Source organism: Proteus alimentorum (assembly GCF_002607735.1).
In the GTDB taxonomy this organism is placed as follows: Bacteria; Pseudomonadota; Gammaproteobacteria; order Enterobacterales; family Enterobacteriaceae; genus Proteus; species Proteus alimentorum.
The window spans coordinates 288358-346028 of record NZ_NBVR01000018.1 but is presented as its reverse complement, the minus strand read 5'-3'; the positions used below and the strand labels follow the sequence as shown (position 1 = coordinate 346028).

At 38.7% G+C, this 57671-nt stretch carries 53 protein-coding genes and 1 other RNA gene (2 of these 54 only partly in view); 25 read left to right on the top strand and 29 right to left on the bottom strand.

From position 1 onward, the window contains the following. The 8 genes from B6258_RS04470 to apt all read right to left on the bottom strand — a co-directional run. Positions 1-423: the start of an energy transducer TonB family protein gene (locus B6258_RS04470; protein ID WP_099074240.1), read on the bottom strand. The gene continues 2085 nt to the left of window position 1, outside the view; only the first 423 of its 2508 coding nucleotides appear in the window; the start codon lies at positions 421-423; its stop codon lies off the left edge, out of view. 15 nt (positions 424-438) lie between these two features. Next, positions 439-1914 carry a DNA-binding protein gene (locus B6258_RS04465; protein ID WP_099074239.1) on the bottom strand — a complete coding sequence of 492 codons (1476 nt, stop codon included), beginning with the start codon at positions 1912-1914 and terminating at the stop codon, positions 439-441. Further along, the gene (locus B6258_RS04460) at positions 1908-2663 is read right to left on the bottom strand and encodes a PP2C family serine/threonine-protein phosphatase (protein ID WP_099074238.1); all 756 of its coding nucleotides are present in this window, start codon (positions 2661-2663) and stop codon (positions 1908-1910) included. The genes B6258_RS04465 and B6258_RS04460 overlap by 7 nt, the downstream gene beginning before the upstream one ends. Next, a complete protein-coding gene (locus tag B6258_RS04455) occupies positions 2663-3331 on the bottom strand; it encodes a vWA domain-containing protein (protein WP_227336451.1) in 669 nt (222 codons plus the stop codon). Before B6258_RS04455 ends, B6258_RS04460 begins: the two co-directional genes overlap by 1 nt. A 244-nt stretch (positions 3332-3575) precedes the next feature. Further along, positions 3576-4181 (bottom strand): recombination mediator RecR, encoded by a 606-nt coding sequence (gene recR / locus B6258_RS04450; protein WP_099074237.1) that lies wholly within the window; start codon positions 4179-4181, stop codon positions 3576-3578. Beyond that, the gene (locus tag B6258_RS04445) at positions 4181-4510 is read right to left on the bottom strand and encodes a YbaB/EbfC family nucleoid-associated protein (protein ID WP_023580840.1); all 330 of its coding nucleotides are present in this window, start codon (positions 4508-4510) and stop codon (positions 4181-4183) included. Before B6258_RS04445 ends, recR begins: the two co-directional genes overlap by 1 nt. Positions 4511-4564: 54 nt before the next feature. After that, entirely contained in the window at positions 4565-6538 is a 1974-nt protein-coding gene (dnaX, locus tag B6258_RS04440; RefSeq protein ID WP_099074236.1) for a DNA polymerase III subunit gamma/tau, read from the bottom strand. A gap of 254 nt (positions 6539-6792) precedes the next feature. Beyond that, positions 6793-7344 (bottom strand): adenine phosphoribosyltransferase, encoded by a 552-nt coding sequence (apt, locus tag B6258_RS04435; protein WP_036911661.1) that lies wholly within the window; start codon positions 7342-7344, stop codon positions 6793-6795. Positions 7345-7481: 137 nt separating this feature from the next. Between apt and priC the strand changes: the two genes are divergently transcribed. Together priC and rsmS are read left to right on the top strand one after the other, a co-directional pair. Beyond that, the gene (gene priC / locus B6258_RS04430) at positions 7482-8024 is read left to right on the top strand and encodes a primosomal replication protein PriC (RefSeq protein ID WP_088493663.1); all 543 of its coding nucleotides are present in this window, start codon (positions 7482-7484) and stop codon (positions 8022-8024) included. Positions 8025-8035: 11 nt separating this feature from the next. Beyond that, positions 8036-8200 (top strand): pleiotropic regulatory protein RsmS, encoded by a 165-nt coding sequence (gene rsmS, locus B6258_RS04425; RefSeq protein ID WP_099074235.1) that lies wholly within the window; start codon positions 8036-8038, stop codon positions 8198-8200. On the opposite strand, the gene mscK is transcribed toward rsmS, so the two are convergent. The 3 genes from mscK to acrR form a co-directional block, all read right to left on the bottom strand. Next, complete coding sequence (gene mscK / locus B6258_RS04420) at positions 8201-11623, bottom strand: mechanosensitive channel MscK (RefSeq protein WP_099074234.1); 3423 nt, start codon at positions 11621-11623, stop codon at positions 8201-8203. 126 nt (positions 11624-11749) lie between these two features. Further along, entirely contained in the window at positions 11750-12103 is a 354-nt protein-coding gene (locus tag B6258_RS04415; protein WP_023580846.1) for a DsrE/DsrF/TusD sulfur relay family protein, read from the bottom strand. A 28-nt stretch (positions 12104-12131) separates the two neighbouring features. Further along, positions 12132-12776 (bottom strand): multidrug efflux transporter transcriptional repressor AcrR, encoded by a 645-nt coding sequence (gene acrR, locus B6258_RS04410; RefSeq protein ID WP_099074233.1) that lies wholly within the window; start codon positions 12774-12776, stop codon positions 12132-12134. Positions 12777-12900: 124 nt separating this feature from the next. On the opposite strand from acrR, the gene B6258_RS04405 reads away from it, so the two are divergent. The 4 genes from B6258_RS04405 to B6258_RS04390 all read left to right on the top strand — a co-directional run bounded on the left by B6258_RS04405 (position 12901) and on the right by B6258_RS04390 (position 18510). Further along, positions 12901-14094, top strand: a complete 1194-nt coding sequence (locus B6258_RS04405; protein ID WP_099074232.1) for an efflux RND transporter periplasmic adaptor subunit — start codon at positions 12901-12903, stop codon at positions 14092-14094. A gap of 14 nt (positions 14095-14108) precedes the next feature. Beyond that, positions 14109-17258 (top strand): efflux RND transporter permease subunit, encoded by a 3150-nt coding sequence (locus B6258_RS04400; protein ID WP_099074231.1) that lies wholly within the window; start codon positions 14109-14111, stop codon positions 17256-17258. A gap of 640 nt (positions 17259-17898) precedes the next feature. Beyond that, on the top strand, positions 17899-18261 hold the full coding sequence (gene tomB / locus B6258_RS04395; protein ID WP_099074230.1) for an Hha toxicity modulator TomB: 363 nt from the start codon (positions 17899-17901) through the stop codon (positions 18259-18261). Between the two features lie 45 nt (positions 18262-18306). Continuing rightward, positions 18307-18510 carry an HHA domain-containing protein gene (locus B6258_RS04390; protein WP_006535062.1) on the top strand — a complete coding sequence of 68 codons (204 nt, stop codon included), beginning with the start codon at positions 18307-18309 and terminating at the stop codon, positions 18508-18510. 406 nt (positions 18511-18916) lie between these two features. Here the strand turns inward: B6258_RS04390 and ffs are convergent. Next, positions 18917-19013, bottom strand: an RNA gene (ffs, locus tag B6258_RS04385) — signal recognition particle sRNA small type. Positions 19014-19336: 323 nt separating this feature from the next. Here ffs and tesB point away from each other — a divergent pair. Then, entirely contained in the window at positions 19337-20212 is an 876-nt protein-coding gene (gene tesB / locus B6258_RS04380; RefSeq protein WP_099074229.1) for an acyl-CoA thioesterase II, read from the top strand. A gap of 42 nt (positions 20213-20254) precedes the next feature. Here tesB and amtB read toward each other — a convergent pair whose 3' ends face one another. Together amtB and B6258_RS04370 are read right to left on the bottom strand one after the other, a co-directional pair. Beyond that, the gene (gene amtB / locus B6258_RS04375) at positions 20255-21547 is read right to left on the bottom strand and encodes an ammonium transporter AmtB (protein ID WP_099074228.1); all 1293 of its coding nucleotides are present in this window, start codon (positions 21545-21547) and stop codon (positions 20255-20257) included. Positions 21548-21559: 12 nt separating this feature from the next. After that, entirely contained in the window at positions 21560-21898 is a 339-nt protein-coding gene (locus tag B6258_RS04370; protein WP_099074227.1) for a P-II family nitrogen regulator, read from the bottom strand. Between the two features lie 77 nt (positions 21899-21975). Here B6258_RS04370 and B6258_RS18015 point away from each other — a divergent pair, with 77 nt between their 5' ends. Further along, on the top strand, positions 21976-22134 hold the full coding sequence (locus B6258_RS18015; protein ID WP_164996133.1) for a hypothetical protein: 159 nt from the start codon (positions 21976-21978) through the stop codon (positions 22132-22134). On the opposite strand, the gene B6258_RS04365 is transcribed toward B6258_RS18015, so the two are convergent. Genes B6258_RS04365 through B6258_RS04355 form a run of 3 tightly spaced genes read right to left on the bottom strand, consistent with a single transcriptional unit; the run spans position 22135 to position 26172 of the window. Further along, positions 22135-23922, bottom strand: coding sequence for a SmdB family multidrug efflux ABC transporter permease/ATP-binding protein (locus tag B6258_RS04365; RefSeq protein WP_099074226.1), 1788 nt, complete (start codon positions 23920-23922; stop codon positions 22135-22137). Next, entirely contained in the window at positions 23909-25654 is a 1746-nt protein-coding gene (locus B6258_RS04360; protein ID WP_099074225.1) for a SmdA family multidrug ABC transporter permease/ATP-binding protein, read from the bottom strand. Before B6258_RS04360 ends, B6258_RS04365 begins: the two co-directional genes overlap by 14 nt. Positions 25655-25710: 56 nt before the next feature. Continuing rightward, entirely contained in the window at positions 25711-26172 is a 462-nt protein-coding gene (locus tag B6258_RS04355; RefSeq protein WP_036911686.1) for an Lrp/AsnC family transcriptional regulator, read from the bottom strand. Positions 26173-26330: 158 nt separating this feature from the next. On the opposite strand from B6258_RS04355, the gene queC reads away from it, so the two are divergent. Next, the gene (queC, locus tag B6258_RS04350) at positions 26331-27029 is read left to right on the top strand and encodes a 7-cyano-7-deazaguanine synthase QueC (RefSeq protein ID WP_099074224.1); all 699 of its coding nucleotides are present in this window, start codon (positions 26331-26333) and stop codon (positions 27027-27029) included. Between the two features lie 146 nt (positions 27030-27175). Here the strand turns inward: queC and B6258_RS04345 are convergent, their stop codons facing one another. From B6258_RS04345 to bolA, 9 genes are all read right to left on the bottom strand, one after another. Then, positions 27176-27580, bottom strand: a complete 405-nt coding sequence (locus B6258_RS04345; RefSeq protein ID WP_099074223.1) for an acyl-CoA thioesterase — start codon at positions 27578-27580, stop codon at positions 27176-27178. A 240-nt stretch (positions 27581-27820) separates the two neighbouring features. Next, positions 27821-28192, bottom strand: a complete 372-nt coding sequence (locus B6258_RS04340) for a ComEA family DNA-binding protein (protein WP_240531518.1) — start codon at positions 28190-28192, stop codon at positions 27821-27823. A 290-nt stretch (positions 28193-28482) separates the two neighbouring features. Further along, a complete protein-coding gene (gene ppiD / locus B6258_RS04335) occupies positions 28483-30360 on the bottom strand; it encodes a peptidylprolyl isomerase (protein ID WP_099074222.1) in 1878 nt (625 codons plus the stop codon). A 474-nt stretch (positions 30361-30834) separates the two neighbouring features. Then, positions 30835-31110 carry a nucleoid-associated protein HU-beta gene (hupB, locus tag B6258_RS04330; RefSeq protein WP_036911695.1) on the bottom strand — a complete coding sequence of 92 codons (276 nt, stop codon included), beginning with the start codon at positions 31108-31110 and terminating at the stop codon, positions 30835-30837. Positions 31111-31324: 214 nt separating this feature from the next. Further along, the gene (lon, locus tag B6258_RS04325; RefSeq protein WP_099074221.1) at positions 31325-33685 is read right to left on the bottom strand and encodes an endopeptidase La; all 2361 of its coding nucleotides are present in this window, start codon (positions 33683-33685) and stop codon (positions 31325-31327) included. A gap of 259 nt (positions 33686-33944) precedes the next feature. Further along, entirely contained in the window at positions 33945-35216 is a 1272-nt protein-coding gene (clpX, locus tag B6258_RS04320; RefSeq protein ID WP_099074220.1) for an ATP-dependent protease ATP-binding subunit ClpX, read from the bottom strand. A 139-nt stretch (positions 35217-35355) separates the two neighbouring features. Continuing rightward, a complete protein-coding gene (gene clpP, locus B6258_RS04315) occupies positions 35356-35979 on the bottom strand; it encodes an ATP-dependent Clp endopeptidase proteolytic subunit ClpP (protein WP_099074219.1) in 624 nt (207 codons plus the stop codon). Positions 35980-36236: 257 nt separating this feature from the next. Then, positions 36237-37541, bottom strand: a complete 1305-nt coding sequence (gene tig / locus B6258_RS04310) for a trigger factor (protein WP_023580863.1) — start codon at positions 37539-37541, stop codon at positions 36237-36239. Between the two features lie 321 nt (positions 37542-37862). Then, a complete protein-coding gene (gene bolA / locus B6258_RS04305; protein ID WP_075671985.1) occupies positions 37863-38177 on the bottom strand; it encodes a transcriptional regulator BolA in 315 nt (104 codons plus the stop codon). A 340-nt stretch (positions 38178-38517) separates the two neighbouring features. On the opposite strand from bolA, the gene B6258_RS04300 reads away from it, so the two are divergent. Next, positions 38518-39096 (top strand): YajG family lipoprotein, encoded by a 579-nt coding sequence (locus B6258_RS04300; RefSeq protein WP_099074218.1) that lies wholly within the window; start codon positions 38518-38520, stop codon positions 39094-39096. A gap of 56 nt (positions 39097-39152) precedes the next feature. Continuing rightward, on the top strand, positions 39153-40673 hold the full coding sequence (ampG, locus tag B6258_RS04295; protein WP_099074217.1) for a muropeptide MFS transporter AmpG: 1521 nt from the start codon (positions 39153-39155) through the stop codon (positions 40671-40673). Between the two features lie 78 nt (positions 40674-40751). On the opposite strand, the gene dbpA is transcribed toward ampG, so the two are convergent. Then, complete coding sequence (gene dbpA, locus B6258_RS04290) at positions 40752-42125, bottom strand: ATP-dependent RNA helicase DbpA (RefSeq protein ID WP_099074216.1); 1374 nt, start codon at positions 42123-42125, stop codon at positions 40752-40754. Between the two features lie 363 nt (positions 42126-42488). Here dbpA and B6258_RS04285 point away from each other — a divergent pair, with 363 nt between their 5' ends. The 7 genes from B6258_RS04285 (at position 42489) to B6258_RS04255 (ending at position 50067) form a co-directional block, all read left to right on the top strand. Beyond that, positions 42489-43250, top strand: a complete 762-nt coding sequence (locus tag B6258_RS04285; protein ID WP_099074215.1) for a nucleoside-specific channel-forming Tsx family protein — start codon at positions 42489-42491, stop codon at positions 43248-43250. A 496-nt stretch (positions 43251-43746) separates the two neighbouring features. Further along, entirely contained in the window at positions 43747-44697 is a 951-nt protein-coding gene (gene cyoA, locus B6258_RS04280; RefSeq protein ID WP_099074214.1) for a cytochrome o ubiquinol oxidase subunit II, read from the top strand. Positions 44698-44701: 4 nt separating this feature from the next. Next, positions 44702-46684 carry a cytochrome o ubiquinol oxidase subunit I gene (cyoB, locus tag B6258_RS04275; RefSeq protein WP_088493686.1) on the top strand — a complete coding sequence of 661 codons (1983 nt, stop codon included), beginning with the start codon at positions 44702-44704 and terminating at the stop codon, positions 46682-46684. Next, positions 46684-47295: a cytochrome o ubiquinol oxidase subunit III gene (locus B6258_RS04270; RefSeq protein WP_099074213.1), complete on the top strand. Its 612-nt coding sequence runs from the start codon at positions 46684-46686 to the stop codon at positions 47293-47295. The genes cyoB and B6258_RS04270 overlap by 1 nt, the downstream gene beginning before the upstream one ends. Then, positions 47295-47627, top strand: a complete 333-nt coding sequence (locus tag B6258_RS04265) for a cytochrome o ubiquinol oxidase subunit IV (RefSeq protein WP_006535101.1) — start codon at positions 47295-47297, stop codon at positions 47625-47627. Before B6258_RS04270 ends, B6258_RS04265 begins: the two co-directional genes overlap by 1 nt. An 11-nt stretch (positions 47628-47638) precedes the next feature. Then, on the top strand, positions 47639-48523 hold the full coding sequence (gene cyoE, locus B6258_RS04260) for a heme o synthase (protein WP_069368580.1): 885 nt from the start codon (positions 47639-47641) through the stop codon (positions 48521-48523). Positions 48524-48696: 173 nt separating this feature from the next. Continuing rightward, positions 48697-50067, top strand: a complete 1371-nt coding sequence (locus B6258_RS04255; protein WP_099074212.1) for an MFS transporter — start codon at positions 48697-48699, stop codon at positions 50065-50067. 78 nt (positions 50068-50145) lie between these two features. On the opposite strand, the gene B6258_RS04250 is transcribed toward B6258_RS04255, so the two are convergent. Further along, positions 50146-50637 carry a YajQ family cyclic di-GMP-binding protein gene (locus B6258_RS04250; protein WP_072063676.1) on the bottom strand — a complete coding sequence of 164 codons (492 nt, stop codon included), beginning with the start codon at positions 50635-50637 and terminating at the stop codon, positions 50146-50148. A gap of 225 nt (positions 50638-50862) precedes the next feature. Here B6258_RS04250 and panE point away from each other — a divergent pair, with 225 nt between their 5' ends. The 4 genes from panE (at position 50863) to B6258_RS04230 (ending at position 53483) form a co-directional block, all read left to right on the top strand. Then, on the top strand, positions 50863-51783 hold the full coding sequence (gene panE / locus B6258_RS04245; RefSeq protein WP_099074211.1) for a 2-dehydropantoate 2-reductase: 921 nt from the start codon (positions 50863-50865) through the stop codon (positions 51781-51783). Continuing rightward, positions 51752-52369, top strand: coding sequence for a protein deglycase YajL (gene yajL, locus B6258_RS04240; RefSeq protein WP_099074210.1), 618 nt, complete (start codon positions 51752-51754; stop codon positions 52367-52369). The genes panE and yajL overlap by 32 nt, the downstream gene beginning before the upstream one ends. Positions 52370-52550: 181 nt before the next feature. Then, positions 52551-53132, top strand: coding sequence for a hypothetical protein (locus B6258_RS04235; RefSeq protein WP_099074209.1), 582 nt, complete (start codon positions 52551-52553; stop codon positions 53130-53132). A 6-nt stretch (positions 53133-53138) separates the two neighbouring features. Beyond that, entirely contained in the window at positions 53139-53483 is a 345-nt protein-coding gene (locus tag B6258_RS04230) for a type II toxin-antitoxin system YafO family toxin (RefSeq protein WP_338064474.1), read from the top strand. 108 nt (positions 53484-53591) lie between these two features. On the opposite strand, the gene thiI is transcribed toward B6258_RS04230, so the two are convergent. After that, positions 53592-55043: a tRNA uracil 4-sulfurtransferase ThiI gene (thiI, locus tag B6258_RS04225; protein WP_099074208.1), complete on the bottom strand. Its 1452-nt coding sequence runs from the start codon at positions 55041-55043 to the stop codon at positions 53592-53594. 201 nt (positions 55044-55244) lie between these two features. On the opposite strand from thiI, the gene xseB reads away from it, so the two are divergent. From xseB to dxs, 3 genes are all read left to right on the top strand, one after another. Next, a complete protein-coding gene (gene xseB, locus B6258_RS04220) occupies positions 55245-55508 on the top strand; it encodes an exodeoxyribonuclease VII small subunit (protein ID WP_099074207.1) in 264 nt (87 codons plus the stop codon). Continuing rightward, on the top strand, positions 55509-56432 hold the full coding sequence (gene ispA / locus B6258_RS04215) for a (2E,6E)-farnesyl diphosphate synthase (protein ID WP_099074206.1): 924 nt from the start codon (positions 55509-55511) through the stop codon (positions 56430-56432). A gap of 66 nt (positions 56433-56498) precedes the next feature. Continuing rightward, positions 56499-57671: the 5' portion of a 1-deoxy-D-xylulose-5-phosphate synthase gene (gene dxs / locus B6258_RS04210; RefSeq protein ID WP_099074205.1), read on the top strand. Its footprint extends 693 nt past the window's final position; the window shows 1173 of its 1866 coding nt (coding positions 1-1173); its start codon is at positions 56499-56501; its stop codon lies off the right edge, out of view.

Below are 57671 nucleotides of genomic sequence, written 5' to 3'. Positions count from 1 at the left end.
ATTAGACCGAATAACTTTACGAATGTCATTTTCGCTATTAACCACGAAATAATGATAATTTTGCCATTCGGATTGTTCGATATTTTGTAAAACAAAACGACGACGATCTTCTAATTCATTCTTAGGTATCACCGAAAATGACACGCCCAGAGCCATGAAAAGTACGAGTCCACCGCCGAATAAATAGTAAATATTTTTAGCTCGCCACGATTGCAATAACATAACAATCGTCATAATGAGAGAGCCTAGCCATACTCCCAGTAAGAAATTACGCTCATCAAAACGAACGGATGAAGGGAGAATTTTGCTATTAAAACTATCAATCAAGCTAAAGGTTGAAACTAAGAAAGCGGGCAACCAAAAAGGGAACAGTAACGTTATAACGCCAATAATAATCAGGATCAGCTTTATTCTTTTTTTCATGTTATTTTCCCTAACCTATGGCTTTCTTTTCAAAATATGCATTGAAGGGAAAACAAAAATAACTAACAAGATAATGGCTGAAACCATTAAAAACATCACACTCAACATCGTTATTAGTATTTGTTCAATATAATCTGCTTTGATTAAATCTGCGATCCAGCTAGAACCTAAACTACCGCTGGCGCCTTGTGGAATAAAATTCATCAGTAATAATCCCAAAATAATAGGGACTATCATAGCAATAGCGGTATGTAATATGACTTTAGGTATTTGGTTTATCGCATTTTTAACCGCAATAAATATTGCTGGAGGCTGAATAGGTTTCGCTGGCGTAGTTTGGGCTGGCGCTTGTCGGATGTTTACATTTTGTACTCTTTTTTGACGAACTTGCTCGCGTTGCGTTTGGTTTTGTTTCTGAGTAATTGCAGCTTGCTGTAACTTCGCCTCTCTTGCACACGCCGCACACGCTTTGCCTGCAAAATGCTGGTGGTTTTTATCTTTCTGACAAATAACTAATTGTTGCTTTTCAGGTTGTGCATATTCATAAAGTGCTGTCGTCCATGTTTTTGCACTTGGTCTTTGCGAAGGTGTGCCTGAAAAGGCTTTATCAAAGAGTGTTCTGAGTTTATTGGGTAATTGTTTATGTCCACTGGCAACATTTGGGGCGATCAAATTATGTGCTTTTACACCATAACCATAAAAACGCCCTGCAATACGCCTTGGAATATCCGTAGGGACAGTGTCATTTTTAGGGCGACCACTAAAAGGATGGATACCAAAATTAAGCAATTGGAAAATAATGACTGCTAAGGCAAATCGGTCTTGCCACTCTTCTTCTGCCTCTGGAATAGTTTGCTTAGCTTGAAATTCAGGCGCTAAATATTCAACAGTAAATTGCCCTGCGGGATAACGTGTATCCTCGCCTTGGATACTAAATCCATCACAATCGAGAAGAGACATATACAGGCTTGATTTATAAAACCGCAAATTTAGCGGTTTCATATCAATAATACGGTGCCCTTGCTGATGTAAAGCATCAATCAACGAGCAAAGGTTATAGGCGAGACTCACTTTCGCCCCCATTCCCGTAGGTAAGCCATGAGCCTTGGCTTGGCGTTCTTGAAGAATGTATTCCAACTCAATCGTATTTTTGACATCAAGTTCAGGCATCACAAAGCCAACAAATTGCTTTTGGCTATTGTATAAACGAGCTTGAGGCCATGCGAGTTGGATAATAGGTGTATCGTTAACAGAAACGGGCTTTAATGCAGGTTCTAGCTTCTGCATTGCCGTGATCTTTTTTAGATAATAGGCTTTATCAATTTTGTCATGATAAACTTTTGAGACTTGGAAAGGTGCATTATTAATATGGCTAACGCTACCCGCACCACCGCTTTTTATCAAATTACCTATTTGATAAATCTTACCGTTCTCGTCTTGTAATTGCCTAGATACTGGTTGAGCTCCCCCTTCCCTTCTCGCCTTTACCACAACTCTTCATCCCTGATGCAAATAACTAAGGTTTTATCATCGCCGGTGATTGAATGTGTTCGAGGATCAGCTAAAGTCCCTGCTAATGCCTCACTTCCGCTATCTTCTGATACTGTTTTTAAATAACGGATCACAGGAGTGATAAACGGCGCATAAAGAGCATCACACGCTTTATTCATCGCAAAAGGCTGTACACCATCAGACATCAAAATAACTTGTTTTACTGGTTTATTTAGAGGAATAACGCGTAAATGCGCTTCCCAGTTTTCTGACGTCACAAACCAAGTTTGATTCGCATATTCTCCATTTTCAGGCTGTGATACGTAACTTGTACCATCGCAGTATTCCACCACTGCAATACCATCACCCAAATGGAATAAATAGCCACTATCATCACCAACCCAACATGCAACCAGTGTTGATGCATATTCATTAAGCGCACATTGTTTTATTTCTGCATATTCAGCCAGTTGAAGGCGAATATCTTCAATAAGTTGTTTAGCCCCTTGGGTTATCTGTTTTTCGGTTAACAAATCAATGTTTGGCCACTCTGTAATACGTAGCGTAAATAACCGAGCAACGAGCTGAGCGCCTTGTTCACTATAACGAGAAGAGCCCGCACCATCACAAACAGCAGCCATAAGATATTCACCTTTGCGGCGAATAAAATAAGCATCCTGACAGGGAATTTGACGCTCTTGATGGGCAATACCTGTCACCGATGCCCCATAAGCTAACCAATCATTCATCAAACAGGTACACTCGCCCAAGAATCAGTTGAAGGTAATTGTGCCGTGCCACCCGGTGTTGATTGAGAAACCACCTGCATACTGGCGCTTAGCCACAAGAACAATTCTTTAAATTGCAGCCCTTTAAGCATTTTCACACCATTAACACCATTACGGCTAAAGCTTCCCATGACTTCTGCTGATGCGCCATCAACCATAATAGGAAATACGGCTGTTTTTTGGCTTTCTTCAGCTTGACGACAAAGCTGTGCGGCCTGTTCCCATTGATCGGTAGGTACGCCATCAGACATTAAAAATAGCCAAGGACGAGTATAAGCAACACCCGCTTGTTTAAAGCGCTGTTTTTCAGCTTCTATTTCTTCAAGTGCTAGCGTAATGGCTTGCCCCATCGGCGTTGTCCCATTTGCCTCTAAAACAGGTGCCGTAAAATCCATTGCATCTTTCCAATCACCATGAACAGTACATTGGTCATATCCGCCATATTCAATCACCAGAATACGTACACGTTTAGCCGCAATCACATCGTTTTTAAGTTCTTGTTCGAGTAATTTAAGCCCTTCATTGAGTTGTTGAATAGGCTGTCCATACATACTCCCCGAGCTATCGAGTACTAAGATCAGAGGGGTTCTTTGTTCACTGTTATCAACCAAAGCTACGTCAGGGATCATAAGATGCTCCATCATTCAGTTATTATTTTTCATGATAATGATTAATGTAACATAAAGACGCAAAATTCATCAGAAAGAAAAAAGCAATAAAATGAAGATAAAGATATTTCTTAGGAAAAGCTCGCCTTAAAACTTGATAGGCTAATTTTTAGCTAAAACTGCGACTTTTTTCGAAGTTGAAGATAAAAAAAGCACCTCATTACATTAAGTAAAAAGATGCTTTCTTAATAAACTATTTATGGTGTTAATAGTGGATTTTTTGGCGTCCAGCGATAGAGTGCGAAAGCGTTGTGCCATCGACCATTTCAAGCTCACCTCCCACAGGAACCCCATGGGCAATTCGGCTGGCAGAAATACCATACTGAGCACAAATTTCAGCAATGTAATTGGCTGTTGCTTCACCTTCAACGGTCGGGTTTGTCGCCAAGATCACTTCTGAAATAGTCTCTTGGCTTAAGCGCTCTTCAAGTCTATCTAAACCAATATCCATAGGTCCAATACCATCTAAAGGGGATAAATGCCCCATTAAAACAAAGTATCGACCCGCAAACTGCCCTGTCTGCTCGATAGCATGAATATCCGCAGGACTTTCAACAACACAAATTTGCCCATTTTGCTGACGGCGAACATTGGCACAGATGGTGCAACGCTCTTCTTCAGTAAAAGTTCGGCAATCACAGCAATGACCTATTTCAGACATTGCACGCGTGAGTGCTTGTGCAAGTCGCATACCACCGCTTCTATCGCGTTGAAGTAGTTGGAAAGCCATTCGCTGCGCTGATTTAGGCCCGACACCGGGTAAACAACGCAACGCTTCCATTAATGATTCAAGAAGTGGGCTAGTTTGCATTAGAATGGCATCTTAAAGCCTGGTGGCAATTGCATACCGTTAGAAACAGAGGCCATTCTTTCTTTTTGTGTTTCATCAATACGACGCGCAGCATCATTAAAGGCAGCAGCAATCAGATCTTCCAGCATCTCTTTGTCATCTTCTAGCAGGCTAGGATCGATTTCAACACGACGGCAATTATGAGCACCATTGATAGTGATCTTAACTAAGCCAGCGCCAGATTCACCTGTCACTTCTAAGTTTGCGATCTCTTCTTGCATTTGTTGCATTTTTTCTTGCATTTGTTGGGCTTGCTTCATCAGATTACCCAAACCACCTTTTCCGAACATAATTGTCTCTCTTTGTAAAAGCCACACAGTATGAAGTCATACAACATGTTGCGATTAAACAGGTCGGATACTCTCTTCATCCAATTCAGCATCAAAATATTGCTGTAATGTTTGAATCGTTTTATCCGTAATAATCGATTGACGCGATAACGCCAATTTTTCATCATAAATGGCTTGTCGCCACTCCAACGGTGTTTTCACCGTGGGATCATCATCTTCTATAATTGTGAGTGAAATTGCTTTTCCATGCAATTCACTTAACGCATTAGTAAGCGTGCGTAACGCATTTGCTGAATTTAAATGTTTCTGTTTAGTTCGTAAATGCAAAATAACGTTTTCTTCGCTTACCGTCTCTTTATACGCATTTAATGCCAGTTGTTGCACCAATTTAGGGAGTGGCATTTTGCCAATTTCAGCCGCCCACGCATCTCTTTCTTGCGACTCTTTAGCAATTTTTGCTGCTAATTCAGGTGTTTTTTCATATTCGAGAACTTCTTTGATCTCTTTTGGTGAAGAAACAACCTCTTGCGTTGACATTAACTCCGGGTTTTGTGGACGCCACTGATACTCTTCTTTTTTCTTTTTTTCAGGCGCATTAGTCTGACGCTTAGCAACTTGCTGGCGTTTTTCACTCACGGCTGCTAGCCGCTCTAATGCACTAGCAGCCGGCTTAGCCCGATTAGGCGTCGCCGGTTCAGACTTTTTTGGCGGGGTTTGTTGTTCCGTCCCCTTTATTGCCTGCCTTGCCCTTAGAAGTTGTGCTGCGGGGCTATTGCCTAGTGAAGCACTATTTTCTATTGGTGAAGAAGATGGATGAGCCATTTGAGGTGAATGAGTCTGCACCGTCTGTGGAGCATAATGTTCAGATTTTCTATTCGTAGGCAATGATGCTGAAGGTAAAGTCTGTGCTAATGGCGCAGAAGGTATTTCATCAATCACTGTTTTAGGATGAAAAGCAAGCGCACGTAACAGAGTCATTTCAACGCCCATGCGTCTATCTGGCGCATAAGCCAGTTCTTTTCGCCCTACTAATAAGGTTTGATAATAGAGCTGTAAATCTTGTGGAGAAACAGATTTAGCCAATAAGCGTAGGCGTTCTTGAGTAAATTGTTCTTGAGGGTTTTCTTCACTAGGCAATAACTGCAACATTGCAATTTGATGCAGTAATGAGAGTGTCTCCACTAAGAAATTTTCCCAGTCAGTCCCTCTTGAAGCAACTTCATTAACCAGCGACATGACCTGTTGACCATCCGCTTTTACCAGCGCTTCAATCAATGCTAAAGGCTGAGCGTCATCAATAGTGCCAAGCATTTGGCTAACCACTTCCGCACTAACAACACCTTCGCCACTTGCGATAGCTTGGTCTGTTAAGCTTAACGCATCTCGCATACTGCCATCAGCTGCACGAGCAATAAGTTGGCGGGCTCTAACATCATTTTCAATATGCTCTGCTGAAAGCACTTTTTCGAGTTGTGTCGCAATTTGGTCAATATCTAATGCTCGTAGATGAAATTGCAAGCAACGCGATAAAATTGTGACAGGTAATTTTTGTGGATCGGTTGTCGCTAATAAGAATTTAACGTGCTCTGGCGGCTCTTCTAATGTTTTTAGTAGCGCGTTGAAACTATGACGAGAAAGCATGTGAACTTCGTCAATCAAGTAGACCTTAAAGCGTCCGCGTGCTGGCGCGTACTGCACATTATCTAGCAGTTCACGGGTGTCTTCTACCTTTGTTCGAGATGCGGCATCGATTTCAATTAAATCAACGAAACGCCCTTGTTCTATTTCAAGGCAATTTGCACATTGACCACAAGGTTTACTCGTAATGCCAGTTTCACAATTAAGCCCTTTAGCGAATAATCGGGCAATAGTGGTTTTTCCGACACCTCGTGTGCCAGAAAAAAGATAGGCGTGATGAAGTCGCTGATGATCAAGACCATTAGCTAAAGCCGTCAACACATGACGTTGACCGACAACATCGTTAAAAGTTTGTGGGCGCCACTTACGGGCAAGTACCTGATAGCTCATTGATTCCGCTAAATTTGAACGAGATTTATCTCTATGCTAACACAGGGGTGACCTATTGAGCGAGATCTGTAAGAAACAAATGAGATATTGATGAAAGAACCAGCAGAAATTTAAGATAAATTAAGCGGTAACAATTGTGCGGGCAATATACATTTATAAACATAGAAAAACTTATAAACGATATATCAACACCCGCACTCTTACTTATGTTTACGATAAGAACTTAATTAGCTCTTATCTAAACAGTGAAGATATTAATGTCCTGGAAAATCAACCAGTGTAAAGCTGTGAACACCTTGTTTTTCTAAGCGTTCGATACCGCCTAAATCAGGTAAGCAGATAATGAATGCCGCTTCTGTCACGGTACCGCCTAAACGGCGGATAAGACGAGCAGTTGCTTCAATGGTGCCACCCGTTGCCAGTAAATCATCAACCATCAATACTTTATCTTGATCCGTAATGCTATCTTTGTGGATCTCCAAAGTATCTGTGCCGTATTCCAGATCATAAGTTTCACTGAGCGTTTCGCGAGGCAATTTACCTTTTTTACGAACAGGAACAAAACCAACACCTAGGCGTAAAGCGACAGGAGCACCAAATAGGAAGCCTCGTGCTTCGGTACCCACAACTTTAGTGATACCCTGACCTTGATAGTGTTCTACCAATAAATCAATGGTTGCCTGATATGCAGCAGGATTATCCAATAATGTAGTGATATCACGGAATAATATCCCTTCTTTTGGATAATCAGGAATGGTTTCAATACTGTCTTTAATAAATTGCAGTTGTTGCGCGTTAGCAGTCATAATCAGTGCCATAATAAAAAACGAAACGATAGAATCTATGCAATATGCCGTTAAAATGCAACAGAAAGCCAATTAACAACTCTTTTTTGTTGCTTTAAGTCAATTCATGTTTTTATCAAAACAGGGACAAGAACCAGATGAATAAACCCGATCCTTTAAGCTTGTTTAAAAAACAGATAGACAATCTAGCCGAAACAGTGGCGCCTATTGCAAACAAAAAAATTGCAGCACCTTGCTTCGACACAGCACTATTCCACCGCCGAAGTGATTCCCTTGGTGGCTATATGCAACAGATCCGCGATAATTTTACCCAGTTAATCGCTTGTGTTGAGGCACAACGAAGCCAGCAGGTTAAATTTCTGGCCACACAAATCCTACAACAAATTGAAGCATTAACTCGTGAATTATCGACACAAACACTAAGAAAGCAAGAGAACCAGCTTACTCAACGAAAAAAAAGTGTCGATTTGTACCAAAAGCTTGCCCAACATCAGGATTATGAGCGTCGATTACAAGCCATGATCCAAGATAGAGAGCTTTCATTAACGCAAGCACAGAGCTTTATGAAGCAACAAGAGTTACAAAAAGAGATTGCTGCTCTTGAAAATCGCCTTGCTCGCTGCAAAAATGCCCTGTTCTCTATCGAAAAGAGCATTGAGAAACAAGAAGATAAATTTTAAAGGGAGTGATTATGAGTTTAAAAGAAGCGCCAGAATCTGTTCAATTGGCTGTCGATCTTATCTATTTACTTGAAAGCCACCATATTGATCCTAAAACAGCACTAGAAGCCCTAGAGATTGTGCGCCAAGATTACGAAAAAAAATTAGCGACACAATCTACTCATTCATCTCTTTAATTAAGCAAAAGGCGTATTCGCGTCAGGTGTTGGGCCATCAAGAGGACGTTTTATCTCTTGTACTTCATCACCTTGTTTATTATGCAAATAAACATCAAGTTGGTTAAATGCAATGTTGATGTTATTTTCATTACATAACTTATCAATAGCACGGTTAACTTCATCTATTGCAATATTTCTATCACCTAATGTTCTGACATAAAAACGCAAATCATGATTCAGGGTGCTTGCCCCAAATTCAGTAAATAGCACCACAGGTTCTGGTTCAGTCATCACTCTGACATTATCTTTAGCGGCCTTCATTAAGATCTCTTTGACCTTATCAAGATCAGAGCCATAAGCAACGCCTACTTGAATAATAATACGTGTCACCGTATCAGATAATGTCCAGTTAATAAGCCGTTCTGTTACAAACGCTTTATTTGGAATAATCACTTCTTTGCGATCAAAGTCAGTCACTGTCGTTGCCCTAATACGAATTCGGCTAACCGTACCGGAATAAGTCCCAATAGTAACCGTATCACCAATTCTGACGGGTCTTTCGAACAAAATAATTAAGCCAGACACAAAGTTTGCAAATATTTCTTGTAAACCAAACCCTAAACCAACCGTTAAGGCTGCGGCTAACCATTGCAATTTTTCCCATGCTACACCTAATATTCCCAGTGATACGATGGTTCCGATAGCAATAATTATGTAAGTCAAAATGGTTGTGATCGCGTAAGAAGCACCTTGTTGCAGTTTTATACGAGATAAAATTAATACCTCTAATAAACCTGGTAAATTTCGTGTCATAAACCAAGAAATTGCCATAATAGAAACAGACAATAATAGATCTGCAACAGTCACTGCCTTCACAACATTACCGAGTTCGGTCGGTAAAGTGTAACTCCAAAGCGTTATTCCATCTAAATAGGTAAAGACAGTAATAAAATCAGACCAAATTCCATAGAAACTAGAAGCAAAGATGATAAATAAGATCATCGTTGTCAGTCTTAATGATTGCTGATTGATTTGATCCATATCCATTGGTGGCTCTTGAATAGGTTCAAGGCTGTTATCTTCACCTTCTTTCTTCTCTTTTAACATCGCTTGTCTACGTTCAAGAGCGCGACGATAGGCAAGCCTTCTAGCCGCAACGGTTAATCCGCGCAAACTGGCGTGATAAGCAATAAACCACAACATAAGCAGATATAAACTATCAATCCAACGATTTGCTAAACGTAACGCCGTATAGTAATAACCAAAAATCACTAAACCCATTAAAATTAAAGGTGAAAACGTTAATAAAGTAATCACAACGGTTCTAACAACATGGTTACCTTTTTCTTGCCACATTTCACGGCAAAATGGCAATGTGAAGAAACTAATACCAAATAGTGAAATAATCGCAACCAACTGGCCAATAACATCACCCACCAGCAATAATGGATTATTAATACCATAAGCAGAAAGCAGAATAATAGGTAACATAGGAAGAGAAAGCCGCAATAAACGTTTACGATTTTGCTGGACGCGTTCTACGGGAATTTTAAAATGTTTTACGGCAACACCATTGTCAGACATTAAGCGATAAGACCATTCGAACATCAGCCAAAATACCGCAAATTGCCAAGCGAAAGACCAGATAAATTCTTGTTGTACATTAAAGCTATTTATTAACCAATATCCTATTGCTAAGACAAAACAAGACAGAGGTAATGTTTTGAGAAAAACAATTCCCAGTGCAAGTGGTGTATGTAACTGAGAATCTTTATTGAGCTTATTGATATCCCCATTCAGTTTTTCAAACTGAATATCGAGTTTTTTACGTTGCCAAATCAGTATTGAACCGAACAAAATTAACGCAATAAGAACAGGAAGTGATTTCTTAGCCCCGATCAGCAGATTTTCATTTGACCAATTGAGTTTAAAACCTTGAAACTCGGCAACAGCCTGAGCCGGGAATGTTGAAAACCAATTAAGATTAATCGGCTTATTACTACTTACCCAGAAAATTTGCTGAGCCAATGTGTTTTCGAGTGAACTTACCACACTGCGTAATTGTTGTTGATCCATTTGTAAGTTAATCGAACCTGATATTTGATTACCCAACTGGTTGTTGAGCTTATCAAGCAATTCACGTCTAGCATCAACAAGTAATTCTAATGCACTACGTAACTCTTTTTGTGCATTAGGATCCGTGGCTTCAGGATGAGCGACTTGGTATTCATGCATCAACTGATCAATATAAATGCTGGGCTGTATTATCTGATCACGTTGTTTATTTATTTCAAACTGCTCTAAACGTAAATCCGCAATTTTATCGGGCAGGTTATTAATAAAAATACCATCAGGCAAGTCGACTTGCTCTTCAAATAAGATACGAGAAAGCAATAAGCTTCCTTTGAGCACGTCAATTTGTTCTTTTAAATTCCGTTCAGATTGAATGGCTCTGTCTAAACGATTTTTGACCATAAGGCTATGGCGATTTAACTCATTATTATTTTGCGTTGTAATAATCAGCTCATCACTAAGATGTTTATTGATTTCTGTTTGCGCTAAATAAAAAGGATTACTATTAATTGCCTGATTTTCAAGCCCTGTACTTTGCGCTTCTTTCGCCGTTTCTTCTGAACTGTCTAAACGCTTATCACTGATCGCTTCTTGAATTAGTTGAGCATGTTCTTGGGAAAGATCGATGTAAGCTGAACTATAATCACGTTGAAGTTGTAATAGGCTTTGTAACTGCACATTAGATTGTAAGGTACGCTTTTGATAATTATTCTGTTGTTGAAGATAATATTGCTCTAATTGTAATAACTGCACTGCTGAAGCGCGCATTTGGGCTTTATCCGCACTACTTTTATTCAGTAATATTCTTATTTGTTGCAGTCTTTCTGAGTTATTAAATAAAACAGATTGCGCCCTTTCTGGTTGTGTTTGTAACACAATAAGTTCATTACTGTAATTTGCTAAATCGTCTTGCGCTTTTTGTAATGATTGTAAGACGGTCTCTAATTGTGACTCTAACGTTGCTAACGGTAATGCTTCTAGTGATTTTTGATAGTCTTCTGCTTCTTTATTAGCGACTTTCTGTTTTAACTGATTAAGTTGATATTGTGCATTACGCAGTTTTTCAGGTAATTGCTCTACGGTTTTATCATAACTTGTTAGTTTTTTTTCTAGCTGTTGAATGTTATCAAGTAATAAAAGAGATTGTTCCAAATCAGCAATCGTTAATTTATCTTCTGCACTTAGCTCGCTACGTTTGTTTAATAAATTAAGCTGGTTTTGAATACTTTCTTGGGTGGGTAAATTGCTGGGTACCGCAGCTAAAACTGAGGTGATGGAGAAACTCCAAAAAATAAGCATAATAATCGTGGCGAGAATAGTCGTCATTATTCGATTATTGAATTGAGAAAAAAAAGTATGAATACGCATGGTTAAGCAACTTGTTCAATTAATATTGAAAAACTGTTTATTATTATAATCCAATTACTTTAAATTGGCAGTGTAAACAGAACAAGTTGCTTGAGTTATTTCTCGCCTGAGAAAACGAAATAGTGATCAGAAAGTAAGGATCTTATCAGCATCTAATGTCCACTGAGCTAAATCCACTAAAGTGCCTAATTCTGCACCATCAACAAGAGGTAAATCACTGATACCACGAGTATCTGTACATGTTTTACAGAGTTTAACCGGAACATTTTGTGCGGTTAAAATTTCCAACATTTGCTGTAAGTTATAACCTTCTTTAGGTTGTTGACGAGCTAAAGCCCCAGTCACAGCATCTGACATTAAAAAAATATTTAATTCAGTTTCTGGATGCTGTTCTTTTAACGTTATTGATAAACGCAGTGCGTTAAATAATGATTCATTACCATACGCGGCACCATTAGCAATAACTAATACCTTACTCATAAACACCTTCCTCAAGTTTAATAATAAATTAAGATGACGCTGATATTCTCATATTTGCGCTATGCTTTATCATATCAATAAAGCTATCAACCAAATATTGACTTTCATCTTTGATAGAAAAACTTTCTGGCGAAAATAACCAATTTTCGGCAAGACCAGTCATCATGGCTCTTAACATAATGGCGGATCTTCTTAAATTAAGGTTTGCAGGAAGCTGTTTTTTTTCAATACAACGAGATAAAGACTGTTCTATTCTGGAGTGATCCGCTGCACACAATTCTCTGCGAATTTCAACAATTGGTGTCATTTCACCGACAAATTCGCATTTATGGAAATATATTTCTAGAAGTGCATTATGTTTAGGATCTTCGACAATTGATGTCAATATGTAAATAAGCAATTCTCTTAATACAAATAGTGGATCATCTGGGTATTTTGTTTGATACTCTATTTCTAAAGATTCTATTTTTAAGTCGGTGAGTTCGCACGCTTCAGTAAATAAATCCACTTTATTTTTAAAGTGCCAATATATTGCACCACGGGTAACACCGGCTGCGGATGCAATATCTGAAAGTGATGTGGCAGAAACGCCTTGCACAGTAAACAGCCTAAGTGCAGCATCAATAATCTGCTGTTTTGTTTCTTGTGCCTGCCGTTTAGTTTTTCGTGCCATTAATCCTCGATTTTGACTGAAGTTAATTTACATACATTCATGTATGTTTGTACTATACATCGCAACCAATCATCAACTTAATTATTTTTATCCCGGGAAACAACGTTTGAATAGAGGTTTTCTTATGCGAAAAAACAGAGGGGTTTTGCCTCTGGCTCTGTTAGTGCTATCAGGCAGCTTGGTTCTTGCTGGATGTGACGACAAAGCTAAACAGTCTGCTGGGGGACCACCTCCTGCACCGGCTGTAGGTGTTGTGACTTTAGGAGCGCAAACTCTGACAATCACCACTGATTTACCTGGTCGTACATCAGCCTTCCGTATTGCTGAAGTCCGTCCTCAAGTTGGCGGCATTATTTTAAAACGCAATTACACCGAAGGTAGCTATGTAGAAGCAGGTACATCTTTGTACCAAATCGACCCAGCTATGTTTGAAGCAACTTTAAATAGTGCGCAAGCTGAGCTGGCGAAAGCGAAAGCTAATGCTGAAATAGCTCGTCTCACTGTGGAGCGTTATAAGCCTCTGCTGGGTACAAACTATATCAGTAAACAAGATTTTGATGCCGCAACTTCTCAGTACGCACAAGCCGTTGCTGCAGTTAAAGCTGGCGAAGCGGCGGTAACAACAGCAAAAATTAATCTTGAATATACCAAAGTAACGGCGCCAATTTCAGGTCGCTCAGGTAAATCAACGGTTACTGAAGGTGCGCTTGTCGCGCCTGGTCAACAAGTTGCACTGACAACGGTTCAGCAAATCGATCCAATTTACGTCAATGTGACACAGTCGAGCGAAGATTACCTGAAACTCAAAAATGAAATTGAAAGTGGCGTTATTCGTCAAGAGCAAGGCAAACCTGTTGTTCATTTAACATTGACTAATGGGCAAGCTTACGCACAGAAAGGTCATTTAGAATTTTCTGATGTGACTGTTGATGAAACAACAGGCTCAATTACTATGCGTGCTATCGTACCTAACCCAAATGGGGAATTATTACCTGGTATGTTTGTTCGCACTAAGTTAGAAAATGGTATTCGCCAAAATGCAGTTTTGATCCCACAGCAAGCCGTTATTCGTACAGCTCGTGGTGATGCGACAACAATGATTGTTAATAAAGACAATGTTGTTGAAGTTCGTACCATCGAAGTGTCACAAGCTGTTGGTAATAAATGGCTCGTTAATAGTGGTGTTCAGGCTGGTGAGCGCGTTATCGTTTCTGGATTGCAAAAAGCAAAACCAAAAATGACAGTAACGGCTCAGGAAGAGAATCTAGATGCGAAGCCATCACCTGAACAAACTGAGCCAGCTAAGAATCCTCAATAAGGAGTCGGTGATCCATGCCTAAGTTTTTTATAGATAGACCGATATTTGCGTGGGTAATTGCGATAATTACCATGCTCGCAGGTCTTCTGGCACTCATCAAACTGCCTGTTGCCCAGTATCCAACGATTGCACCGCCAGCGATTTCTATCTCTGCGGTTTATCCTGGTGCTGACGCCACCACTGTGCAGAACACCGTTACCCAAGTTATCGAACAGAATATGAATGGTATCGATAACATGGTGTATATGTCTGCGACCAGTGACTCAGCGGGTATGATGAATATCACTCTGACCTTTGAAGCAGGTACTGACCCTGATATCGCGCAAGTACAGGTGCAGAATAAACTGCAACTTGCCATGCCGTTATTACCTCAGGAAGTGCAACAACAAGGGATTAGTGTTGATAAATCCTCAAGTTCATTCTTGATGGTTGCAGGGTTCATCTCAAGTGACGGCTCAATGTCACAAGATGATATTGCAGACTATGTGGGTGCAACGATTAAAGACCCGTTAAGCCGTGTAACTGGCGTGGGTGAAACCCAATTATTTGGTACCCAATACGCAATGCGTATTTGGTTAGATCCAGATAAATTGGTGAAATACAACATGACAACACTTGATGTTATTGGTGCGATTAGAGCACAAAACAACCAAGTGGCAGCCGGTCAATTAGGGGGAACACCTCCTGTTCCTGGTCAACGTTTAAACGTATCAATCATTGCTCAAACTCGACTCAATACCGCAGAGCAATTTGGCGATATCCTGATGAAGGTTAACACCGACGGTTCACAGGTTAAGCTAAAAGATCTTGGTATAGTTGAAATGGGTGCTGAAAGCTACAGCACTATTGCTCGCTTTAATGGCTTACCCGCTTCTGGTATCGGTATTAAATTAGCAACAGGTGCTAACGCATTAGATACAGCAACCGCTGTGCGTGCGGCATTGGCTGAAATGGAACCGTTCTTCCCTGCGGGATTAGAGGTCGTTTATCCTTATGATACAACGCCGTTCGTTAAGATCTCTATTTTCGAAGTGGTAAAAACGCTTGTTGAAGCAATCATGCTGGTATTCGTAGTTATGTATCTGTTCTTACAGAACTTCCGAGCTACGTTAATTCCGACAATCGCCGTGCCTGTTGTATTGTTAGGTACCTTCGCCATACTCTCGGCATTCGGTTATTCGATAAATACCTTGACGATGTTCGCGATGGTACTTGCCATCGGGCTTCTGGTGGATGACGCCATCGTTGTGGTAGAAAACGTCGAACGTGTAATGCAAGAAGAAGGTTTATCACCTAAAGAAGCAACACGTAAATCGATGGGACAAATCCAAAGTGCGCTGGTCGGTATCGCCCTCGTGCTTTCTGCGGTATTTATTCCAATGGCATTCTTTGGTGGTTCAACCGGTGCAATTTATCGCCAGTTCTCTATCACCATCGTATCAGCAATGGTTCTATCTGTTTTCGTTGCATTGATTTTAACACCGGCACTTTGTGCAACGATGTTAAAACCTATACCGAAAGGCAGTCATGGTGTGCAAACGGGTTTCTTTGGCTGGTTTAACCGTACCTTTGAAAAGAGTAGTCACCACTATACTGACAGTGTATCCCGTACACTCCGGGGTACTGGTCGTTACTTATTAATTTACGTTTTATTAGTGGCAGGTATGGCGTTAATGTTTATTCGCTTACCCGCATCGTTCTTACCTGAAGAAGACCAAGGTGTATTACTGACAATGGTTCAGTTACCAGCGGGTTCAACACAAGAACAAACACAAGACGTACTAGAAAGAGTAAACAACTACTTCAATACTGATGAGAAAGAGCTCGTTAAATCTGTCTTTACCGTAAGTGGCTTCGGCTTCGGTGGTCAAGGACAAAATATGGGTCTGGTCTTCGTTGTATTGAATGATTGGGATGAACGTAAAGCAGATGAAGACAAAGTTCCGGCTATTGTAGGACGTGCCAATATGGCACTATCCAAAATTAAGGAAGCCTTTGTTTATTCATTTAATATTCCAGCGATTGTTGAGTTAGGCTCTGCGGGTGGTTTCGAATTCGAGTTAGTGGATAAAGCTAACCTCGGTCACGATAAACTCATGGAAGCTCGAAATCAATTACTCGGAATGGCTGCGCAACAACCTCAAATGTTAATGGGTGTGCGTCCTAATGGCCAGGAAGATACTTCACAGTATCGTCTGTATATCGACCTAGAAAAAGCGCAAGCTCAAGGTGTTGCAATTAGTGATATCTATTCAACATTAGGCACAATGTTTGGTGGTAGCTATGTAAACGACTTTATCGACCGTGGTCGTGTTAAGAAAGTTTACGTTCAAGCTGGATCAGAATTCCGTATGTTGCCACAAGATATCGGTAATCTTTATGTTCGTAACAATATCGGTCAGATGGTTCCATTCTCATCGTTCATTGATACAAGTAAAGATCCTTGGTTATACGGCTCACCGCGTTTAGAGCGTTATAACGGTTTACCAGCAGTTCAAATTCAAGGTAGTGCAACACCAGGTCAAAGTAGTGGTGATGCAATGCTTATGATGGAAGATCTCGCAAGTAAACTACCAAGCGGTATCGGTTATGAATGGACAGGAATGTCATATCAAGAACGTTTATCGGGTAACCAAGCGCCTGCGCTGTATACCATTTCCTTGATAGTTGTATTCCTTTGTCTTGCTGCTCTTTATGAAAGCTGGTCAGTGCCATTCTCCGTTATGTTAGTCGTTCCACTGGGTGTTATTGGTGCTCTTGCATTAACATCAATAAGAGGCCTTGAAAACGACGTTTACTTTAAGGTTGGACTCTTAACAACCATTGGGTTATCGGCGAAAAACGCAATCTTGATTGTTGAATTCGCCAAAGACTTGATGGAGAAAGAAGGTAAAGGGCTCATAGAAGCAACGTTAGACTCTGTTAGAATGCGTCTACGTCCAATTCTAATGACTTCACTGGCCTTTATGTTAGGGGTTATTCCTCTGGTATTAAGTAACGGTGCAGGTTCTGGTGCTCAGAACTCAGTAGGTACAGGTGTATTCGGTGGTATGATTGCCGCAACCTCCCTTGCTATCTACTTCGTTCCTATTTTCTTCGTCGTGATCCGTAGACGATTTGCGAAGAAAAATGAAGATTTAGAACATCCAAATCATTCACACTAATTTGAATGAATTTGAGTCATAATACCAAAAGGTCGCGAAAGCGGCCTTTTTCTTTATCTATTGATGCATTGTTTTAAATGAAAACTTATCTCATTATATTATTTTTAGGAAATATCTCTTTAATCAATAAATTCATTTTATTTTTTTTCTTATATGTGACTTTTTGTCAAAATTAAGCAGTTCTGTTATTTATAAATAACAACGATAATTATGCCTCATTTACACGCTTAAACATTTAAAATACAATAAAAACAAAGATAATCATTACGTTAAGGAAAATACTCTTTAATTAGGATTTCTTGATTTTTACGAAAATAGACAAATTTCTGTTGTTCAGATAGTGACTTATGCAATAATAGTGCTATATTAAGCAAAGAAATACTTACTGTATAAATTTTAAACTCATTTGTGTGCAATTGAGTGTTTAGTATTGTCTTTCGATATGCTATTACTTTGTTAGGAATAATAAATATAATTATTAAACTCTTTTAGCATACGAGTAAATATAAACACCCATTTTCAAATTTATGTTTTTTATTAATCCATTAATGAATTATGTGATGTAGCCCGTTAATAAGTTCAACTTTAGGTATTTATCATTATTAATGAATATTTTCTATTAATTCAATTACGATATGTTATGGACGAATATTCACCAGAAAAAGTAGATTTAGCCGAATTGTCATTTTTGTGCGAAGAGCTATTACAGCAAGCTTTAGGCTCATTAGATAAAGGTAGCACGGTTTGGCACAACGATCTGAGTAGCACAAAAAGCGTTGACCTTAATGTCCTAATTGAACACATTATGGACTTTAGTTGGAAATTTAAGATTAAACACCCAGATAAACATGTAATTAATACACTTATAGAAGAGTACCTTGAAGAGACTTATCGTTTATTTGGTAATACATCAATTTCTTACTCAGATATCAATAATTGGAAAGAGTTAAACCAGTCACTTTTAACTCTCATTGCCAAAAACCCAAAAAGTTATATTAAGTAAATTTAATTATCTTTGGTTTTATTTTAATAATAGAGAAAAGACAACATGACTAAAACAGACTATCTAATGCGTTTAAGAAAATGTACTTCAATCGAAACATTAGAACGTGTGATTGAAAAAAATAAATATGAACTCTCTGATGATGAACTGGAGCTGTTTTATTCAGCAGCAGACCACCGTTTAGCAGAACTCACAATGAATAAGCTATATGATAAAATTCCAGCATCTGTTTGGAAATTTGTAAGATAATCTAGTTCTATTTAATTGCCTTAGTTTTATTTTTGCTATTTTATTTTTTATAGTAGCAGGGTTATTAGTTCTTAATTTAGATATCGTTTTATTTGCGTTTTCTTATCAGTAGAATGATTACACACCATCATGCCGTTAACTTATTACGGCATGACTGCACTGCTTTGCCCTAATATCCCGTCCATTTATAAACACAACCGTAAATTTTCTGATAATAAATTGATACATTAAACATGCTATTTTCTATTCAATACTATTTTCAATTCAATATTATTGACTCTCAACCCCAAAGAAAACAACACCCCAAAACACACATAGAGAGTAAAAACATAAGGGGAAATAAAAGTCTTAGAAAATAATCATGATGAGAAATTAGAAATGATGAAGGGCTAAAAATTGGGTGGGGCCTTGCCAGCGACATCCCGGCACACGCGACACCTGCCATGGCTGCTTCCTTCCGGACCTGACCGAGTTAACAAGTTAGCGTTGCGGGAGAACCAACAAGACCCCATAGATTGTCTTATTGCTAAGACGTCACGCATTATGTTTTAAACTGATCCAAATAGCAAGGAAAGCAAGCCTAAGTGATGATTAATTACCCAAATTCGCACTCACTGATTATTCAATTGCCTTTAACGCGCTTTTTACCTCTCCATACATTCATCAGAGAGTATTCAATAAGCTGATAAACAATGATCTTATCAACTCTGTTCATTTATCATTAAATTACGATCGAAGATAAAAAAGAGATTATTTTTTTATCTTCTTAGGATTGTATATAATCAACTTTATAAAAAATAACCAGATCTAATGATACAGGTACACTATGAGTCAAGCATTGAAAGATCTCATCAATTTGATGGCACTTGAAAAAATAGAAGAAGGTCTATTTAGAGGTCAAAGCGAAGATTTAGGATTACCTCAAGTTTTTGGTGGACAAGTTGTAGGACAAGCACTATACGCTGCAAAACAGACAATTGCTGATAACCGCTATATCAACTCATTTCATAGCTACTTTTTACGTCCGGGTGATAGCCATAAGCCTATCGTTTACGATGTAGAATTTATTCGTGATGGCGGTTCATTTAGTACTCGTAGAGTCAGCGCTATTCAGCATGGTAAACCTATTTTTTATATGACGGTTTCTTTTCAAGAATTTGAAGAAGGTTTTGAACATCAAGATACAATGCCTGATGTTCCTTTTCCAAATGAGCTTATCTCACAGCATGAGATTTTAAAGAAATTAGCGCCTAAATTACCCGAGCCGATTAAATCTTTAGCACTACGAGAAACGCCTTTTGAAGCGCGTCCAGTACAATATTTTAGCCCTTTTGGCTACTCTAAAGCGCCTGCTGAACGCTATGTTTGGTATCGTAGTCGTGGTGAAATGCCATCAGATCCTTTCTTGCATCAATACTTGCTTGGTTATGTTTCTGATTTTGATTTTTTACCAACCGCTCTTCAACCTTATGGATTAGGCTTTATGGACGCAAGTCTGCAGGTCGCGACGATTGATCATTCTATGTGGTTTCATCGCCCATTCCGTGTAGATGATTGGTTGCTTTATGTGATTGAAAGCCCTTCAGCATCAGGTGGTAGAGGATTTGTTAGAGGTAAATTCTTTAATACAAATGGCCAACTAATCGCATCTTCTGTTCAAGAAGGCGTTATTCGCCAAAAACGTGCCAAACATTCAAAATAATATCTTGGCATATTCCCCCCTCAAACGAGGGGGAATAGACAATTATTGTTGATAAGCTCTTTCGCCATGAGTTGTTAAATCTAATCCATCATGCTCTTCCTCTTCTGAAACACGTAAACCTACCAACTTATCTGCGATTTTAAAACTTGTATAAGCAACAACACCAGACCAAATCACTGTGATCACGACACTCATTAATTGAATTAAAACTTGTTTACTGAGTGTCATACCATCGCTATAACCCACGCCACCTAAAAATGAAGCTGTAAATACCCCTGTTAACAAGCAACCTGCAATACCACAAGTACCGTGAATACCGAAAACATCACAAACATCATCAGCTTTTAACCAGCGTTTTAAAACAACAACCCCCCAAAGCCCGATGATCCCTCCCATTACACCAATAAATAAAGCCCCCATCACGCCAACGGTGCCAGCGGCAGGAGTGATCGCAACTAATCCTGCAATACAGCCAGAGCAACCGCCTAACATAGAAGGTTTTCCTCTAGTGATCCATTCTGATGCAGTCCAAGAAAGTACAGCTCCCGCAGTTGCAATTACTGTGTTTAGAAATGCTAAAGCCGCGATCGCATTTGCACTGCCAGCAGAGCCTGCATTAAAACCAAACCAGCCAATATAGAGCACCGCTGTACCTGTAAAGACCATTGGTAAATTATGGGGTTTAAGCGCGGCATTCTGGCTATCACGTCGCTTACCAAGTAAGTAAGCACCAACAAGGGCTGCAATAGCAGCATTAATATGTACGACGGTTCCCCCCGCAAAATCTAATGCTCCATCATCGATTAACCAGCCACCGTCTCCCCATACCATGTGTGCAATAGGGATATAAGAAAATGTGAACCAAATTATTGTAAAAATAAGCAGTGCAGAAAAACGAATGCGCTCGCCTAATGCCCCAATAATTAATGCAACTGTTATCACCGCAAAAGATCCTTGAAAAGCAATATGTACATACTGATTAATTGAACCAGAGAGTGAATCTAGAGATACGTTATTCAAAAAAGTAAGTGACCACCCACCCCAGATTTTATTACCCGCAGTAAATGCCAAACTATAACCAAATGTAACCCAAAGAATAACAACGACACTAAAGATCATCATCACTTGCGTGATCAAAGAAAGTACGTTTTTTCCTCTCAATAACCCGCCATAAAACAGAGCAATACCGGGTATAGTCATAAAAAAGACCAAAGCAGTACAGATCAACATAAAACCATTATCAGCTTTATCAACAATCACTGTTTCAGTCGCAAATACAGATGAAGAAAAGTGTGTAAGCACTAACATTAATAGTAAAGAAAGTAAGCGTTTCATCGAATATCTCCTTTAAAGTGCTTCATCACCAGACTCACCGGTACGAATACGGACGGCCTGCAATAATTCCAAAACAAAAATTTTTCCATCTCCTACTTTCCCTGTATCAGTCGCTTGCATAATCACTTGCATAACTGGCTCAAGTTGCTCATCACAAATAGCGAGTTCTATTTTTACTTTAGGGAGAAAATTAACTTCGTATTCTGCTCCTCTATACAACTCCGCATGTCCTTTTTGTCGCCCATATCCCTTTACTTCACTGATTGTCATTCCCTTTATACCTAACTCAGAGAGTAACTCTCGCACTTCTTCTAATTTAAATGGCTTAATAATGGCGATGATATATTTCATATAAACCTCGTCGATATTTGAAAGAACAAAGTTTATAGAGCAAAAGATATGCCAATTTTTAATTCATTGATATTTAAATGAAAAATAAACAAGCCGAAATAAAGCAAATAGAAAAAATCACCAAACTGGTGCAAAAACAAGCAAACTGTTTTGCTAAAAGTGAAGTCGTTGAGCAACAAAAAAGGCACATAAGATTTATGTGCCCTCTAAAAAATCACAGTTTAATTCTAAGGTAATTATTCAACGTTAATGGGGTCTTGCTCTTGCAACGATTCTCTGACTTGCTGTAATTGATACATATTATAGTATCGACCTTTTTGTGAGAGCAATTTGGCATGATCGCCCTGTTCGACAATTGCACCACGATGAAGCACCACAATTTCATTGGCTTCAATAATAGTGGAAAGTCGATGAGCAATAACAATCAATGTTGTTTTTTCCCTAACGACTTTTAGTGCCTTCTGTATAGCTTGTTCTGTTCCTGAATCAATATTCGCGGTTGCCTCATCCAAAATAAGAATACGAGGAGGTATTAATAATACACGAGCCAATGCAAGTAACTGTTTTTGTCCAGCGGATAAGCGACTACCTTGTTCACCAAGTTCAGTTTGTAGTCCTTCAGGTAAAGCCTTAGCCCATTGATCAAGTTGAACGGTTTCTAATACCTGCCACAAATGTGACTCATCACATTCACGCCCTAACGTAATATTGTCATACAATGAACCCGATAATAAAACGGGATCTTGCTGTACCATCGCAATACCACTGCGTAATGCAGCATGCGAATACATTTCTAATGACTGCTTATCTAAAGAGATACTCCCTTTTTGCCAAGGATAATTTCCCATTAATAAACTGGCTAAAGTGCTTTTGCCACTTCCGGTGTGCCCAACAAATGCGACAAAATGACGAGCAGGAATAGTTAAATTAATATCTTTTAATACCCATTGCTCATCACGATACGCAAACCAAAGAGAATTAACATCGATATTACCTTGAGTGATGGAATGTGATGATGAACCGTAGTGCTGTAAAGGTGCATCCATCAATTCAAAAACACGCTCACCAGAGACAACCGCCTGTTGCAAAATCGATTGCTGTGATGTCAATGTGATCAAGGGTTCATTTAATCGACCTAAATAACTAATAAACGCATAAATAACCCCAACACCAATAACTGCACTGCCCTGATACCCAAACAACATTAATAAGCCACACAGAACCAACGCTGAGAGCATACTTAATAAAGGACGTAATAACAGACCATCAAGTTTTAACGCTTTCATACGTGCTTGGTAATGTTGCCAGCTGTCATCTGACATTCTTTCACCAAATCGAGCTTGTTGCCTAAATTGCTGAATAACTGACATGCCATTAATAACTTCATGGAAACCATCATTTATATTAGCTAGAAAATGGCGCACATTGCGGACTATCGGCGTACTAAGTCGCTGATAAAGCATCATCACACCAATCACCGCAGGAAATATCATCATTGCAACAAGCGCCATTTGCCATTCTAATAAAAACATAGCTATCAGCATGACAACCACTAAAGCAATCGCTCGGAATAATGTCGGCAAAACGTTCACGAACAAATCTTTAATCGTCTCAGTATCATTTGTAACACGAGAAATTAACTGCCCCACGGGCTGATTATCAAAAGCACTTAATGGCTGTTTTAGTGCCGCACTCATTACATCAGTACGTAATTGTTGTACAACCCCAACGGCGGCATGATTAAACACAATGGCTTGATAATAGTGAAGTGTGGCGGCGATCACCTGCAAAAGAATAAAAGCCAACGCTAGGCCTAATGATGACATTAATTCCACATTATTCGTGGCAACTTTTGCATCAATAAAATAGCCAACAATTAATGGGCCCCCCACTTCCGCAACAGCAGCTACCCACAACATAATGACACCCCATATCATGGGTTTGCGATAGGTTTTACCATAAGTCAAAAGACGCTTTAACGCAGGTAATAGCGCTTTAACGGATTTATTTTTATTCATCGTCATCCAGCGCAGCCTCTAATTGCTGATAATGGTACATATCTTGATACCAACCCGGTATTGAAATTAATTGCTGATGTGTACCTTGCTCTATAATCTCGCCTTGTTTTAAAACTACAATATTAGTAGCACCAACCAATGCGGATAAGCGATGAGCGCTGATAATTAATGTTCTATCTTTTCGCCATTGCGATAAGTTTTGCAAAATTTGATATTCCGTTTGTCCATCAACAGCAGATAGTGCGTCATCTAATAATAAAATTTCAGCATCCAATAATAGTGCGCGTGCAATAGAAATACGCTGTTTTTGTCCACCGGATAACATCACTCCTTTTTCGCCTACCTGTGTTTGATACCCTTCGGGTAAGCGTAAAATATCCTCATGAATATTTGCCAGTTTCGCAACAGATTCTATTTCTTCTTTTGTTGCATGAGGACGGCCTAAGGCAATATTTCCTGCAATGGTATCTGAAAATAGGAAGGGTGTTTGGTTAACAACTGCCAATCGTGCTCGCCATTCATCAAGTTTCAATTGATAAATAGGAACTGATTGAAAACAAATTTCACCTTCGGTGACATCGTAAAGTCGTTGAATGACATTAAGTAATGTACTTTTCCCACTCCCAGTCATTCCACAAACACCCAACATTTCGCCGGGTGATAATGTGAAATGAATATTTTTCAGTGTTTCTGTCGTTTGTTCGGAATATTGGAACCGTTTGATATCAACAGATAATACTCCTCGGCCTTGCTTTGGTGATAATTCACCATCAACCATATCGAGTTTTTCATCCAATAAACTCGTAATTCGACTATAAGCCGCACTGCCACGCTCAACAATATTGAACATCCATGCTAAAGCCAACATTGGCCAGATCATTTGCCCCAAATACATCACAAAGCTGGTTAATTCACCCAATGTCATTCTGCCATTAATAACAAAATAGCTGCCACCAGCAACAGCGAGTAAATTAGCAAAACCAATAGCCATAAAAATAGTAGGATCAAATAGCGCATCAATTCTTGCAACACGCATATTTTGGCGTCCAGTTTCTTTTGCCACATCATCAAAGCGGGAAGCATGCTGTTGCTCTAGCCCGAATGATTTGATCATGCGAATACTACTCAAACTTTCTTGTGCTTGATTATTCAGTGAAGAGAAAAGCGCCTGTGCGGTTTTAAAGCGGTTATGCAATTTATCGCCATATCGCTTAATCAAAATCGCCATAATTGGCATAGGTAATAATGAAATTAGTGTCAGTTCCCAACTTAACTGAATACTCATCATGACAAGCACAGCAAGCCCCATCACCATAGAATCTACTAAGGTCAGTACCCCTTCGCCCGCTGCAAAAACCACTTTATCAACATCGTTGGTGGTACGTGCAATTAAATCACCAGTTCGATAACGATGATAAAATGAGGAAGATTGTTGATTAAGTTGCTGATAAATTTGCATCCGCAGTTTTACTGCCAATTGATAAGATGCACCAAATAACCAAAGACGCCAAAAATAACGCAGAAGATAAACCGCGAGGGCAATTAATACCATCACGCCAATCCAATTCATCACTTGGCTAAATGTTAGACTATGGTTATCGACACCATCCACAATGATCCCAACAATCTTTGGAGGGATCACCTGTAATACCGCAATAACCATCAATAAGAAAATGGCACCTACATAACGACGCCATTCACTGAGAAAATACCAACTGAGCTGTGAAAATAGAGCCACGCCTTAAATCCTAAGGTTATACAAAAAATAAAAGTGCCAGTTGGTAAAGATGAACCTTATTCAGGTATCGGCATTGCCGTTGTGTATTTAATTTTTTCCATTGCGAAGTTAGAAGTCACATCAATAAGACCCGGTACGCCATTAACCATACGTTTATAAAATAGGTCATAACTTTTCATGTCTACTACTTCAACATGCATTAGATAATCACACTCACCCGCCATTCGATAGAATGTCAGTACTTCTGGCATTTGCTTAACAAATGAAACAAATTGTTCGTACCATTCGCTATTATGTTGCTGTGTTCTAATCATAACAATAACTGTTAGACCTAGCCCAATTTTTTCACTATCAAGCAACGCAACGCGCTTACGAATATACCCTTCATCCTCTAGTCTTTTCAATCGTTTCCAGCAAGGCGTTGAGGTTAGGTTAACAGCCTCAGCCAAAGTATTCAGTGAGAGGCTAGAATCTTCCTGTAACAGCGCTAATAGTTTACGGTCAATCTTATCTAACATAGATACTCCTTCAAAATATGCCCCTACAAAAAATAATGATAACCTGCCCCTTACTATAAGAGTAATCATCTAATGATAAATCGGTAATAAATTGCCATAATATATGTACTTTTATGCGTACTAATCCCTATAGAAATTCAATATTCAGGAGTATTCTGATGAAAAAAACGGTCGTTGTCTTTAGTGGTGGACAAGATTCGACAACCTGCCTTATTCAAGCGTTGGAAAAGTACGATGAAGTACATTGCATTACATTTAATTATGGGCAACGCCATAAAGAAGAAATTGAGGTAGCACAAAAAGTGAGTCAATTATTAGGGGCAACTGCGCATAAAGTTTTAGATGTAAATTTACTCAATGAACTCGCTATCAGTAGCCTAACTCGCGACAATATTCCTGTTCCTGATTTCAAAGAGAGTGAAAAAAGTGATATTCCTAGTACCTTCGTACCAGGAAGAAATATTCTTTTCCTCACTTTGGCTGCAATTTACGCTTATCAAATTGGCGCTGAGAGTGTCATCACGGGTGTTTGTGAGACTGATTTCTCTGGTTACCCTGATTGTCGTGATGAATTTGTAAAAGCATTGAATCATGCTGTTAGCTTAGGTATTGCTCGTGATATTAAATTTATCACACCATTAATGTGGCTAGATAAAGCCGAAACATGGGCTCTTGCTGATTACTATAAAAAGTTAGATTTCGTTCGTCATGAAACTTTAACTTGCTATAACGGTATTCAGGGTGATGGCTGTGGTGAATGTGCGGCTTGTCATTTAAGACAACGCGGATTAAACACCTACTTAGCCGATAAAACTCCCATTATGCAAACAATGAAACAGAAAGTAGGTCTTAAATAATCATCGCAATTACCTGACTTATTATCACTGCTATCCCCCCTATTCGCTTATGCAGTGATAATTCATCAAACATTATCACTGCATTAAATCATCTTAGATTAGCCTGAGAGCATTTGGTGATGGCTCTTTAATACTCTCTTTGTGTATCAGGAAGATTGACGTACATATTCAAGCTTCTCTCTTAACTGTTCTGTTAATGTCAGTGCTTTTTTTGTATTGATATCAACAAGAACAAAAGTAATTAATGCATCAGAGATAAGTGCGCCATCTTTTTTTCTCACAATCTTTTGAGAAAGTACGCCACTTTTAATTCCCACTTCAGCAACATCACAATCAATAAGTAGCTCATCACCTAAGCTTGCGGGTAAGCGATAATTAATATTGATATTAGCAACCACTAATGCCAAGCCATTGCGCTTAAACCAATCAAAATCTAAATGTTGCTCAATCCAATCCCATCGGGCTTGCTCTAAAAACTCAAGGTAACGTGCATTATTCACATGTTCAAAAACATCTAAATGAAAGCCATAAACTTTAATTAATGTACTCATATCAATTTATTACCTCTTGATTATTCTAATAAACTTTTTATAAAGTTTTTTTGCGATACCATAAATATAGCCAAGAAAATAAATTTAGTAATTTCTGATATCGATTTATCGCATTTTCTTTTAACAAAGAAAATGTGTTTCTCTTATCAAAATAAAAATCAAAGAGAAACACAGGAGTTTTCAATCAATATTCATGTTGTTACTATCACTTATACTCAACATCGTATAAGAATGAATACCTTAATTAATAACAATAAAATCACGATTTTGTTCAACTAGCTTCATACCAATTCCAAAAACTTTTTCAAGTTCATCGATAGAGGTAAAACGCCCTAACTGTTCGCGATAATCAATAATGGCTTGCGCTTTCGCTTTTCCTATCCCTTTTAACCCCATTAATTCATCTACTGTTGCCGTATTTAAATTAACTTTACCTTCTGTACTGGCTTTGTTTTCTTTTGCATCAGAAGCAACAGATGAGTGAGTTTCAATAGAAACCGTTGGTGTTGAAGTAGGTGTTTCTTCTGCATACGAGAAAGGAGAAAGCCCTAATCCCAAAGCAAGGCAAAGAGAGGTCATAAAACCTGACAACATTTTTTTATCCATCTTCATAATCATAATTTCCTTTTATTCAATAATTTTAAATTCAATAGCAAACAGAGATTTCTGGATGCAGAAAAAGAATGCCAATATATTGATAAATCAGCAATTACATAAAAAGAGAACTACGAGAAAATAGGAGAAATAAAAATGAACAAAAGAAGTATTACAAAAAATTGTCGGGCTTGCTCTCAAATATGAATTTTTCGAGAGGCCGAGTTATTTGTTTAAGTTATCGAGAATAGTAGCCATAAAAAAACCCAGCGTTATGCTGGGTTTTCAATAAAATAACTCAAATTCGATTATTGATAATCTTTATCAAAAATTTCAATTTTAGCGTTATCTTTTAGATCACGTAACATGAGTTGTAATGCTTCTTCGCCCATCTGAGCACGATAGAGATTAGTCATAAACTCGAGTTGTTCAGTTGTTGGTTTGCCATCTGTTACGCTATCTAATTGAATAAGGACGACTTTAGTACCGGGTACATTAGTCATACCATACTCTTTTTTACCTTCAGCCGGTTTTGGCATAGAGAAAATAGCGGTTTGCACTGCATCAGTTGCAGATGAATGAACAATGCTTTCTTCACTACCAAACGAAATATTAGCAGCTTTCAGTGCTTCGTCGCCTTTACCTTCTTTCAATGCAGCTAAAAGTTTTTGGGCTTCTGCATTCATTGCTTGTGATGCTTTTTGCTGTTTAACCAGCATAACAACTTGATCACGCACTTTGTCTAATGGTTGGCTTGCTGAAGGCTTATAACCTTCTACACGTACGATAAATGCACTGTCATTACCTAACGTCACCATGTCTGAATTCATGCCTGTTGGGCCATTTTCATCCACTAATGACCCACCAAAAATTAACTGAGTAAGTTTTTCATTATTTAATGGTGCAGGAACCGTATTTTCATCAAACCAATCAGTATTAACCACAGTCACGTTTCCGGCTTTAGCAGCAGGGGCTAATGTATCGTTATCATTAGATGCAGCTTGGCTTACTTTTTGTTGTAATGCGAAGAAATCATCAATCGCTTTGTTTTCACGCATTTTTGCCAGTAAATCTGTTTTCACTTCATCAAATGGTTTTACAACAGATTGTTTGATGTCATCAAGACGGAAAATTGCGTAGCCATTACTGATTTTAACAGGTTCAGAGATTTGGCCTTTTTCTGTCAAACTCGCATTAGCCAGCTCAGGTAACTCTTGTCCGATAGTTATCCAACCTAAAGAACCATTTTGTTTTTTAGAGAAACTATCAATCGATTTTTCTTTCACTAACGAAACAAAATCAGCGCCTTTTTTCAGCTCGTCTTCTGCTGCTTTAGCCGCAGCTTCATCCGCTAATACTAAGATGCTGTACTGTTTCTGTCCTGCTGCCGTGAACTCATCAATATTACTATCGTAGTAAGCCTTCGCTTCTTCATCAGTAATGTTGATATTATTTAAATCTTTTTGAGCATTTAATTGGATATAGCTAATTTTAAATTGCTCTGGTGCGATGAACATTTGGTTATTTTGCTCATAGAACACTTTCACTTCTTCATCAGATGCCGTTTCTTTTTCAAGGAATGGCTGAATGTCTAATGATGCTAAACGGACATTACGGCTTTGTAGCATTAATCCCGCAAATTCTTTAACTTCGCTATCTAAGGCAAAATCCGTACCTTGGATAGAAAATTTTAATTGCTGATTGATCAGGTTTTGACGAATGCCTTCTGCAAAGGCATCAGCATCAATATTATTGCCTTTCAATAAATCGACATATTTTTTATTGTCAAATTTGCCATTAGTCTGAAAGTAAGGAAGTGCAAAAATAGCATCTCTAATTTGCTGATCACCCGCTGAAATACCCAGATTTTGTGCAAATTGATCAAGTAATGCTTGGTTGATCAGTAAATCAAGCGCTTGTTGGCGAATAAGTTTCTGACCTTCTTCAGATGAAGCGAGAGCAGCAAAATTTTCACCCATATCTTGTTGTAATTGAGCACGACGTTGCTGATAAGTTTGCTCTAATTGAGAACGGCTAATTTTATATCCGTTAACTTCAGCAGCATCATTAACGCCTGAACTAAAGAGATATCCGCCCACACCAGTTAGGACGAAAGAGAGGATGATCACAGCTAATAATATCTTTATAAATGGATTATTAGCAGTGGAACGAATGTTGTCCATCATAACGAGACGAGGCTCCGTTTGGTGAAATAAAAATTATTTTTATGGGTGTTACACGACTATTTTGAGCACAGCGAAAAGATAATATGCCCATGCTGGCTTAATATCAAAATGTCGCGACATGCGACAATCATTAAAAACAGCCAGTCCCGTATTAATGCGCAGCCTTAACACGCACTTTCTATAACTAAGAAAACTAAACAGCATTATTTGATTCATTGATTACGATAGCTATTTAACTCACCACTGAATCATTCATTGTTGTCTATTTCAGTTATAGAACAACGCGTCATTCTATCAAATGACTACTTTAGTTTCACGTCTTATCGCCAGAGAATACAAGGTTTAATCGTGATTTATAACCTAAAAAAAGAAAAGCGCATCTCAAAAAGATGCGCTTCATTTTTTAATTGAGTCGTTTTCTGTTTGTCCATAACGTTAAGCTAATAACAAATTGGCAGAAAATAAGTTCAACTATTATTGATTAACTGCGTCTTTTAAGCCTTTACCTGCACGGAATGCAGGAACTTTTGCAGCTTCAATTTGAATTTCTTTACCTGTTTGTGGGTTACGGCCTGTACGAGCCGCACGATCACGTACAGTGAAAGTACCGAAACCTACTAATGCTACATCATCACCTTTTTGTAAAGATTCAGTGATAGAAGCAACCAGAGCATCTACAACACGACCAGCTGCCGCTTTTGAGATATCTGCATTTGCAGCAATTTTGTCGATCAGTTGAGTTTTATTCACGCTTTCATCCCCATAATTTTATGCGTTATTTTTCACCATTAATGGCAAATTTTGCAAACGTCGTTATATCAAGCCTTTTTAGATATAGCAAGACCGATAAAACAGCATTTTTAATTAAAATCCCCATTAAATTAGCGACACAAAAAAAGGCTGGCAAGCTTTTATTACTTATCCAGCCTTTTTTTTAGCTATAATTTATGACTAACATCACTCTTTAGTGTGATTTATCAGTCACAACTTCCATGCCAAACGGTGAGTTTTGCAGGGCTAACGATAAAACTTCCTCAATTGTTTTCACTGGGTGAATATCCAGATCAGCAACAATATTTTCAGGAATTTCTTCTAAATCACGTTTATTTTCATCAGGGATAAGAACTGTCTTAATTCCACCACGATGTGCAGCAAGTAACTTTTCTTTCAGTCCGCCAATTGGCAATACTTGTCCGCGTAACGTAATTTCGCCCGTCATTGCAACATCAGAACGTACAGGGTTACCTGTTAGGCTTGATACCAATGCAGTACACATTGCGATACCTGCGCTTGGACCATCTTTTGGTGTTGCGCCTTCAGGAACGTGTACGTGCATATCACGTTTTTCATAGAAATCGCCATTAATACCAAGTTTATCAGCACGAGCACGAACAACCGTCATTGCCGCTTGAATAGACTCTTGCATCACTTCACCTAAAGAGCCAGTGAATGTTAGCTTGCCCTTACCTGGCACACTTGCTGTTTCAATAGTCAGTAGATCACCACCAACTTCAGTCCATGCAAGTCCTGTTACCATACCTACTCGATTTTCTGTATCAGCACGACCATAGTCAACTTTACGAACACCTAAGTAGTCTTTAAGATTATCTTCGTTAATCTCAATATGTTTGATTGTGCTATCCATTAGCAACTGTTTTACTGCTTTACGGCATAATTTAGAAATTTCACGTTCTAAACTACGTACACCCGCTTCGCGCGTGTAATAACGAATAATGCCCATAATTGCACTGTCATGGATTGTCAGCTCACTTGGTTTTAACGCATTACGTTCAATCTGTTTTGGTAACAAATGTTGCTTAGCAATATTCAGTTTTTCGTCTTCGGTATAACCGGATAAACGAATAACTTCCATACGATCTAACAACGGTGCCGGTATATTCATGGAGTTAGATGTCGCCACGAACATAACATCAGACAGATCGTAATCAACTTCCAGATAATGGTCGTTAAATGCGATGTTTTGTTCTGGATCTAACACCTCTAACAGCGCAGAAGCCGGATCGCCTCGCATGTCTGATGACATTTTATCAATTTCATCTAATAGGAAAAGTGGGTTTTTAACGCCAATTTTCGCCATTTTCTGAATTAATTTACCCGGCATAGAACCGATGTAAGTACGACGGTGACCGCGGATTTCAGCTTCATCACGCACACCACCTAACGCCATACGAACATATTTACGGCCTGTTGCTTTAGCAATAGATTGACCTAGTGAGGTTTTACCTACACCCGGAGGTCCTACCAAGCACAGAATGGGCCCTTTAATTTTGCTAACACGAGACTGCACCGCGAGATATTCAAGGATACGCTCTTTAACACGTTCTAAACCGTAATGGTCAGTATCAAGAACTTCTTGCGCTTTCACTAAGTCTTTTTTAACTTTGCTACGGCTATTCCAAGGAACTTGAACCATCCAATCAATATAACTACGTACAACCGTGGCTTCTGCTGACATTGGCGACATCATTTTTAATTTCTGAAGTTCCGCTTCTGTCTTCTCTTTTGCCTCTTTTGGCATTTTAGCAGCGTCGATTTTACGTTTCAGCGATTCCATTTCATCAGGTGCATCATCCATCTCACCTAATTCTTTTTGAATGGCTTTCATTTGTTCATTGAGATAATACTCACGCTGACTCTTTTCCATCTGCTTTTTAACGCGATTACGAATACGTTTTTCAACTTGTAGCAGATCGATTTCTGATTCCATCATCGCCATTAAGTATTCAAGGCGTTCTGTGACATCAGACATTTCAAGTACAGCTTGTTTATCTTTTAATTTCAGCGGCATATGAGAAGCAATGGTGTCTGCTAATTTCGCTGATTCTTCAATAGCATGTAATGAGGTTAATACCTCTGGCGGAATTTTTTTATTCAGCTTGATATAACCTTCAAACTGATTAATCGTTGTACGATTTAAGACTTCCTGTTCGCGCTCATCAACCGCTGGCGTTTCAAGGTATTCTGCTTTCGCCTGAAAGTGTTCACCATTATCAGATAACGTCGTAATTTTGGCACGACGAATACCTTCAACAAGGACTTTCACTGTTCCATCAGGCAGTTTTAGCATCTGTAAAACAGACGCAACTGTACCAACAGAAAAAAGATCATTAACACCTGGTTCGTCAGTAGATGCATCTTTCTGCGCAACCAGCATAATTTGTTTGTTGTCGTTCATCGCAGCTTCTAAGCAATGAATAGATTTTTCACGACCAACGAACAACGGGATCACCATATGCGGATATACAACGACATCACGTAATGGCAATACAGGTATTTCAATACGTTCTGGACGCTCAGGATTCATAGAGCTCTCTCTTCGTTTTTAGCTTAACGCTTTTACAGGTAATTTTATTCGCATGTCACCAAATAAAATTAATTCCACGGATTGTCAAAATATATAAGGGCACTTTTCTGACATTCAATAGCCTTACCCATTAAAAAAACAAAATGAGGGAAAATTCCCTCATTTTTATTGCGTTGGCGCGCCTTATCTTAAATTCCCCTCTTATTTTGAGAGAAAATTAGATAATGTCAGACAAGAGACATTGCCAAATTACGATGCATTATTCACCTGAAGCCTGATTTTCTGGCTGGCTATAAATAACCAGTGGCTCAGATTTTCCATTAATAACGCCTTCATCAATGACCACTTTTTCTGCATTTTCAAATGAAGGAAGGTCATACATCGTATTAAGTAATGCTGCTTCAACAATCGAACGTAAACCACGCGCGCCTGTTTTGCGTACCATGGCTTTTTTCGCAATTGCAGTCAGCGCTTCCTTACGGAATTCTAAATCCACACCTTCTAATTTAAATAACGCTTGATATTGCTTAGTCAGTGCATTCTTAGGTTCTTGTAAGATTTGGATTAACGCTTCTTCGTTTAATTCGCCTAGCGTTGCAACAACAGGTAAACGACCAATAAATTCAGGGATAAGACCAAATTTAATCAGATCTTCTGGCTCAACTTGGGCTAATAATTCACCTTCGCTAGCTTTCTCTTTTTGGCTTTTAACTTCCGCACCAAAACCAATACCTGAATGTGTATTTAAACGTTGTGCAACAACTTTATCGAGCCCTGCAAATGCACCACCACAAATAAAGAGGATTTTAGAAGTATCAACTTGTAAAAACTCTTGTTGTGGATGCTTACGTCCGCCTTGAGGAGGAACAGAAGCTACGGTGCCTTCAACTAATTTCAATAATGCTTGCTGTACACCTTCACCAGACACGTCACGAGTGATTGATGGGTTTTCAGATTTACGGGTGATTTTGTCAATTTCATCAATATAAACAATACCACGTTGTGCTTTCTGCACATCGTAATCGCATTTTTGTAGCAGTTTTTGAATGATGTTTTCGACATCTTCACCCACATATCCCGCTTCTGTCAGCGTTGTGGCATCTGCCATAGTAAAAGGAACATCAAGGTAGCGTGCTAATGTTTCTGCTAATAACGTTTTACCGCTACCAGTAGGACCAATCAGCAAAATATTACTTTTTCCTAGCTCAACACCATTGGCTTTATCGCCATTACGCAGGCGTTTATAGTGATTATAAACGGCAACAGCCAAAACTTTTTTAGCCAATTCCTGACCGATAACATAGTCATCAAGGTGCTTACGGATTTCATGTGGCGTTGGCAATTCACTGCGTTCATGATGAGGTGCTAGTTCTTTTATTTCCTCACGAATGATATCAACACAAAGATCGACACATTCATCACAGATATAAACCGACGGACCAGCGATCAATTTTTTTACTTCATGCTGGCTTTTACCGCAGAAAGAGCAATACAGAAGCTTCCCGGAGCTATCTTTGCGCTTATCTGTCATCAGTCAACCTCACTTAGTTATTCTTCTTATCATTTATAAGAAGAAAATCTTTTTATATAAATATTGATAGCCATTTCCTTTGTATTATTGACCAACAAAGGAAATGTATTAATTCAGTTGCTATTACAACGAGCAATGATTAGCTACGTTGAGTATAGACTTTATCCACTAATCCGTATTCTAACGCTTCGTTAGCGGATAAGAAACGATCACGCTCAGTGTCTCTTTCTATTTCTTCAATCGATTTACCTGTATGTTGAGCCATTAGCTCATTCATACGAAATTTCACTTTCAAAATTTCTTGAGCATGAATTTGAATATCTGTTGCTTGACCTTGGTAACCACCTAATGGTTGGTGGATCATCACACGAGAGTTAGGTAAGCAAATACGTTTACCTTTCGCACCAGCAGATAATAAGAAAGCGCCCATTGAACACGCTTGTCCCATACAAATAGTACTCACATCTGCTTTGATATACTGCATGGTGTCATAAATAGACATACCTGCAGTAATTACACCACCTGGTGAGTTGATATACAGGTTGATGTCTTTCTCTGGATTTTCTGCTTCTAAAAATAGCATTTGAGCAACGATAAGATTAGCCATGTGATCTTCAACTTGGCCAGTCAGGAAAATAATACGTTCTTTTAATAAACGTGAGTAAATGTCGTAAGAACGCTCTCCACGCGAAGTTTGCTCTATAACCATCGGCACCAGAGCCATATTAGGTGCGAATTGTTCCTGTGTGTCGTTAAATGACATGTCTGTCTCCTATTGCATTCTTATTGGTGCCAATGACAACAATTTTACTTGAGATAATTGATCATGACCATTTCTAATGATCTAATCTCTCACAAGACATTCAAGGCGCCTCGCGAGGAGTGATAAAGAGAATATAGAATTATCTGGAGATAATCGCTCAAATTTCAAGGCAAAATTTGATAAATATATACAAACTGAAAAAAACCCGTGGTAAAAACCACGGGTTTTTGCTTAAAACCGATATTCGCGGTTAAGAATTAACCCATTTGAACTTCGTTCATCAGTTCAGTGAAGTTAGTTTCTTTTTCAGTTACTTTAGCATTTGCTAAGATTTTTTCTACCGCTTGCTCTTCTAACGCAAGATTACGGATGTTATTCATCAGTTGTTCGTTCTTGTTGTAGAACTCAACAACTTCTGATGGATCTTCGTAAGCTGAAGCCATTTCGTCGATCAGTGCATTCACACGGTCGTCTTCTGCTTTCAGTTCATTACTATTGATCACTTCACCTAACAGTAATCCAACGATTACACGACGTTTAGCTTGTTCTTCGAACAGTTCGCGTGGTAATTGCAGAGCTTGTTTTTCGTCGCCACCAAAACGTTGAGCTGCTTGACGTTGCAGAACTTCAATTTCGCTGTCAACAGCGGCTGCTGGTACGTCAACTTCGTTTGCTTTAACTAAACCATCAATTACTTGTGATTTAACACGAGTACGGATTGCATTTTTCAGTTCACGTTCCATGTTTTTACGTACTTCAGCACGTAAACCATCAACAGAACCATCAGCAATACCAAAACGCTTGATGAACTCTTCAGTTAATTCTGGCAGTTCACGCTCTTCAACTTTTTTCAGGTTGATAGCGAATTGTGCTTTTTTACCTTTCAGGTTTTCAGCGTGGTAATCTTCTGGGAAAGTCACATCGATTGTGAATTCTTCGCCAGCTTTATGACCGATAACGCCTTCTTCGAAACCTGGGATCATACGACCTTGACCCATTGCCAGTACGAAATCTTCAGCTTTTCCGCCTTCAAATTCTTCACCGTCAATAGAACCGTTGAAATCAACAGTTACGCGATCTTCTGCTGCAACTTCGCCGTCTTTGTCTTTCCACTCTGCTTGTTGCTTACGCAGTGTTTCTAACATGTTATCAACGTCTTCGTCTTTAACTGTGACAACAGGTTTGACAACTTCAATGCTTTCCAGATCTTTCAGTTCGATTTCTGGGAAAACTTCGAATTCTACAGAGTAAACAAAGTCTTCACCTTCTTTGTATTGCTCTGGTTTGTAGTCAGGCGCGCCAACTGGGTTTACTTTGTTTTCGATGATAGCGTTAATGAAATTACGCTGCATCAGGTCACCCAGAACATCATTCAGTACTGACATACCGTAACGCTGTTTAACCATTGACATTGGAACGTGACCTTTACGGAAACCATCAATGCGAACAGTTTTAGCAGCTTTTTTCAGTTCACTGTCTACAGCAGTTTGGATATCAGCGGCTGGTACGGTGATTGTGACACGACGCCCTAGGCCTTGAGTCGTTTCAACAGAAACTTGCATCTTGTTACCTCAAAATAAGTTTTAGTGCTCGGTCTACTTTAAAGGAAACTAACATGATATTGACATGTTTAGGTTTATTTTCCTTTCAGAACCGGGGCCGCCACATTTAAAAAAACGAGGATCCCTGATATCAGAAGCATCCCGAAACCTTACTGAAAATTAGACGCGACATTATAACGATCTAGAGGGGTTGAGTCGAGAAAGAGCCGTTTTATTCCTCAATTTTTTCATAAAATCGAGCAACTCGCCCCTTTTTCCCTCTATAAAGAACAAAAAATACGCATCTTAGGATCTATTTACTCACGATTAACGATAAGGTTGTTAATCTTCTTGGCTTCCGCCACGACACCCAGGAGAGCGTAATGCTTTATCCTGCTGTTCATTCCATTCGCTCAAAGTAAACGTGTGTAATGCTAATGCATGAACACCATTTTCCATTTCATGAGCTAATGTTTGATACACATCGCGATGGCGCGAAACACTACGTTTCTCATTAAAATCATCACTGACGATAATGACTTTAAAGTGGCTTTCTGAGCCTTCGGGCACATTATGGCGATGGCTTTCGTTTATTACTTGTAAAAAATGCGGTGAAAAGCGTGAAATCAGCTTATTCTCAATATCATCACGGATCATCTCTGCCCCTAATACTCTAGCCTTTATACCATGGCGAACAAAAAACAAGTCAACCAGACTACATTGATTTAGTCTTTATCAATACAGAATGATGAGCTTATTCTTTTTAATTTTGCTGATGATAATCGCTTATTTTTCATCTTGAGTAAAACCATTGGCCAAATATTGTCAAATACATGAGCAAAAATGAGAGTAATTTGAAATAAAATCAATTGATAAAATCAGATAATTTCGTTCGTTAAAGGGATATTAGCAACCTATCAGCAGTGGTATGATAGGCTAAAGTTTGAAGCCTATTCTACTTGTTAACACAACAGACATATTTAACCGAGATTACCTCATGATTAAACATTTACTCTGTGCTGTTTTTGCATTAACACTACTTTCAGGTTGTGCAACTCCTAGTAACAAATTATCTATTGAACCAGTGATGTCCGTTCCTGCGGCCGACCCAACAATGCGCCCTATTTCACTGAATATTTCAAGCCAAGACAAACGTGCATCAAAAAACCTAGCGGAAATCAACCGCAACGGTAAATTAGAAGTTCTTGTTCCAACTCGTGACATTGCATTTTTAATGCAAGAAGTTCTACAAAAACAAATGGCAGCGCGTGGTTTTATGATGGGTTCTCCTGCTTCTGCTGATGTGATTATTGTTATCAATAAACTCAATGCTGATGTAGGTGAAGGAAGTGTTCGTCATAATATCAGTGCAAAAGCGGATATTTCAGTTATTGTCACCTTACCAAATGGCAGTTCTAATACCAAAACATTCCGCACTAGCTACAATGTTCAAGGTCCATTTGGTGCAACTAATGAAAAAATTGCCGCCGCGATTAACAATGTCTTAAGTGAACTCGTTAGCGATATGGCAAAAGACGCTTCAGTCAGTCAATTTATCAAATCTAACGCCCGTTAATTTTATTAGAATAAACGACCTGTTATCTCAAGCAGGTCGTTGAAAGGAATTTTTGCATGGTTCAGCCTGCCTTCAAACAAACCACTTGGTATAAATCATTTATTCTTCTATTACTTGGCTTTACTTCTGGATTACCTCTGGCGTTAACTGCGGGTACATTACAAGCTTGGATGACAGTAGAAGATATCGATTTAAAAACCATTGGTTTTTTCTCATTGGTGGGACAAGCTTATGTTTTTAAATTCCTCTGGTCACCCTTTATGGATCGCTATACCCCCTCTTTTCTTGGTCGGCGCCGAGGATGGATGTTACTCACTCAAATAGGGTTAGTGCTTGGTATTGCAGGAATGGGATTTTTAAATCCTAATGATCATTTATGGTGGCTAGCCTCTTTAGCTGTCATTGTTGCCTTTTGTTCCGCTTCACAAGACATTGTTTTTGATGCCTATAAAACAGATATATTAAAAGCAGATGAACGTGGTACAGGTGCTGCAGTTTCTGTATTAGGCTATCGCATAGCAATGCTTGTTTCTGGAGGAATGGCACTTTGGTTAGCGGATAAATATATTGGCTGGCAAAACATGTACTGGTTAATGGCTGCCTTAATGGGTATTGGTATTATTGCCACTTTACTTGCTCAAGAGCCAGAAACCACCGTAAAGCCACCTCGTACACTCTATGAAGCTGTTATTGAGCCTTTATATGAGTTCTTTTCTCGTAACAATGCTTGGCTAATATTACTGCTTATTGTGCTGTATAAAATGGGGGATGCCTTTGCCTTAAGTTTAAGTACCACTTTTCTTATTCGCGGTGCTGGATTTGATGCGGGTGAAGTCGGATTAGTGAATAAAACACTTGGACTTGCCGCCACTATTGTTGGGGCATTACTAGGTGGTTTATTAATGCGCCGTTGGAGTTTATTTAAAGCACTGATGATTTTTGGTATTTTGCAAGGGGGGTCAAATATCGGTTATTGGTATTTAGCCGTTTCTGAGCAAAGTATTTATAGCATGGGAGCGGTAGTTGCATTTGAAAATATCTGTGGAGGAATGGGAACCGCAGCATTCGTTGCCCTCTTAATGACACTGTGTCATCTCTCCTTTTCCGCAACACAATTTGCGTTGCTCTCGGCTCTCTCTGCAATTGGTCGTGTTTATGTTGGCCCAGTTGCAGGCTGGTATGTTGAAAGCCATGGTTGGGAAGCATTTTATCTTTTTTCCATTGTTGCTTCTGTACCTGGTCTTATCTTGCTGTTGATTTCGAAAAACACACTTATTTATACGCAAAAAACAGGTGAATTTCTTAGAAGAACGTTGTTTATTAAACAGTACCGTTTCGCTATTTATGGTTTGATACTGACAGCTCTTTTCTTTATTTGTAGTTTAATTCTTGTTATTACAAATTCACTACCAACTTTAGAAATGTTCCAGTCTGTCGATTTTATTCAATCAATAGATACTGATAGATTAAGTTCTTGGGCTTCAACACTCTTTTTATATGGTGTTATTGTTGGTGCAGTAAGCCTTATCTTTGGCACAATTCTAGATTATTTAGCCCTTAAGAAAACAGCATATTAGTTTTATTATCTTTTCAAAATATTCACCATAAAAAAGGACAGTTTAAACTGTCCTTTCTGTATTCTTAGTAAAGATAATTTATCTAAATAATCTTACTTTTACTGCTTTGCCTTTGATTTTACCTTGTTGCAACTGTTTCCAGACTTGTTTTGCAATAGATTGTTTTACAGCAACATAAGCATGTGTTGGATTAATCATAATTTTACCAATATCGGCACCATTGAAACCCATATCACCCGTTAATGCGCCTAAAATATCACCAGGGCGCATTTTGGCTTTTTTACCACCATCAATACATAATGTTGCCATTGTTGCTTCAAGAGGCGTAATTTGTAACCCAGTAGGTACGGGTAACCAATTTATCTTCATGTGAAGCATCTCTTCTAACGCGTTAGCACGCTGAATTTCTTCTGGTGCGCAAAAGCTAATAGCCAATCCACTTTCACCCGCTCTCGCGGTACGGCCAATTCGGTGAACATGCACTTCAGGATCCCACGATAATTCGTAGTTAATCACCATTTCTAACGCTTTAATATCAAGTCCACGAGCCGCAACATCTGTTGCGACTAAGACACGACAACTTCCATTAGCAAAGCGAATAAGTGTTTGATCACGCTCTCTTTGTTCCATATCGCCATGTAACGCAAGCACACTTTGGTTGCTTTCTGTCAGTGTTTCATACACATCTTGGCAATCTCGCTTCGTGTTACAAAACACAACGCAAGAAGCGGGTTGCTCACGACTTAAAAGTTTTTGCAGTAATCCTATTTTTCCATGACGAGATATTTCATAAAACTGCTGTTCAACAGCCGGAAGTTCATCAACCGAGTTTATTTCAATAGTGACTGGATTTTGCTGGATCTTACGGCTAATTGTTGCGATCTCATTTGGCCAAGTCGCAGAAAAGAGCAGCGTTTGGCGTGTCGTTGGCATACGAGAAATAATATCGTTGATATCATCAAAAAATCCCATATCCAACATTCTGTCTGCTTCATCCAATATCAATGTTTTCACATCATCTAAAGTGACAGTCTCTTTTTTTAGGTGATCAAGCAATCTACCTGGTGTTGCAACAATAATATGCGCAGCATGTATTAATGAATCACGCTGGATACTAAATGGAACACCGCCACACAGCGTTAATATTTTGATATTGGGAAGATAACGAGCAAGGCGGCGTAATTCATTTGCAACTTGATCAGCAAGTTCTCGCGTTGGGCATAAAATAAGTGATTGAGTATTAAACTGTTTTGCATCAATGTGTTGCAAAAGCCCCAAACCAAAAGCAGCTGTTTTACCGCTGCCTGTTTTTGCCTGAGCGCGAACGTCTTTTCCTTCAAGAATAGCGGGCAAAGCAGCTTCTTGAACTGGAGTCATAATGAGATAACCCAATTCATTAAGGTTAGCGAGTTGTTCAGCAGGAAGTGCGTTAAGTTCAGCAAATGAGGTCACAATGAAAATTCCAAGTAAGATAAATACGAATATTGGCTAATGATACTATCCCTTTATTCCTGTGTCGTGAGGTATTTTTACACGATTTTTACCCCCTATTTTTCTTTCATCTTTTACTTCCTTTTTCCTTACCAAAAAAAACAGTTATTAAACCCTTAATCTATTCAAAATAGATCAGATATTAAAAATAAACTAAACAATACTAAAATTCCCACTTTTAATTATCAATTTAATATTCTAGAAATAGATCATAATTTCAATATTATGATCTAGAAATAGAGATTTAATAGGTTATAGTTTCAAAATATATTAAAAAACAAATTCATCGCAAAATCATTTCATTAAATTTCATTGAGATTATTCATGATAAAACAAACATTTTTATTAACCATCGCAAGTACACTTTCTTTATCAGCTCAGGCCAGCTATTTAGGTGGCTTCGCTAATACCAGCATCAATTATCTTGATTGGACGCCTCATACAACACACAAAACAGGGCAATCTTCTCATAAAGATGATTTTGCCTATTTAGAACTTGAAGGTGGTGCCAACTTTTCATGGGGCGAGTTTTATGGCTTCTTTGATCTAGAAAACCCATTTAATTCTCGGAAAACACAACCGGGTGATAATCAACGCTATACCGTAAAAGCAACAAGCCGTATTTATTTAGGTGAAAGTTATTTCAATTTATACGGGCATGTTTACGGTACATGGTCACTTCCGGGTAAAGAAAATAATGGCAATTTCCATGAAGTTAATACGCTTTATGGTTTAGGCTATAACACACAAATTGATAATTTATGGTTTAAACCATTTATCGCACTTCACTATGTCGATCAAACTTACTATTCAGGAAATAATGGCTACGTTGTTGGCTGGGTTGCTGGATATAATTTTTCTATTAAAGATCAAAAGCTTAGTATTAGCAATTGGCATGAAATGGAATTTAGTCGTCATGAACGTTATGGCAATGGTGGACAAAATGGGTTCAATGGCGCTTTCGCTTTTTGGTGGCATCCTACGACCTTTATTACCACAGGTATTCAATATCGTTATGCTTATAAAAAGTTAGGCGAAGATTTTCTGCAAGACGGCATTGTATATAGCCTGAAATATAATTTTTGATCGCTAATTGTTAATTTTTATTACAGCGAAAGCATTTTTATTCGCTGTAACTTCTTTTTATCACTTAATGAAAAATTTTCTCATTGGATATAAACATTCATCAAATTACTAATTAACCATATTAAAAATCATACAATCATCAAATATAGATATTAAACATCAATATAAAAAGGATTATACCTATCAACTCTCCTCCGACCACCAATTTGTTTCTTTTTTAATCAGAATACGTTTTCTTACACTTTTTATTGCATTTTTATTTGTAAAAATATGTATTTATTTTAAAAACATGCTACTTTATGAAATTATAGTTAATACACGATAATTAAATTAACATTTATTTAATAATTTGATTACTTGTGATCACATTAACACAAAAGACCAACCAATCACTTACTTACCATTACAATTGTTTACACTGTCGCAACCTTACCGTAAAATGTCCTTACTGATACTGATGAAACAACAATAGAACCTTTGTCATTTGGGTCGTTGGATGAGACTTATGAAATACATAAAAAGTATTGGGACACTCTCGCTATTAGCAGCAGCGCTTTTATTAAGTGGCTGTGATATGGCGTTAATGAATCCCAAAGGCGCTATCGGCGCTGAGCAAAAAACATTAATCCTCATTGCACTTGGTTTAATGTTAATTGTTGTGATACCGGTAATACTGATGGTGATTGTTTTCGCTTTTCGCTACCGTGAATCCAATACTAAAGCCACCTATCGCCCAAACTGGGCTCACTCAAATAAAATTGAACTCGTCGTTTGGACTGTGCCAATTATCATTATTGTGATTTTGGCGAGTATTACATGGAAAACAACCCATGAGCTTGATCCTTACAAACCATTAGAGTCCACAGAAAAACCCGTCACTATTGAAGTTATTTCAATGGATTGGAAATGGTTGTTTATCTATCCAGAACAAGGTATTGCAACAGTTAATGAACTGGCTTTCCCTACTAATGTTCCTGTTAATTTCAAAATCACTTCTGATTCTGTCATGAACTCATTCTTTATCCCTCGCTTAGGTGGACAAATCTATGCGATGGCAGGAATGCAGACTAAGCTTCACTTAATTGCTAATGAACCGGGTGAATATCAAGGTATGTCAGCAAGTTATAGTGGACACGGTTTCTCTGATATGAAATTTACAGCGATTGCGACACCTGATCGTGCTGGTTTCGATGCGTGGGTTGAAAAAGTCAAACAATCGTCAGATACGTTAAATACGACCGCTGCATTTAATGAACTTGCTAAACCAAGCCAGAAAAATCCAGTGACCTACTATTCAAGCGTGAAGCCAATGTTATACCAAGAGACCATTTCTAAATTTGGTCACACTGGTCATGGCGCTCACACCAGTGGCAATCAGACAGCACATGCTGATGCAACAATGAATATGAACATGAGCCATGCGGCGCATGCAGGATCAGAGGAATAAAAGCATGTTCGGAAAATTAACTCTTGATGCAATCCCACTACATGAGCCAATTATCGTAGTTACTTTACTCGGTATTGTTCTGGGTGGACTTGCTGTTGTTGGTGCACTAACTTATTTTCGCAAATGGAAATGGTTGTGGACTGAATGGTTAACCAGCGTTGACCATAAAAAAATTGGTATTATGTATATCCTCGTTGCAATGGTCATGATGTTCCGTGGCTTTGCCGATGCGATTATGATGAGAAGCCAACAAGCTCTCGCCTCTGCTGGCGAAGCGGGTTTCTTGCCACCTCATCACTATGATCAGATTTTTACCGCTCACGGCGTTATCATGATTTTCTTCATGGCAACACCTTTCGTTGTAGGTCTGATGAACCTTGTTGTACCTTTACAAATTGGTGCCCGTGATGTGGCTTTCCCGTTCCTAAACTCACTGAGTTTCTGGTTCTTTGTTGTTGGTGTGGTACTCATTAACCTTTCTTTAGGTATTGGCGAATTCGCACAAACAGGTTGGTTAGCTTATCCACCACTTTCTGGCTTGGAGTATAACCCAGGCGTCGGGGTCGATTATTGGATATGGAGTTTACAAATATCCGGTATTGGTACGCTTCTAACAGGGGTTAACTTCTTCGCAACTATCCTGCGTATGCGTGCGCCGGGTATGAGCATGATGAAAATGCCAGTATTCTCTTGGGCTGCTTTATGTACTAACGTCCTGATTATTGCTGCATTCCCAATTTTAACAGTCACTATTACGCTATTAACTTTAGACCGCTATCTTGGTACGCACTTCTTTACCAATGATATGGGCGGTAACATGATGATGTACATCAACCTCGTATGGGCTTGGGGTCATCCAGAAGTTTATATCCTTGTTCTGCCTGTATTTGGTGTGTTCTCTGAAGTTACAGCAACATTCTCTAAAAAACGGTTATTCGGTTATACCTCTTTAGTGGGTGCAACTGTCGTTATTACCGTGTTGTCATTTATCGTTTGGTTACACCACTTCTTTACCATGGGCTCTGGCGCCAACGTCAATGCCTTCTTCGGTATCGCCACGATGATCATCGCTATACCAACAGGGGTTAAAATCTTTAACTGGCTGTTTACGATGTATCAAGGTCGTATCGAATATAAAAGCCCAATGCTGTGGACTATCGGTTTCCTTATCACCTTCTCTGTTGGCGGTATGACTGGGGTTCTGTTAGCCGTTCCGGGTGCAAACTTTGTTTTACATAACAGCTTATTCTTAATTGCTCACTTCCATAACGTTATTATCGGTGGTGTGGTATTTGGCTGTTTCGCAGGTATGACTTACTGGTTCCCTAAAGCATTCGGTTTCACACTGAATGAGAAATGGGGTATCCGTGCTTTCTGGTTCTGGTTTATCGGCTTCTTTATGGCCTTTATGCCACTGTACATTCTTGGCTTTATGGGTATGACTCGTCGTATCAGCCAAAACATCAACCCAGAATTCCATCCAATGCTGATGGTTGCTGCGGGTGGTGCTGCACTGATTGCTATCGGTATCGCTTGTCAAGTTGTCCAGATCTACGTAAGTATCCGTGACCGTGATCAAAACCGTGACTTAACGGGCGATCCATGGGGCGGACGTACTCTGGAATGGTCAATTTCTTCACCTGCTCCTTTCTATAACTTTGCCGTTGAACCTAATGTTCAAACTCGTGATGAATGGTGGGATCAGAAAGAAAAAGGCACAGCTTATCAGCGCCCAACCAAATACGAACCAATCCATATGCCTAAAAATACAGGTGCTGGTGTAATTATTTCAGCATTCAGCTTAGTACTTGGTTTTGCCATGATCTGGCATATCTGGTGGTTAGCTATCGTTGGTTTCGCTGGCATGATTGTCACTTGGATCGTGAAAAGCTTTGATACAGATGTGGATTACTATGTCCAAGTACCTGAAATTGAAGCTCTCGAGAATAAGCATTATGAAGAACTGAAAAAAGCAGGTGTGAAATAATGTCTACTCAAACTGTAAATAACACAAACGCCCATGAGCATCATGGGCACCACGATGCAGGAGCGACGAAAGTTTTCGGCTTCTGGATCTACCTAATGAGCGACCTTATCCTGTTTGCCAGCTTATTCGCCACTTATGCGGTGCTTGTTAACGGGATTGCGGATGGTCCTTCTGGTAAAGAAATTTTTAGCTTACCGTTTGTTTTAGTTGAAACCTTCTTACTGCTATTTAGTAGTATCACTTTTGGTTTCGCTATGCTGAGCATGAATAAAGGTAGCGTTAGCCAAGTTAATCTGTGGTTATTTGTTACTTTCTTATTCGGCTTAGGTTTTGTCATCATGGAAGTTTACGAATTCCATGAGTTGATCTCTGAAGGTTATGGCCCAGATCGCAGTGCATTCTTATCTGCATTCTTTGCATTAGTTTCAACGCACGGCCTTCACGTAACTGCGGGTTTAATTTGGATTGTGATTATGATGATCCAAGTATCACGCCGTGGTTTAACTGAAGTTAACCGTACTCGTTTAAGTTGTTTAAGTCTGTTCTGGCACTTCCTTGACGTTGTCTGGATCTGTGTGTTCACCGTAGTTTATCTGATGGGAGCGATGTAATGAGTCATCCAAATACTTCTCCTTCAGGCGCAAGCCACGGCAGCATGAAGTCTTATCTGATCGGCTTTATTCTGTCTGTTATCCTCACCGTTATTCCATTTTGGATGGTGATGGAAGGAACCGCGACACCAGCAACAATTCTATGGACTGTTGTCGGTATGGCAGTTGTGCAGATTGTGGTTCACTTAGTCTGCTTCTTGCATATGAACACGTCATCAGAAGAGCGCTGGAACGTCGTCGCATTCCTGTTCACACTGCTTATTATCGGCATTGTTGTCGTAGGCTCGTTGTGGATTATGTACAACCTGAACATCAATATGATGATGGATTAAGAGTTGTCGCTATGATTAAGCAATACCTACAAGTCACCAAACCAGGAATTATTTTCGGAAATTTAATTTCTGTAATAGGTGGTTTTCTGCTCGCTTCTAAAGGTGAGATTGATTACTCCCTATTTTTCGCGACTCTACTTGGGGTGTCTCTGGTCGTTGCTTCTGGTTGTGTTTTTAACAACTACATTGACCGTGATATTGACCGTATCATGGAAAGAACGAAGAATCGTCCATTAGTTAAAGGATTAATTGACCCTCGAATTAGCCTGATTTATGCCTCAGTATTAGGTATTGCAGGTGTTGTGCTGCTCTATGTAGCAGCCAACCCACTTGCAATGTTTATCGCTGTCTTCGGTTTTATTATTTATGTTGGGGTTTATAGCCTCTATATGAAGCGTAAATCTGTTTATGGCACACTGATTGGAAGTTTATCTGGCTCTGCACCACCTGTTATCGGTTATTGTGCCGTTAGCGGTGAATTTGATGCAGGCGCGGCAATCCTATTACTTATCTTTAGTTTGTGGCAAATGCCTCACTCTTATGCCATTGCTATTTTCCGTTTTAAAGACTACCAAGCTGCGAATATCCCTGTATTACCTGTGATTAAAGGGATCTCAGTCGCTAAACGTCATATCATTCTCTATATTCTGGCGTTTATGATTGCAACCTTAATGCTGACATTAGTTGGTTACGCAGGCTATAAATACCTGATTGTGGCTTCAGCCGTCAGTATTTGGTGGTTAGGCATGGCTTTATCTGGTTACAAAGCAACCAATGATATTGTGTGGGCACGAAAATTATTTATTTTTTCTATTGTCGCAATCACTTCATTAAGCGTAATGATGTCTGTTGACCCAACAAGCTCAACAGAAGCGGTTCTTGCGTATCTAAGATAATGTATTTATTAAAGTAATCCCAATACCAGTCAGCCTTCTGACTGGTATTTTTTTATCTCCTCTACGACTTCCCATGATATCAGTACAATTTTGTCTTTTTTGTATCCCATTTATTGATTAACCTCACCAAGATTTGCCATTACAATGGGGATATCAGTAATACGAGGTAATCCATGAATGATAATAAAATGACCCCATTAGAACGTAAAGCAACATGGGGACTAGGCACTGTTTTTTCTCTTCGCATGCTTGGCATGTTTATGGTACTCCCTGTTTTAACCACTTATGGGCTTCAACTACAACACGCAACAGAATCTCTCATTGGATTAGCCATCGGTATTTATGGGTTAACACAAGCTATATTCCAAATTCCTTTTGGTATTTTCTCGGATAAATTTGGTCGAAAACCTATGATTGTTTTTGGCTTAATTATTTTTATTATAGGTAGTCTGATTGCGGCTTTCAGTGACAATATCTACGGCATTATTCTTGGTAGAGCATTACAAGGAGCCGGTGCTATCTCAGCAGCAGTAATGGCTTTATTGTCAGATTTAACACGAGAGCAAAATAGAACAAAAGCAATGGCCTTTATTGGTATTAGCTTTGGGATAACATTCGCTTTAGCCTTAGTTTTAGGGCCTATTTTAACGCATATCTTTGGCTTACATGGTCTGTTTTGGGGAATTGCCCTACTTGCCTTTGGTGGCATTATTATTACGCTTTTTACTGTACCGAATAGCGAACACCATATTCTTAATCGAGAATCAGGTTTTGTTCGTGGTAGCGTAAAAAAGGTTTTATTTGATGCACAACTTCTTAAACTTAATACAGGCATTTTTTCACTACATACTTTATTAATGGCTGCATTTGTTGCACTTCCTCTGGTTATGAGTAGCGCGGGTTTAGCAAAAGAGAAACATTGGATTGTTTATCTAGTCACCATGCTTATTGCCTTTATTACTGTACTTCCTTTTATTATCTATGCAGAAAAGAAACGAAAGATGAAACAAGTTTTCTTATTCTGTATTTTCTTACTTATTATTGCTCAAGCCATTCTTATTCTTTCAGGCTCTAGCTTATGGTTAATTATTGCGGGCATTCAAGTTTTCTTTATTGGATTTAATATTATGGAAGCCCTTCTTCCTTCATTAATCAGTAAAGAAGCACCTGCAGGTTATAAAGGCACGGCAATGGGCATTTATTCCACCAGCCAATTTTTAGGTGTGGCATTGGGCGGAATTTTAGGCGGATGGCTTTACCAGCATTATAATGCACAAACTGTATTTTTAGGCTGTTTAGTGATTGGACTTATTTGGTTTTTCATTAGTCTAACATTACGCCAGCCCTCTTATGTCAGTAGCTTACGCGTTGAATTACCTAAAAACTTATCTTCAAGCCAACAACAGAAACTACAACAATTGTTTAAACAACAACGGGGTGTTAATGAAGTTGTGATGATAGCGGATGAACAAAGTGCTTATATCAAGGTTGATACTAAACAGACGCCGAGAGCAACATTAGAGTCTCTGATCCCTTTAGTTTAAGGATCAATAAATTTACTGGATAAAATAAAAATGCGCTGTTAAACCAGCGCATTTTTGTATGACTAAATAGATAAAAAATTAGTCACGGAAGTTATTAAATTGAAAAGGTTGCCCTAACTCACCTTCTCTTACTAATTTCATTACAGCTTGTAAGTCGTCACGCGATTTACCTGTCACACGAACTTGCTCACCTTGGATCTGAGCCTGAACTTTCAATTTACTGTCTTTGATCAACTTAACAATTTTTTTCGCTAAAGCTGTATCAATACCTTGTTTTAAGGTGGCTTCTACGCTGTACATTTTTCCGCTGTGAGTCATCTCTTCAGGGATATTTAATACCGCACCATCAATCCCTCTTTTTGCCATTTTCTCACGCAGAATATCTAATAATTGTTGAACCTGAAATTCAGATACACTGGTCGTTTTCACTGACTCTGCTTTTTCGTTTAATTCAAAACTTGCTTCAACGTTACGAAAATCCCAGCGAGTAGTCAGTTCACGTTGTGCGTTTTCTACCGCATTACGCACTTCATGTAAGTCAACTTCAGATACGATATCAAAAGATGGCATTCTTTCTTCCTCAATAAATAAATACAACCCGAATAATAGCTTCTTTTGGGGTTGCAAAAAAGCATTGCACATTCAATAACACATTTATCCCTTTAATTTCCTCTTACAGTAAAGCGCAAACATACTTTGAACAGAGACGCGCAATCAATGTTATAATTTTAGCTAAATAGTCTAATGACCGTCAGTAGCCACCTTACGCTATTACGATTTGTAAAAAGAGGCACAATGAAAATTACCGTTTTAGGGTGTGGTTCGATTGGTAAACTTTGGGTTGCAGCTTTAACACGTCAATCACATGAAGTACAAGGTTGGCTAAGAGTACCTCAGCCTTTTTTAGATGTAAGTGTTGATAACATTAATGGCGAGCCTTTTTATCAACGTATTACCGCAAATCAACTTGAATGGTTAAAACAAAGCGAATTATTAATTGTTTGCTTAAAATCTTGGCAAGTCTCAGATGCAGTTAATGCGCTTCTACCTTTTTTATCTGCACAATGTCCTATCTTATTAATTCATAATGGCATGGGAACAGCAGATGAATTAACTGCAACACAGCACTCTATATCCAGGCCAATCTTACAAGGCATTATTACTCATGGTGCTTATCAACAAGGACAAGATGTTATTCATACGGCAACAGGAATAACACATATAGGCCCATTAAATCATGCGGCTCAACAATATAGCTATTTAGCAGAAACCCTGCATCATGCTTTACCCGATGTCGCTTGGCATAATGATATTCATACGATTAGTTGGCTAAAGCTTGCTGTTAATTGTGTTATCAACCCTCTTACCGTTTATTATCAATGCCATAATGGGGATTTATTACGTTATCCTGAACATATCCAAAAAATATGTGATGAAGTTTATCTAGTTATGGAACGCGAAGGCGTTGTACCAACGTCTCAAGCCCATCTTCATGGCTATATTATTGATACGATAGAACAAACAGCAAATAATTATTCTTCTATGTATCAAGATGTGAAATATCAACGCCATACAGAGATTGACTATATTACGGGTTATTTATTACGTCGAGCTTCAGAACAAGGGCTTGTATTGCCAGAAAATAACCGCCTTTTTCAATTTATAAAACAACAGGAAGGCAATTATGACCATATCAGCGCTCATCTGCCTAGCTAATGGAAGTGAAGAAACCGAAGTCGTTACTACCGCAGATTTACTGGTAAGAGCAGGTATTAATGTTGTACTGGCAAGCGCAGAAGATGATGTGGATGAACTTATCATTACATGTTCACGAGGCATAAAACTTGTCGCAGATGCTCCCTTAGTTCGTGTTGTCGATCATCACTATGACGTTATTATTCTACCCGGTGGATTACAAGGCACTGAAACATTAAGAGATAGCCCTTTAGTTGTTGAGAAAGTACGTCGCATGCACAGCGAAAATAAACTTGTTGCTGCGATTTGTGCGGCACCCGCAATGATCCTTGAATCTCATAATATTTTTCCCATCGGCAATATGACGGGCTTTCCTGCATTAAAAGATAAAATATCACCGAAAAAATGGGTTGATTACCGCGTTTATTTTGATGAGAGAGTTAACTTAATTACTAGCCAAGCACCCGCAACATCAATCGATTTTGCACTAAAAATTATTGAGCGTTTAAAAGGCAAAGAAGCTGCCGCAGATGTTGCCAAACAACTTGTATTACCACCCGGTATTTATAATTACCAAGATGAATTTACAGGATTTGGGGATAAATAGATAAACTGTACACTCACAACAAAATATCCCCACCTAATTCATTTATCTTATTAATAGGTATATTATTTATTAGCTGGGGATTAATTTTTAAGACCTATTTCAGTCGTTATTTATTCATATCAGATTTTAAAATAAGTGTTGAGAGGTTAAAATAGAACCAACTTCTAAAGGATGTGGCAAAATGAAAACTCTTCAATACCGCAAGAACTTACCTAAACTTGTTACTTTAATTTCTATGGGATTAGCCACTGTTCCTGCTGAAAGTTTTAGACATAAACAATCATCGTTGATCCCCAATGTTCAATACTCTTTTGCATCTCCTGTATCTAATCAACTTGTTGCTATTCCGATTAATGATGCTACTGAAAAAATGAGCACTTTAGCTGAGTTACTCAATAGTGACTTAACTAGATTAAAAAAAGAATGGGAAAACCATGAAAATTTATTTATTAGCCAATATATTTATGAACAAATAAATAAAAATATAAAAGATATAGATACCTCTTTAGTTGATATAAAAAATGTTCTTGCATCGTTTTTAAATAACGATATCTCAAAAAAAGAAAGCATTCTTTTATTTGGTCGCTCTTTAGCAATGTATAGAAGTGTATTAACTGAGATTGTTTCATTTATAGAACAAACTCATCAGCCATTAAAAACAACAAATAAAAAACCCAATGTAACTAATGCTGAGATGCAGAGATTAATACAATCTGAGCATATAAAATTAGGACTTGATATACCTAAGTTTAATAGTAATTGATATTTTATGACTCAAATATCAATACATCCTGATATTGAACATAAAACTATCGCCAATGAATATGCTCACTTATTAAAACTTTGGAAAGAAGACAATATATTATCTAATTATTTAGGTGCCAATGGCCGCTGGGAAAATAATGCCAAGTTATGTCAATCTCTTATTTCTAAAATACATATTAGAATACCACTTGAACCAGGATGGAATAAAAAAACACCTCAAATACAAAGAAAATCAAATCATTACTTAGTTTACTGTCAACATTGGCTTTACCCAAACAGATATCAAATTATTGCCATTATGTCACCCAATGCTCATCAGATAGCAAAACATCATTTCTGGCTGTATTAGAGAAAAGAGCAGAAGAATTTCAAAATAATTACTAATAAGCTATTATCAGTAACCCAAAAAGCCACTTTTCAGTGGCTTTTTTATTCGCAAGATCAAATCGCTAGCGTATTATTTTTTACGATAGACTTTAACGTTTTCAAAACCTTGCTCACGCAAATACAGCGCTTGTAAGCGACTCATCATTCCACGATCACAATACAGCAAATAAGTTTTTGCTTTATCTAAATCACCAAACTGAGTGCTTAATTTATAGAAAGGTAACTCTTTAACATCAACGCCGTCTATTTTTAATGGCGAAGTTTCTTGCTCTTCAGGTGAGCGAATATCCAGAATAACATCGTTAGCGCCAAATTCAGATACCATCTCAACTTCAGTAACTTGCTGTACGGTTTCTTCTGCAATACGACGAATATCCATATTCTTGGCGTTTTCAACGACGCTATCAAGAATAGAAAAATCAAACTTCTCTTCTTCCGCTTCGATCTTCGCTTTTACTGCTTTCACTGTTGGGTTTTTTGAAATGACACCACAGAATTCCGGCATTGTGCGCGCAAAATCTTCTGTACCAATTTGACGTGCAATATTGATAATGTTCTCTTTATCATGCGTGATAAGAGGACGTAAAATTAACGTATCAGTCGCATTATCAATTAAACGTAAATTAGTTAAAGTTTGGCTAGAAACCTGCCCTAATGCTTCGCCAGTAACAATGGCTTGAACACCATAACGCTCTGCCACTCTTGATGCTGCACGTACCATCATACGTTTTAATACAACACCCATTTGACCATCATCGACTTTTTCTAAGATTTCTGCGACAACAGGTTCAAAATCAACAGCAACGAAATGCACTTTATGTGAACGGCCAAAACGGTTCCATAAATAATGCGCAACTTGTTTAACGCCAATTTCGTGGGCAGAACCCCCTAAGTTAAAGAAACAATAGTGAACTCGGCTACCACGACGCATTAACATATAGCTCGATACACCTGAATCATAACCACCAGAGATCAGTGATAAAACATCTTCTTGTGTACCAATTGGGAAACCACCAATACCTTCATAGCGCGCATTCACTAAAATGAGTTTGTCATCTTCAATTTCTAAATTAATAGTGACATCTGGACGCGTTAATTTCACTTTTGCGCTTTCAACGTGTTGGTTAAAACCGCCACCAACATAACGCTCAACTTCATTTGAAGTAAAACTGTGCTTACCACGACGTTTTGCACGAACACAAAATGTTTTGTTTTCAACTAAATGCTTAAATGCCGCAAAAGTTTGCTCAAAAATATTGTGTAAATCAGTATACGGATGCTCTTCTACTTGTAAAAAGTGATGAATACCAGGAATACGTGTTAATGCATCACATACTGCTTCACTTTTACTTTCATCTTTACTCACAACAACAATGTTATCCCAATTGCGGACAACTGTGATCTCATCACCTAATGTATTAAGTACATTACGAATATTGCTAGTGAGAATTTTGATAAAACGTATACGAACTGATTGGCTTTTGATCGTAATTTCGGGGAATAATTTAATAATAAACTTCATAGTCAATGGTCATAGGTTATTAAGTAGAAACATAAACTACAGTGATGTTAATTGACTGGAGTTTATAAAAGTCACAAAGTATATCACCAATATTTAGGGCTCACCCGCAAAAATCATCGACTGAATAAGAAATTTTCTTCTAACTTGTAGTAAGATGATCGCTATTATTCAGCGCTAACATGCTTTATTATCAAAAATATTATGGCTAAGAAAACGACACCAATTAACGAAGACACCGCACAAGCACCAAGTTTTGAAGCATCTATGCAAGAACTTGAGCAAATCGTAAACCGTTTAGAATCCGGTGAACTCCCTTTAGAAGAAGCGCTTAATGAGTTTGAACATGGCGTTCGTCTGGCCCGTGTTGGACAAAAAACATTACAAGACGCTGAACAGCGTGTTCGTATTCTTCTAAAAGAAGACGATAATGCAACTCCTGATGATTTTATCCAAGAGGCAGAATAATTGAGTAACGCAACTTCAAGTACGGATGCGTTCCGTCATAAATTAGATTCCGCCCACCAGCGTGTTGATGATGCATTAAATCAAGCGCTATCCGCTTTACCATTCACTGACATGCCTCTAGGTAAAGCCATGCATTATGGTGCTCTTTTAGGTGGAAAACGCTTACGTCCATTCCTTGTTTATGCAGTGGGTGACATGTTTAAAGTCCCCGCACTTAACCTTGATGCACCCGCCGCCGCCGTAGAATGCATTCACGCTTATTCACTCATTCATGATGATTTGCCTGCGATGGATGATGATGATTTACGTCGTGGTAAGCCTACATGTCATATTGAGTTTGGTGAAGCTAACGCCATTTTAGCGGGTGATGCATTACAAACACTTGCCTTTGAGATCTTAGCAAAAAATCCAATGCCTGATGTTGCAATGGCCGATCGCGTTGCAATGATTGCTGAATTAGCAACAGCCAGCGGACTTGCAGGTATGTGTGGCGGTCAGGCACTTGATCTTGAAGCCGAAGATAAATCAATTGACCTCGCATCGCTTGAAAAAATCCATTTACACAAAACAGGTGCATTAATTCGTGCAGCTGTTCGCTTAGGCGCATTTAGTGCTGGCTCAAAAGGCCATGATGTATTACCCGCACTAGATAAATACGCCCACTCTATTGGCCTTGCATTTCAAGTACAAGATGACATTTTAGATGTCATTGGCAGTACAGAAGAAACAGGAAAACGTCAAGGTAGCGACCAAGAATCAGGAAAAAGCACATATCCTGCACTCCTTGGATTAGAGCAAGCTCAAAAGAAAGCACAGGAATTGTATAACGAAGCACTGGATGCCTTAGCGTTTCTTGAGCAATACGAGTACGATACGACCACGCTTAAACAATTAGCGAGTTTTATCGTCGAACGGAAAAATTAATAAAAAATAAAGAGAGCAGCTTACCTGTTCTTTCCCTATTACAAGTGATTAATTAATAGGCATCACATGAGCATTGATATCGAAAAATATCCCACATTGGCGTTGGTTGAAACACCAGAAGATTTGCGCCTATTACCAAAAGAGAGTTTACCTAAACTCTGTGATGAGCTAAGGCTATTTCTTCTTAACAGTGTCAGCCGCTCAAGTGGTCACTTCGCCTCAGGTTTAGGTGCTATTGAGTTAACGGTTGCTCTTCATTACGTCTATAAAACCCCTTTTGATAACCTGATTTGGGATGTGGGTCATCAGGCCTATCCTCATAAGATCTTAACGGGTCGCCGTGACCGCATTGATACTATCCGCCAAAAAAATGGGTTACATCCCTTCCCTTGGCGAGATGAGAGTGAATACGACAAACTTTGTGTTGGTCACTCATCAACCTCTATCAGTGCAGGTTTAGGTATGGCTGTCGCCGCCGAACAAGAAAAGCTGAACAGAAAAACAGTTTGTGTGATTGGTGATGGTGCAATTACTGCGGGTATGGCTTTTGAAGCGATGAACCACGCAGGGGATATTGAACCCGATATGCTCGTTGTACTTAATGACAACGAGATGTCGATTTCAGAAAACGTGGGGGCACTGAATAATCACCTTGCACAATTGTTGTCCGGCAAACTATATACCACCTTGCGTGAAGGTGGAAAAAAGGTCTTTTCTGGTATTCCTCCAATTAAAGAATTACTGAAAAAGACAGAAGAACATATTAAAGGCATGGTTGTTCCAGGTACCATGTTTGAAGAGTTGGGCTTCAACTATATCGGCCCCGTTGATGGTCATGATGTTATTGCGTTAGTACAAACTCTCGCAAATATGCGTGATCTAAAAGGCCCTCAACTTCTGCATATTATGACGAAAAAAGGTCGTGGCTATGCGCCTGCTGAGCGTGATCCTATTAGCTGGCATGCTGTACCTAAGTTTGATCCACAAGCGGGTACATTACCTAAAAGCCCGAATGCACGACCTACTTTTTCCAAAATTTTTGGTGACTGGTTATGTGAAGAAGCCTCAACCGATCCAAAACTCATGGCAATTACTCCCGCTATGCGTGAAGGCTCTGGTATGGTACGTTTCTCAAAAGAATACCCTTCACAATACTTTGATGTTGCGATCGCAGAACAACATGCCGTTACCTTTGCAGCAGGTTTAGCCATTGGGGGTTATAAACCGATTGTTGCTATC

Bases quoted from the DNA above. Each gene is read 5' to 3' on its own strand.
- lon (WP_099074221.1), bottom strand. From the start codon at position 33,685: ATGAATCCTGAGCGTCCAGAACGTATTGAAATACCTGTATTGCCATTA.
- mscK (WP_099074234.1), bottom strand. From the start codon at position 11,623: ATGCGTATTCATACTTTTTTTTCTCAATTCAATAATCGAATAATGACG.
- B6258_RS18015 (WP_164996133.1), top strand. From the start codon at position 21,976: ATGAAAAATAAACAAGCCGAAATAAAGCAAATAGAAAAAATCACCAAA.
- apt (WP_036911661.1), bottom strand. From the start codon at position 7,344: ATGACTGCTAACGCGCAACAACTGCAATTTATTAAAGACAGTATTGAA.
- clpP (WP_099074219.1), bottom strand. From the start codon at position 35,979: ATGTCATTTAACGACACACAGGAACAATTCGCACCTAATATGGCTCTG.
- B6258_RS04235 (WP_099074209.1), top strand. From the start codon at position 52,551: ATGAAAACTCTTCAATACCGCAAGAACTTACCTAAACTTGTTACTTTA.
- ampG (WP_099074217.1), top strand. From the start codon at position 39,153: ATGGTTCAGCCTGCCTTCAAACAAACCACTTGGTATAAATCATTTATT.
- ppiD (WP_099074222.1), bottom strand. From the start codon at position 30,360: ATGATGGACAACATTCGTTCCACTGCTAATAATCCATTTATAAAGATA.
- B6258_RS04355 (WP_036911686.1), bottom strand. From the start codon at position 26,172: ATGTTAGATAAGATTGACCGTAAACTATTAGCGCTGTTACAGGAAGAT.
- bolA (WP_075671985.1), bottom strand. From the start codon at position 38,177: ATGATCCGTGATGATATTGAGAATAAGCTGATTTCACGCTTTTCACCG.
- xseB (WP_099074207.1), top strand. From the start codon at position 55,245: ATGGCTAAGAAAACGACACCAATTAACGAAGACACCGCACAAGCACCA.
- tesB (WP_099074229.1), top strand. From the start codon at position 19,337: ATGAGTCAAGCATTGAAAGATCTCATCAATTTGATGGCACTTGAAAAA.
- B6258_RS04340 (WP_240531518.1), bottom strand. From the start codon at position 28,192: ATGAAGATGGATAAAAAAATGTTGTCAGGTTTTATGACCTCTCTTTGC.
- yajL (WP_099074210.1), top strand. From the start codon at position 51,752: ATGACCATATCAGCGCTCATCTGCCTAGCTAATGGAAGTGAAGAAACC.
- rsmS (WP_099074235.1), top strand. From the start codon at position 8,036: ATGAGTTTAAAAGAAGCGCCAGAATCTGTTCAATTGGCTGTCGATCTT.
- B6258_RS04400 (WP_099074231.1), top strand. From the start codon at position 14,109: ATGCCTAAGTTTTTTATAGATAGACCGATATTTGCGTGGGTAATTGCG.
- clpX (WP_099074220.1), bottom strand. From the start codon at position 35,216: ATGACAGATAAGCGCAAAGATAGCTCCGGGAAGCTTCTGTATTGCTCT.
- panE (WP_099074211.1), top strand. From the start codon at position 50,863: ATGAAAATTACCGTTTTAGGGTGTGGTTCGATTGGTAAACTTTGGGTT.
- B6258_RS04455 (WP_227336451.1), bottom strand. From the start codon at position 3,331: ATGATCCCTGACGTAGCTTTGGTTGATAACAGTGAACAAAGAACCCCT.
- B6258_RS04250 (WP_072063676.1), bottom strand. From the start codon at position 50,637: ATGCCATCTTTTGATATCGTATCTGAAGTTGACTTACATGAAGTGCGT.
- B6258_RS04415 (WP_023580846.1), bottom strand. From the start codon at position 12,103: ATGAGTAAGGTATTAGTTATTGCTAATGGTGCCGCGTATGGTAATGAA.
- recR (WP_099074237.1), bottom strand. From the start codon at position 4,181: ATGCAAACTAGCCCACTTCTTGAATCATTAATGGAAGCGTTGCGTTGT.
- amtB (WP_099074228.1), bottom strand. From the start codon at position 21,547: ATGAAACGCTTACTTTCTTTACTATTAATGTTAGTGCTTACACACTTT.
- B6258_RS04265 (WP_006535101.1), top strand. From the start codon at position 47,295: ATGAGTCATCCAAATACTTCTCCTTCAGGCGCAAGCCACGGCAGCATG.
- dnaX (WP_099074236.1), bottom strand. From the start codon at position 6,538: ATGAGCTATCAGGTACTTGCCCGTAAGTGGCGCCCACAAACTTTTAAC.
- B6258_RS04230 (WP_338064474.1), top strand. From the start codon at position 53,139: ATGACTCAAATATCAATACATCCTGATATTGAACATAAAACTATCGCC.
- thiI (WP_099074208.1), bottom strand. From the start codon at position 55,043: ATGAAGTTTATTATTAAATTATTCCCCGAAATTACGATCAAAAGCCAA.
- tomB (WP_099074230.1), top strand. From the start codon at position 17,899: ATGGACGAATATTCACCAGAAAAAGTAGATTTAGCCGAATTGTCATTT.
- priC (WP_088493663.1), top strand. From the start codon at position 7,482: ATGAATAAACCCGATCCTTTAAGCTTGTTTAAAAAACAGATAGACAAT.
- B6258_RS04460 (WP_099074238.1), bottom strand. From the start codon at position 2,663: ATGAATGATTGGTTAGCTTATGGGGCATCGGTGACAGGTATTGCCCAT.
- queC (WP_099074224.1), top strand. From the start codon at position 26,331: ATGAAAAAAACGGTCGTTGTCTTTAGTGGTGGACAAGATTCGACAACC.
- cyoB (WP_088493686.1), top strand. From the start codon at position 44,702: ATGTTCGGAAAATTAACTCTTGATGCAATCCCACTACATGAGCCAATT.
- B6258_RS04405 (WP_099074232.1), top strand. From the start codon at position 12,901: ATGCGAAAAAACAGAGGGGTTTTGCCTCTGGCTCTGTTAGTGCTATCA.
- cyoA (WP_099074214.1), top strand. From the start codon at position 43,747: ATGAGACTTATGAAATACATAAAAAGTATTGGGACACTCTCGCTATTA.
- B6258_RS04390 (WP_006535062.1), top strand. From the start codon at position 18,307: ATGACTAAAACAGACTATCTAATGCGTTTAAGAAAATGTACTTCAATC.
- B6258_RS04300 (WP_099074218.1), top strand. From the start codon at position 38,518: ATGATTAAACATTTACTCTGTGCTGTTTTTGCATTAACACTACTTTCA.
- B6258_RS04365 (WP_099074226.1), bottom strand. From the start codon at position 23,922: ATGACGATGAATAAAAATAAATCCGTTAAAGCGCTATTACCTGCGTTA.
- acrR (WP_099074233.1), bottom strand. From the start codon at position 12,776: ATGGCACGAAAAACTAAACGGCAGGCACAAGAAACAAAACAGCAGATT.
- B6258_RS04270 (WP_099074213.1), top strand. From the start codon at position 46,684: ATGTCTACTCAAACTGTAAATAACACAAACGCCCATGAGCATCATGGG.
- B6258_RS04255 (WP_099074212.1), top strand. From the start codon at position 48,697: ATGAATGATAATAAAATGACCCCATTAGAACGTAAAGCAACATGGGGA.
- cyoE (WP_069368580.1), top strand. From the start codon at position 47,639: ATGATTAAGCAATACCTACAAGTCACCAAACCAGGAATTATTTTCGGA.
- B6258_RS04345 (WP_099074223.1), bottom strand. From the start codon at position 27,580: ATGAGTACATTAATTAAAGTTTATGGCTTTCATTTAGATGTTTTTGAA.
- B6258_RS04285 (WP_099074215.1), top strand. From the start codon at position 42,489: ATGATAAAACAAACATTTTTATTAACCATCGCAAGTACACTTTCTTTA.
- B6258_RS04445 (WP_023580840.1), bottom strand. From the start codon at position 4,510: ATGTTCGGAAAAGGTGGTTTGGGTAATCTGATGAAGCAAGCCCAACAA.
- B6258_RS04370 (WP_099074227.1), bottom strand. From the start codon at position 21,898: ATGAAATATATCATCGCCATTATTAAGCCATTTAAATTAGAAGAAGTG.
- tig (WP_023580863.1), bottom strand. From the start codon at position 37,541: ATGCAAGTTTCTGTTGAAACGACTCAAGGCCTAGGGCGTCGTGTCACA.